Source organism: Kiritimatiellales bacterium (genome assembly GCA_041656295.1).
GTDB lineage: Bacteria > Verrucomicrobiota > Kiritimatiellia > Kiritimatiellales > Tichowtungiaceae > Tichowtungia.
Genome location: JBBADV010000015.1, coordinates 1 through 57671, shown reverse-complemented (window position 1 = coordinate 57671; position 57671 = coordinate 1). Strand labels below are relative to the sequence as shown.

Here is a 57671-nt window from a genome sequence, read left to right as displayed (position 1 = left end):
GGATAAAAATTTGCAAGTTTTGTTAGCGTTTTACGCCGGTCTGAACCAAAGACCAAATCAATAATATGACTCCCCTGCTTCTCTGCCCATATAACATTGTTGTTAAAAAATGCCGCATTTATTTGTCTTCTCATAATAACATTTTTTTAAAGAATTACGGTTCTGATGAAAAGATTCCAGATTGTAGCTGAATATCGTTTGTGAGTTTTTTTATGAAATTTGTATTCCCTTCACAGGAAATTGTTCCACCAAGCATTCCTTTCCTGTTGAAGGCAAGTTTCCAGCAACGGTCACCGATCTCTATCTTGACTCCATAGTGATCTTTTGTTTGTAATAATTCAGAAACGTTCATTTCTTCAACATTCTGATCAGTCACCTGTAAAACGTGCAGAAAGTAATCGTTGTTTCGTTTATTACGAGGACGAACTTCAACGCGCCACCGCCCGGCCGTTTCATGTTTTTTCATTTCTGCGGCGGTCAAAGGTAAAGGCCAGTTACGACCTGCCGACCAAAATTCTTTCCCTGAACCTCCAACAATTGATAATTTGGCTTTTTCGGGCAGAAGGGTCTGGCAAAACAGACGATTTTTCTCATGGTCAACATAGAATGCGCTGTCAAATAGTTGAGGTTCATTGATTGTATGCAATAACCATGTTTTTGGATATTCAGAACGAGTGCTGTTAACGCGGTCGAAAATCACAAAATAATTCGGCCGCAAAAAAATCATTTGTCGTGTCACCAGGCTGACCTTTTCCGGTAGATCGCCCCCATGAAAATAGCAACCGGTGCCATCGCCTGCGACATATGTATAATCGGTATTGGTTTCAAAAGCTTCCAGTCGGGAGCCTGTAAAATTATGTTGTCCGCCATCCATTTGCAATGCCTTATGGCCAAAATAGCTGGTCACCGGCTCGTTCGGCTGATGTATGAGGATTGTATTATGTGCAACACTTTGTGAATAGTAGTTTGCAATGTGAGGAGCGTTTCGTTCCACTTCCCCATACCGATCTCCGCTGTCAATCGCCAGAAATCCGTCGTTTGAATAAATAATAAAGCTGAGTGCATCAAATTGGCGATGCTGTCTTAGAGCTCCGCCAGCCGCAAACAGGCAGTATACATCTTCGGGGGTAAAACCGGAACACATAAACACCTGTCCCATTTTTTCAAAATTGCGTGCGTTCGGAAGCCGGTTAATATCGCCGGAATCAATCGAGTTAACATCGTTCGTCAACAAAAACGGATAAATAAAATAATCATTTCTCCATCGCTGTAAATTTGTCGGAAGCATTCGCTTAATATGCTTGGCCAGAGTCGCGGTATCCGGATATTTTTGACCAAATAAATCTTCAATGACCGACATATTAGTATACAAAAAATCACGGCTCGATGTGCGATTCCCGTTCATATGATATGAATCACCGTAGCCGTATTCCGCCGGACCATGAAGCGTACGCGATGGAAGCAGATTCCAGAAAACATAGTTCGGCATCAATGCATTATATTGAATTTGGTCAAGAATATCCAGGCCGGTTGCAGATAACAGGGTGTAATAAAAATTCCATTCGGCATAAGGATACCAGCAGGCCACGTAACCCAGCGTCGGTGCTGCGCCTCCTCCGTCATCGCCCGTATAACTCCCGCGATGTTCAATCATGCGCATATTTTCAGTCCAACCCTCGTTGATCCATTCATCAATGAGTTGTGTCTCCACTCCAGATCCGTATGCCACAATACCGATCGGCCACATCAGACCGAGGATTCCATACATACCCTCCTGATAGCTGGACATATGTTCACGATCGATCCATGGATCTGCTGTTTTTACATTGTTTACAACGCGAATTAACCGGGCCAGATATTCGAGCCGGTCTGCTTCAGAGAGATCGTTCCAGAGCCAGTCAATCGCCATAACCAAATGAGTCCGGGAGCAGGAACGCCAGCTGACTTCCTCCTGTTTGCTATAGCACAGTTCATAAAAGTCGAGACTCGTTTCAATACATTTCTGTGCAAGTGCCAGATAGGTTGCGTCTTCCTCCACCAGATAGGTAAATGCAGACCAGGCAGCCTGCATCCCGTAATCATAGTGACCACCAACAGCATCACCTCTGTCTCTTATGCTTGGTAGTTCTTTTTCGTTAAGAAGCCTGACTGCCCGGTTTTTTACATAATGTCTATACCACGCTTTTTCCTCATTAAGCGCACGACTAATTACCGCCGGTAATGTGTCGGCATTAAAAAACAATCGTGGATGGTCCGTCCGGATTTGTTTCTTTTGAAAAACATCTGAAACAGCATATAGACCGCTCAGTAAAATCGCCAAAAATATTATTCCTTGCTTATAATTTAAATTCATCATTTATTTCCTTTTTATTTACATGCTTTTTTTGGTGCTCACATCATTAAGAAATTATTCTGCTAATAGACCATAATTAAAATTATTCCGTAAATAGACCGATTGATAATAAACATGGACAAATTAATGTTTATTTTATCAAATCAATCAGTACTGAAAATTTGTAACTCATATTGCCAATAAATATTAATCTGAGTGCAGTGCTCGTATTCAAACGAAATAAAATTCCATTTTACTTTTTCGGCAAAATCTGTTTATTTTATAGAATTGATGCAGCTATTTGACAGAAAAATCATTCCCATTTACGCAATCGCAGCAGAGCATCAAGGATTCAATCGTAGATGAATGCACTCGAAATATGAACATGGTGATAGTTATGCCGCCGGAATACGACATCCCAAGTACAATGACAGCTGAAAAACCAATCATCGGTATCTATGTGTCTAGAGCTTAGATCCCCGTCAAAGATTTATTAAATTTATTAGACCGAAAACATTGTATGGTTACCGAGCTGCTTCACCGGTGATAATGACATTGATGAGAAGATAATTAGACATATGTTGATCATTAAGAGCAGAAGGATGGAATCAGTTCCGGAAGGAGCTGTAATAAAATAAGCATCCAGTATAGATTATCTAAGCCGATTCAATGCGTGTTTGAACAAACGCTTTAGGTTGTTATAAAAATTCGGAAATAATATTACTCTTTCAGTGATACAGAAATGTCACTGAAAGAGTATATTCGCAAAAACTACAGTTTAAGTCTTGTTTAAGCGGTACTTTAAAATTAGAGCCCGTCTACACTCAGTACCAGATTTTTACAGCTGACTTTCCCCACTGTTCTGTAAAGACCAAATTTGATATATAAAGTCGAACCGGATTCTGCAATCGCGGACACCGCGCTACTGGCAAAAAGGCTTCCATCCAACCAGTATTCCAAATCCCACTGTTCTCCAGTTGTTTTGAGGACGATCGAAAGCTTAACATCTCCTCCACTAAACAAGCTGGCTCTTTCATGCCATCCCGACTGGGCTGCTGTGACATTGCCATTGCGTTGAGCATAAAGCCGTGCAAAACTATTCTTGTCCGGGGCATATTCCAGTTGGTCACCACTTGTACAAAAAGAAATACCAGCCCATCCCGGATTCGAAGGGTTAAAGTTTTCTAATGTAAAATCCGCTGTTAATGTATAAATTTTTCCGGTCTCTACAGTGAACGGAAGAGCAGCGGAACTGTTTGCTGGGCTGTTCCCGTATGCCGATCCATTCCGTTTCCAACTGTAATCAAAGTTCCTGTTATCTGTAGCCCAGACCTCGCTGCCCGGACGGACATCCGGCGCTGCGCCATTCAGGAGTTCCTTTCGCGGCCCATTGAAGTCATCCTGATAGATGACTGATGCATTTACAAATTTTACCAGCAATACCAATAGAACTATTAATCCCGTTTTTTTCATTTTCATCTCCTTATTTCTGTATTAAATGCTGTATTGAAAAGAAAATCTCTGCACATTATGCAGAGATTTTCTTTTCCGGCAGGATACTAGCGCAGATTCCGCCGACGGAAACAAACAAACCCCATCGAAGAAATCAAAAACAGGGTTACGCTACTAGGTTCAGGTATTGCTTCAAAAGTAAAGTTATTGATCGTCGCCTCCCCGACCTGCCTGTAATGGCCGAATTTGATGTATAGCTCTGTTCCCGCTGTCGCGGCAGCAGTGATTGTTTTGCTCTCATAGAGAGTATCATTGAAAAAATATTGCACAGACCAATCCGTACCGATTGTATTAAGAATAATTGAAAGAGTGACATCTCCTCCGGTATAAAGTCTTTGTCTTTTAGTACCGCTGTCCGATACAGCCGTGACATCACCGTTGAGCTGAGCATAAAACCGTAAAAAACTATTTCTGTCCGGCGCATATTCCAGTTCATCACCGCGTGTGCAAAAAGAAATGCCGCACCATGCAGTGTTTGCGGTATCGATTGCTCCCATTGTAAACTCGGCTGTTAATTGATAAATCATGCCAGATTCCAATGTAAAAGGAAGCGCGGCGGAACTGTTTGCTGTAGCATTACTTGCGTTAACCCACCCATCCGCTTTCCAGCTGTAATCAAAGTTCCTGTTATCTGTAGCCCAGACCTCACTGCCCGGACGGACATCCGGCGCTGCACCATGCAGACGATCATCACGTGACCCGCTGAAGTCATCCTGATAGATAATTGATGCACCTGCAAATTTTGTCAGCAGTGCCAATAGAACGATTAACCCTCTTTTTCTCATCATATACCTCCTGTTTCTGTTTTTCGACCGTCCAGTTTCTCATAATCACCCGATTAAGAGATTAACAGACTCCTAAGTCGATTGTTCTGACATAAACTAAATCACAGCAGTGTTATTCCGTAAATAGACTGATTGATAATAAATATGGACAAAATTATGTCATTGTATTAATTTAATGCATAATCAAATGAAAACATCTTCATTTCAGATTGAATATTTGTTGCAACCCAAGGCCAGACAGTTGCTTGGACATTTTTCGTCATTACTTCATTTCCGAACCACATTTTATTCACTGGATGGAGAAGTCGTTTGCGCCGGACTTGACTGCCCATCCAGTAAATATTGTCAACTGCTTTGGACTGCTTCGGAGGGACAATGCGATGCCCAGAATCGCAAAATGTTTAAACAAGTTTTACTGCAGAATAAATGTATCTGTTATACCTGTCATGGTCAACTGACAGAAGCTATTTTGCCGGTAACACTAGGCGACCGGACTATTGGCTTTATTATGATTGGACAGTTCCGGATATTAGGGAAAAACACTTTTTCAATTTCAAAGGATTGGAATCCGAAATCACCTGGCTTTTATCGCAGATTACAGCAGTATTACGAAAAAACACCGATTTATTCACAACAACAAGCCGACAGTATACTCCAGATACTTCAGTTAATGGCGGACTATATAATTACCCATTATCTAATTACTATGAAAGATTTTGATTTAATCCAACCGTTGATTGATCGAATTCAGAATAATCCGGCAGAAACATTAACCATTCAAGAAGCAGCCACATCTATCGGGCGAAGTCCATCCAGTCTTTTCCAGCTTTTCAAGACACTTACCGGGAAGGGATTTCGTCAATTCCAAATCGAATGCAAGCTCAATGAAGCAGATCGTTTACTTAAAATTTTTCCGCAAATTCCGATCAAGGAAATAGCTGAGCAGATGGGATTTACCGATCCGCTGTATTTTTCCCGGCTTTATCGTAAATACCGAGGAGTGTCACCATCATCCCAAAGACTCGGTTAACCGATCAGTAGAGCGTTGCGTTCAAGGCCCGTTGCAAGGCATTTCCATCTCCCAGATAATCGCAAAGAGCAAAACAGTACGTTTGTACACTCACTGTACTGAATTGTAACGGCACCCGAAATCCTGCTTTCTAAGCTCTTTATGAATGTCAAATCAGCACCCGACAAAATCACTAAAATCGACAGAAGGAGCATCAATGTGAAACAGAAAAAATGTGCCGCCTATTCTGTCACGAAAGAAAAACCACTTTTAAGGTAAAGTGTATTAGTCACAGTTTCTGCGCAATTTTTTCGACGGTATAGGCTTCGATGATATCACCTTCTTCAAAGTCGGTGAAGTTATCAGGGCGGATTCCGCATTCCTGTCCGTCGCGCACTTCGGCAGCATCATTCTGGAAGCGTTTAAGTGATCCGATGGTTCCTTTATACATAACATCGCTGCCGCGTTTAATGCGAATACTGGCGCGCGCCGTAATTTTGCCTTCAACCACCATACAGCCGGCGATTTTATTGCGTTTACCCATTTCGAAAACCTGCCGGATCTCAGCTTTGCCGAGCCACGTTTCGCGCAGTTCGGGTTCGAGCAGTCCACTCATCGCCGCTTCAACTTCTTCGAGCAGTTCATAGATGATGCTGTAAAGACGGATTTCAACGTTTTCGCGTTTTGAGGCAGCAGTAATGCCGTTTTCTTTGGCAACGTGAAAACCGAGAATAATGGCGTTGGAGGCGCTTGCAAGCATGACGTCGTTGATCGTGATATTGCCAACGTCGGCAACAAGAATTTTCAGTTTCACTTTATCACTTTTAATGCTTCCAAGTGAGTGTTCAATTGCTTCAACCGAACCCTGGACATCGCATTTAATAATGAGCGGCAGTTCTTTAATCTCGCCCATACCGGCCTGATTGAACAAATCATCGAGTGAAAGTTTATTGCGTACAGCAGACTGATTCAGATCATTGGCTTTGATTTCCGAGAGCATGGTTTCAGAAAGTTCTTTAGCTTCCTTATCAGAAACGCAAACGGAAAATTCATCACCGGCGTTCGGCACGCCGGTTAAGCCAAGACATTTTACGGCGTACGATGGACCGGCGGTACGTACTTTATTACCCTGATCATTGATCAGCGCTTTGATACGCCCCCAGTAGGCGCCGCAAATAACGTTGTCACCGACTTTCAGTGTACCGTCGCGCACAAGCAGTGTGGCGGTCGGTCCCATGCCGGGCTCCATTTGCGCTTCGATGACATAACCCGCCGCGGTTTTACGCGGATTGGCTTTAAGCTCGAGCATTTCTGCTTCCAGAATGATGCGCTCAAGCAGTCCGTCGATTCCATCACCGGTGGCAGCACTGACCGGTACGCAGCCGACACTGCCGCCCCAATCTTCCACCATAATTCCGTTTTCGTTCAACTGCTGTTTAATACGATCCGGATTTGCAGCCGGCAGATCCATTTTATTCATCGCTACAATAATACAAACACCGGCGGCTTTTGCGTGTTTGATGGCTTCGATGGTCTGCGGCATAACGCCGTCGTCGGATGCAACCACAAGGATGGCGATATCCGTCAGATTTGCACCGCGCGCGCGCATGGCAGTGAATGCTGCATGACCGGGCGTGTCGAGAATCGTAATCTGCCGCGCATCCATATCAACGGTATATGCACCGATGTGCTGGGTAATGCCACCGGATTCGCCGGTGACAACTTTTGTATTGCGGATGCGATCAATCAAAGATGTTTTTCCGTGGTCGACGTGTCCCATGAAGGTGACAATCGGCGGACGAATTTCTAAATCTTCCGGACGGTCTCTTTCTCCCGGTGCCGGCGCGGTTTTTTTCTTTGACGCAGCAGTTTCCGCCGGTTGAACGGGCGCTTTCTCTTTTTTCCTGTGTTCAACTGTAAAGCCACGCTTTTCGCCAATTTTTTCGGCGATTTTGATATCTATATCCTGATTGATCGACGCAAAAATATTCATTCGCATCAACTCGGCGATCAGCTGATTCGGCTTCATTCCGAGTTTTTCTGCCAGTTCTTTTACAGCGACCTGCGGTTTCGGAAAAATAATTTCCGTTGAGAGCTCCTCGGGGCCTGCCGGCGTGTCTTCCGCCGGCGCAGGTTCCGGTGCTTTTTCTTCTGTTACCGGTTCAGTTTCGGGTTCCGGCGCGGCCGTAGCGACTGCAACCGGTTTTTCTTCCGGCGCTTTTTTAGCAGCAGTTGCCGCGCGCGCTTCTTCGATGGATGCAAAGCCGAGCTCATCACAGACAACGGCAACTTCTTTCGTGGAAAGAATACTGTCGCTGTTGTCGGCTTGAATTTCGACGTCGCTTAAAATTTCAAGCAGTTCCTCAACGCTTACGTCGAGGTCCGCAGCAAGGTCATGAACTTTCATTCTGTAATTTCACCGTGTTTGGCCGTATAGGCTTTTTCCGCAGCGCTCCAGAAAGCCTGCGCCTGTTCAGAAGTAATTCCTTCGATTTCTTCGAGGTCGGAAAGCTCGGCAGCCAGGATACCTTCAATGGTCAGGAATCCGGCGTAAACCAGTTTCTCCGCCCATTCTTCACCGATGCCTTCAATCGCGGCCAGGCCGGAAACCGCCGCCGCAACGCGTTCCTCAAAATTCATATCCTCTTCGTCTTTATGAATGTCAACACGCCAGCCGATCAGCTTTGAGGTTAGGCGGGCGTTTTGTCCACGTTTTCCGATGGCAAGCGAAAGCTGATCTGCATCGACCGTGACAGTGACGGAGTGCGTCGGCTCATCTATTTCAACTGTTTTCAGTTTTGCCGGCGCTAACGCATTGATCACCAGCGTTTTTATGTCATCGCTCCAGCGGACAATATCAATTTTTTCACCGTTCAGTTCGCGCACAATATTTTTTACACGCATACCGCGCACACCAACGCAGGCGCCGACGGGGTCAACCCGTTCGTCATGCGAAACCACCGCAACTTTACTGCGATAGCCGGCTTCACGCGAGATACCGCGAATTTCCATTGTACCGTCTGCGATTTCAGAAACCTCCAGTTCAAACAGCCGGCGGACAAAATCGGGATGCGCGCGGGAAAGCACAATCTCCGGACCGGATTCACGTTCCTTGATGGAAAGAATATAGGCACGAATCCGCTCGCCGACTTCATATTCTTCTGTCGGAACGCGCTCTTTGGAAGGCATTACGCCTTCGGCGCCGTGATCCAAATCAACAATTACATTGCTGCGCTCAAACCGCCGGACAGTTCCAGTGACGATTTCACCGACGCGATCTTTATAATCGTCGAAGATACGGGATTTTTCCGCCTGACGGATCCGCTGCAGGATGGTCTGTTTCGCTGTCTGCGCGGCGATGCGTCCGAAATTGCGCGGAGTCGATTCAACCTCAATCATTTCATCAAGCTGGGCATTCGGGTCGATGCGGCGTGCTTCTGCCAGACTGACTTCGTTATACCGGTCGTCAACAGCAATAACGACTTTTTTGCTTGCAAAAGCTTTAATATCAAGAGTGTTACGATCGATCCGGACGCAAAGGCTTTCGGCATCAGAGAGATTTTTGTTCGCAACATTCTGCAATGCGGATTCGATCGCTTCGATGATTGTCTCGCGATCCACTCCGCGCTCGCGCTCCATATACTCTACAACGGCATTCAGTTCGTTGTTCATCATTCTCTCCCGATTTCAAAAAACTGCTCATCCGGCTTCCAGTCAAAAAAAGAGCGGGCTGGAAACCCACTCTCTAACCAGAGACCAACTGTGACCGTACATGTTACTGCAACCCCCGCCACAGGTCAAGTGACGTTTCCTGAAGATTTATTGGCAGAAAATCGAGGTGAATTGTAAAAGCAAGTGTCCGGCTGGAGTTTTGAAATGATTTGCCGGACAGTGTTATATTCAGCCGCTTCGTTTCATTCCGTTCTTTTATATTCCCTCTTTTCCATATATAAACCGGAGTCATGAGCAGTAGTTTCGGAACTCTTTTTAAGGTAACCACATTTGGCGAATCGCACGGCAAGGCTGTCGGCGCAATTATTGACGGCTGTCCGGCCAATATGCCGCTGACAGAAATGGATATTCAACCGCAGCTCAACCGGCGGCGGCCGGGACAGAGTATGTTGACAACGCAGCGGAATGAAAAAGACCGGGTAACAATCCTTTCCGGTACAGAAAACGGCAAAACGCTGGGAACGCCGATCATGCTGTGCGTGAATAACACCGATCAACGCCCGGCAGATTATGAAACCATTGAATTTACACCGCGTCCATCGCATGCCGATTTCACCTATTTTGCAAAATACGGTGCGATTTCCCGCAGCGGCGGTGGACGTGCCAGCGCGCGCGAAACGGTGGGGCGCGTTGCCGCCGGTGCGGTCGCAGAAAAATGGCTGCAAATGAATTTCAAAGATCTATCAATCGTTGCATACGTCAGCGCTGTCGGAAAAATTCCGGCACCGGAAGTGGATGTAAACACGCTGACGCGCAGAATGGTGGATGTGAATAATGTCCGCTGTCCGGATTTCGCTGCCGCCGGCAAAATGGTGGATGAAATTGAGGCGGCGAAAACAATGCTCGACTCGGTCGGCGGGATTATCACTTGTATCTGCCGTGGACTTCCCGCTGGGTTTGGCGAACCGGTATTTGATAAACTGGATGCAAAACTCGCGCAGGCTATGTTGTCGATTCCGGCGGTAAAAGGGTTTGAGATCGGCTCCGGTTTTTCCGGCGCGGCGATGCATGGATCAGAACATAATGATTTGTTTGTAATAAAAAACGGGCATATGGGAACTAAAACCAATTTCAGCGGCGGCATCCAAGGAGGAATTTCTAACGGCGAACCGGTTGTCTTTCGCATTGCATTCAAACCGGTGGCAACCATTGCGCGTCCGCAGGAAAGTGTTTCGCTTGAAGGTTGCCCGGTAATCCTCAAAATAAAAGGCCGGCATGATCCGTGTGTGGTCCCGCGTGCCGTTCCGGTGGTAGAAGCGATGGCCGCTCTGGTTATTGCCGACGCCGCCTTACAACAGGCGGCGAGAATGAATGATTAATATGAAATTAATCTGACTTGTATTCATTAATTTAACCTGCCGATAGCGCAGATATCAACGGATAAGAAATTAAGCAGGGAGAGAAGAAAATACACCGGAGTTTTTTACGTGGATGAAGAGTAATTTCGCCTTCTACATCTGCCGGGACCGGCATCCATCCTCCATCTCACTTTTTTTCCTCGTTATCTTTTAATGAATACTGACTACGTTAAATTTATAGCTGCCGAAAATTCCCTTAAACAAAATATACTTTATTTTACCCAGCTCCGCAAAACTTCTGCGTCTTTGAGAAACTGCACCGGATCATCATGACGCACAAATTCAAGTAGTGCATAATGATCCCCGCTGGGAAACAGAATAGAAAAATATTCTTTCCAGTCTGCAGCGCCTTCGTTCAACGGCCGGCGGTCGACCCTGTTGTTCCAGCTTTCTTTCATTGAATCATACAGCCAGTAAAATACATGCAGATTAGCAATGCTGTCTTTCAGCGCATGCAGCCCCTGCAGCCGGTATTGCATATCCGGTCCCCAGTAGATTGGCTGCCAATAGATACACACCGCCGGATGGTTGATATCCTGAAGCAGCTGCTCAGCAGACTCATTGGTTTGGGTCAGTGTGTTATTATGGAACTCAAACGCCAGCCGCACATTTGCCTGCGCCGCCGCATCGGCCGCTTTCAGACATTCACCAATCAGTTTCCGGCGACAGGCTGCATCTGTTTTTTCCGGCGGCAGGCTTCCCGCCCAGATACGAATCAGATCGGTCTTTAACGCCACCGCGCTTTCAAGCACCGGCGCAAAATCCTGTGCACCGCCCTGCCCGTCCAGAATTTTGTAATAAGAGCCGTAAGAAGAAACAGCCAGCCCGGCATCGCGCGTCATTTGTCCGACCTGTTCGGCAGTGGCAATATTTCCCGGCGGCACATGTATATCACCGCCCCACTCAATCGCATCAAGCCCGGCCTGTTTCACTAAATCAATAATCTGTTCGGCAGCAAGCTGCCGGAATGTAATCGAACAAAGACCTGTTTTAATCATAACTTTCCCATAACACTAATATTTACACCACGATCGCGATATTCATTCAGTATTTTGTTTAACACCCTCGCTCATCGATTTAAATAAAATTGTTTGAAAGGAATTCTGCCGCACCGGAATTGCCGCCGGTTTTTCTGAACGGCGGTACCACCGGAGTCAAAAAAATAAAACGGAAAAAAATCTACCGGCGCCGGGATATGCATTTAATAATGCCTTTTTATCAGTCTGGGCTTGTTCGTGCCGAACCGCATTCTTTATAGTCCGGCATCAATTTAACTCTGGAAAGGAGCCGCAATGAATAAGCTGATGCTGAAAGATCTGGATGTGAAAGGTAAACGCGTGCTGATGCGTGTCGATTTTAATGTGCCGGTGAAAGACGGCCGGGTGACGGACGATACGCGCATTACGGCGGCGCTGCCGTCAATTAACTATGTGCTCGATAACGGCGGCTCGCTGGTGCTGATGAGTCACTGCGGACGTCCGAAAGGTCAGAAAAATCCTGAGTTTTCATTAAAGCCGGCGGCAGACCGTCTCGCCGAACTGGTAAATGCCAACGTAACACTGGCGCCGGATGTGGTCGGCCCGGAGGTTAAAGCACTGGTGGATGCCGTAAAGCCCAGTGAAATCATTGTGCTTGAAAATCTCCGCTTTTATCCGGAAGAAGAGGGTAAGGTAAAACTCGCCGACGGCGCAACGGATGCAGAAAAAGCTGCTGCCAAAGCGGATATGAAAGTAAAACAGGACGCATTTGCTAAAGAACTCGCCGGCTACGGCGATGTTTATGTGGACGACGCATTCGGCACCGCGCACCGTGCACACGCATCTATGGCGGTGGTCACCAAATATTTCAAACAGAACGCCGCCGGTTTTCTGCTCGAAAAGGAAATTGAATATCTCGGCAAAGCGCTCGAAAATCCGCAGCGTCCGTTTGTAGCCATTATCGGCGGTGCAAAAATTTCCGGTAAGATTGATGTGGTCACGAATCTGTTGGACAAGTGCGATGCAATTTTGATCGGCGGCGGCATGGCGTACACTTTCTACAAAGCCAAAGGGTTTAACGTCGGCAATTCGCTCGTTGAAGAAGACCGCGTTGAAATGGCGAAAGAGATCCTGCAACGGGCCGAAGCTAAAGGCGTGAAACTGATGCTGCCGGTCGATAATGTTGAAGCAGATAAATTTGACGCTGCGGCGAACACCAGAATTGTCGGCGAAAACATTGATGACGGCTGGATGGCGCTCGATATCGGCCCAAAAACCATCGCGCAGTACAGCGCCGAAATTTTGGGCGCCAAAACCGTTGTCTGGAACGGTCCGATGGGCTGCTTTGAAATGGAACCGTTTGCTAAAGGCACATTTGCAGTCTGCCGGGCAGTGGCCGACTCCGGCAGCATCAGCATTATCGGCGGCGGCGACAGTGTTGCGGCGGTGAACAAATCCGGTCTCGCCAATAAAATGAGTCATGTCTCCACCGGCGGCGGTGCATCGCTCGAATTCATGGAAGGCAAAGCACTGCCCGGCATTGTTGCTCTGACGGACAAATAATTGTCCGCGCTGCTTACCGGACATAATCGTTACGGTCCTGGCATTACGGCGGCCTTATTGGAAACATTATAAAAATTCCCCGGTGATTTTTGGGGTGATTTGATTGGTATTTTGTTTATAATCTCTCTGCATGAACTCAAAAGATAAAATACAACTGGAAGAAGCGGCTCACGCGGTGAAAAAAATCTGGCCGGATGCCAAACCGCGCGCCGGAATTGTACTCGGTTCAGGCTGGGGCGGGACGATTAAGGATTTCCGGATTAAGGATCATATTCCGTACGGAAAAATTCCGCATCTCGGGTTAACCGGCGTAACCGGTCATACGGGGAATCTGATTCGCGCCGAGTTCCGGGAACGTGAAGTTTTTATTTTTCAAGGGCGCCGTCATTATTATGAAGGCGCCGGCTGGGTGCCGGTGGTGCTGCCGGTCTGGATTATGAAACAGTTCGGCATCAAACGTGTACTGCTAACGAATGCCGCCGGCGGAATCCGTGAATATCTCAAGCCCGGAACGCTGGTAGCGATTGAAGACCACATTAGTTTTGTCGCCGGAAATCCGTTGATCGGACCGCACGATCCCGTATTCGGCGAGCGGTTTCCGGATCAGACAACGGTGTATCATCCGCCGTTGCGGCGTTCACTGATGAAAGCCGGCGTGGAATCGTGCGGAACGTATGTAATGACAGCCGGGCCGATGTTTGAAACACCGGCGGAAATCTACGCGTACCGCGTACTCGGCGCCGATATGGTCGGTATGTCCACCGTTCCGGAAGCGCAGCTGGCGTCCGCGCTCGGAATGCGGGTTGCCGGACTGAGCTGCATTTGTAACTGGGCGGCAGGTATCCGCGAGAAAAAGCTGTCGCATTCCGATATTGAAAAAACAGCGGCAAAAGCGATGCCGCGCATGCGGGAGGTATTGCGCAATTTTGTGCTGCAGCTGCGCCGGAAATAATCCGTGACCGCGTTGAAAAACTGATTTCAGCTGCTCCCGCCGCTGTAATAATCAGAACGCTTCTCCGGCAAGCCGGTGAAAAAAACGCCCGCTTCATGAGAAACCGGTTTACGGCGGCGGGAAATCAGATACACTGCAGAGCTTATTTTTGAAAAGGAGTGTCTCATGGCAAAGAGTTATCATATTGCAGTAATCGGCGGCGACGGCACCGGTCCGGAGGTGGCGCGCGAAGGTGTAAAAGTTTTGCAGGCCGCAGCGGATAAGTTCGGCTTCAAAATGAATTTTGAGGAGTTTGATTACGGCGGTGAACGATATCTGCGCACCGGTGAAGTACTGCCGGAAAATGCGGCGGATGAACTGCGTAAATACGATTCGATCTTTCTCGGTGCCATCGGCCATCCGGACGTCAAACCGGGTATTCTTGAAAAAGGCATTCTGCTGAAACTCCGCTTTGAGCTCGACCAGTACATTAATCTGCGCCCGGTCAAGCTGTTTCCCGGCGTTGAAACACCGGTTAAAGACAAAGGCCCGCAGGATATCGACTATGTGATCGTGCGCGAAAACACCGGCGGCATTTATACCGGCATCGGCGGTATTTCTCAAAAAGGCACGCCGGACGAGGTTGCCATTCAGTCGATGGTCTACAACCGTCAGCAGGTTGAGCGCTGCATCCGTTACGCGTTCGAGTATGCGAAGAAAAACGGTAAAAAATCGCGTGGGCTGTCAGATGTTAATACGCTCGGCCTCGTCGGCAAAACCAACGTGCTGACGTATGTGTTTGATTTGTGGGAGCGCGCATTCCACGAAGTCGGTAAAGCCGATTACGCCGATATTCGACGCGACTATTATCACGTCGATGCCACCGTCATGTGGATGGTGAAAAATCCAGAATGGTTTGACGTGCTCGTTACCGGCAATATGTTCGGCGACATCATCACCGACCTCGGCGCCATGACGCAGGGCGGCATGGGAATTGCCGCCGGCGGAAATATTAATCCGGAAGGCGTCAGTATGTTTGAGCCGATCGGCGGTTCCGCGCCGAAATACACCGGACAGAACGTCATCAATCCGCTCGCTGCAATTTGCGCCGGTGCAATGATGCTGCGCGAACTCGGCGAAAACGACGCCGCGAACGCGATTGAAGCTCAGGTCGCCGACGTGACAGCGAACAAACTGAAAAGTCTCGCCGCCGGACGGATGGGCTATTCAACCTCCGAAGTCGGTGACCTCATCGCCGGCGCTTTGTAAAGAGCATGCCAGTTCAAGCGTGGAGCAGACATTCCTGTCTGCTCATACTCATATCCCAAAGAAAAAATTTGCGGTGATTTAATGGCGCCGCCGGGGCGGACGGGTGCCGGAACGGCGTCCGGGTTGCGGCTTTTGAGAACGCCGGATGCGCGGGCCGCGCACGGGTTCGGGCAGTTCAAGCTGAGCAGGCTCAGGCATGATACAGGAAAGATGGTGTCCGAGAAGCTCTTCAATCGCCGGCAGTTCGAAGGATTCCATCTCGCAGGCGAATGTTACAGAGTTGCCTTCTTTACCGGCGCGGCCGGTACGGCCGATACGATGGACATAATCGTCGGGCTGTTTTGGAATATTAAAGTTGATAACGTGCGTGAGGGCGTCAACATGAATCCCGCGACCGGCAACATCGGTGGCGACAAGAATTTTGATTTTCCCCTCTTTAAAATCGGACAGGATATACTGACGCCGGTTTTGCGCCACGGCGCCGGTAAGCATTTCGCAGTCGAAGCCGTAACGGTACAGCTGATCGGAAAGCGCTTCGGCCTGATCGCGCCGGTTGGTAAAAATCAGTACGGAATTATTGTCGACGATCTCATTTTTAAGGATGTTATACAGCAAAGCGAATTTCTGATTATCGGTGACAATGTAAACGCGTTGGTCAACGGTAACGGCGGCGGTATTGTCCGGCTCAATTTCAATTTTACCGGGATTAACCATCCACGCAGATGCCAGCCGCATGACCTCATCATCCAGCGTGGCGCTGAAGAGCAGCGTCTGCCGTTTTTCTTTCGCCGGCGTTTTATAAATAATCCGGCGCACATCGGGAATGAAGCCCATATCGAGCATGCGGTCGGCTTCGTCAATAACCAGAATTTCAACGCCGCGCAGATTCAGTGCGCCCTGACTGGAAAAGTCGATCAATCGTCCCGGTGTGGCGACGATGATATCGACCGGCGCTTCAAGCAGCCGGCGCTGTTTGGCATAATCAATGCCGCCGTAGATGGCGACGGTTTTGAACGGAGTATATTTGCTCAGCTCCAGTGCATCGTCACGAATTTGTGTAGCCAGTTCGCGCGTCGGAGCCAGAATGAGTGCGCGCGGCGTACCGGGCTTTGGTGCACCCTGCGGATTTTTGATAAAATGCGTGAAAATACCGAGCAGAAATGCAGCGGTTTTACCGGTGCCGGTCTGTGCTTTACCGGCCATATCTTTACCGGCGAGTGTAAGCGGCAGGATTTCCGCCTGAATCGGCGTGCAGTATTTAAAACCCAGATCAGCAATCGCGTGCAGAAGTTCGTTCGGCAGATTCAAATCCTGAAACCGGGTTCGGCCCTCTTCCGGCGGTACGTTGAACGATGCCGGATCCCACGGTTTGCGCGCCGGTCTGCGTTTGACCGGTGCCCCGGGTTTTTTATTTTTGCCGGGCGCCCAGGTTTGCGGGGTTTGTTTGGCCGATTTTACTTTACCGGTTTTCAGACCGGATTTACGAACCGGACGCGGTGTATCCTCCGCCGGCGTAATAGTAGTGTTTCGTTTTAAAAAAGAACCGATTTTGCTGAGTAGAGACATAATTTTAATTCTGTTGCTAAAAATTCCGGCGCTTGCCGGATGGAAACGAATTCCAATAAACCGGATATTAGACAGGTTTCTGATTTACTTTACCATATCAAACCGCCGGATTTTGAAATAAGTTATTTCCGGTCAAAAACAGTCAGTATGGTGAAACGCGTCTGCGGCAATACATACATGCGGCTGTTTTATTTACATCGCAAATGCTTCGGCAACAGCGTCGCAAACATAACTGATATTTGCCGGCGTGAGGCCGGCGACGTTGATGCGACCGGAACCGACAATGTAAATTGCTTTTTCTTCGCGCAGAAACTCGACCTGCTTTTTATTCAATCCGCTGAACGAAAACATTCCTTTCTGGCGCGTCATGAACGAACAGTCCATTTTTACACCGCGCTCCTGCAGTCCGGCGGCCAGCGTTGCACGGGCTTCCGCCATCCGGCAGCGCATACCGTCCAGTTCGGCGCGCCACAATTTTGTAAATTCCGGGCTGCCCATGATCGTGGAAACAATCATGCCGCCGTGTGCCGGCGGATTGGAATAGAGTACGCGCGCCTGCGCTTTCATATAGCTTAACGCAATTTCAGCGTCCGCCGGCGCCGTTGCAACGGCGGTCAATGCGCCGACGCGGTCGCGGTAGAGCCCGAAGTTTTTCGAAAAGGAACTCGCAACAAGCAGCTCAATGCCGGCAGCGAGCAGCTTTTCAACACCGATACGGTCGGCTTCCAGTCCGTCGCCAAAGCCCTGATAGGCAAAATCAATCAATGGCGTCCAGCCGTTTGCCTTTGCGATTCCGGCAACGCGATCCCACTGTGCCGGTGTTAAATCAACGCCGGTCGGATTATGACAGCACGCGTGCAGCAGAACAGAATCTCCGGCAGATATTTTCTCGAGTGCGGCAAAAAACCCATTTTCATCCAGCGCTTTGGTATCCGGGTTGTAATATGGATATTCTTTTACTGTCAGACCGGCGGACTGAAAAACATTATGATGGTTTGCCCAGGTCGGAGTGCTGACCCAGATGGTTTTTCCGGTAAACCGCGTGAGCAGTTCCGCTGCGAGCCGCAGTGCGCCGGTGCCGCCGGGTGTGTGTACGGTGGCCGCGCGGCTGTTCTCTGCACCGAAAATTAATCGCTGAACTGCGCAGTCATATTCGGCGGCGCCGGCGATTGGTAGATAATTTTTAGTAATTTCGGTTGCGAAAATTATTTTTTCGGCGGACTGAACCGATGACAGGATCGGCGTGCGGCCGGCGGAATCCTGGTAGACGCCGACGCCCAGATTAACTTTGAAAGCGCGCGAATCTTTTTTAAACGCTTCAGTTAATCCGAGAATGGCATCTTCAGATGCAGCTTCTATATCTCTCCACATACGGCGTATTTCTCCGGAATTTTTAACCGCGGTAAAGTAAACTACACATAGTAGGCGTCAATCCATTTTTTTAAGCCGTTGCGTTCCGGCTTTAAAATGCCCATTTCACGTCTGGCGTTTTCCGGAGAATCGGACGCATGCGCGGCGTTGACCATGATATCGCTGCCGTATTCTTTGCGGACGGAGCCGGGCTGCGCTTTGCGCGGATCGGTCGGACCGAGAATTGTGCGGATTTTATTTACTGCATTATCACCGGCATAAATCAGAATAAAACAGCGTACTGTTCCGGCAGAATTCATCTCATCTTCCGGCACATCCGGCAGCCATTTTCCGGTCATGAAGCGCATAATTTCATAAAACTGATAATCGCCGCAATAGGGGCCGAGTGTGCCGGACAGTGCGTTGCGCACGTCTGCCGGCATCACAAAACCGAATTCTTTTTCAAGTGCCAGGCACGCTTTATCAGTGGTATGGCCGCACAGTTTCTCGCGCAGCACGCTCTGCACCGGACCATAAAATTCTTTGGCTTCCGCCATGCTCATGCGGTGCACCTGCGCACCGATAATGCGCAGGCCGGAGTGCGAAAACAGATCGATAATATTTCCCGGACGCGAGCTCGGAAAACGGAAATTGTCCGGCTTAATAATCACCAGCGTGCGCTGGGCATCCACATTTGCCAGACTGTGTGCATTATTGATGATCCCGCCGTCGGTTTCGGCGTGTTCCTGCCACAGAGCAAGCATCTGTTTCGCAGCGTTTGTGGTTGGCGCAATCAAAACCGCCGGTTCAAAATAAACGAGATTTCCATCCGGACCGCGAACAAAATCACCGTATGTCCCGCGCACGGTGTCGGCAGATTCCTGTGCATCGGCCAAACCGCCGGCGGCGCGGTAAATTTTTTCAATCGTGTTCTCCCCTTCATACAACAGCAGCATCACGCGGCGCGGGCGTCCCGATTCCGTGTCCGGTGCAAATGCGCGCAGTACATAATCCGCCAGGGTATCGCGCCGGTCCGGTGCAATATCTTTCATTGTGCGGAGCTGTTCGGCGAAACGGTTCACAAGGTCATGACCCGGGCCGAACATGCGTGCAGCGACCAGATCCAGGCCTTCAATGCGGCTGAACCGTCCGATAATTCCGCCGGTACGCGACTTGCGTATTGAATGCGGTGTGATCATCACAAATCCAAGCTCCTTCGCCATCGCTGTCCTCCTCAATTCTGTTTTTACATCCCGGCAGACAAATGATTATACTATTCTGAACAATATACCGCCGGAAACAATAAAGTTCATGGAATACGCGAAACAAACAAACGAAAAAATCTATCTTCGGCAAGCCGAAATTTTGCACGGACTGCTCGAAACACTCGTACCGCAGGTGATTGAACAGCAAAAGCCGGCCGACCGGGTACTCGCCGCGTTCTTTAAGCGCCGGCGCGAACTCGGCTCACGCGACCGCCGGTTTCTTTCGGAATGTTTTTTTTCATATTTCCGGTGGCTCGGCTGGACAAACAAAATGGATACAATTTCTAATCCCGTTGAAAAAGCGGCGCTCAGCCGTATGCTCGACGGCGCTGAAATTCATCCGGCACTTGTGCCGTTTGTAAAAGTAGACGCGACGGAGACATCGCGTCTGCATTATTCAGATCTGTTCCCCGCCGGATTTGAAAAACACATTTCAATTCCGGCAGGACGTGAACATGATTTTTACGAATCGCTGCAGCGCCGCCCCCCGGTCTGGCTGCGTTTGCGCTCCGAAAAATTCGAAGCGGTGCTTTCCGCCGCCGGAATACAATTCCGGCAGCATCCGGTGCTCCACAACGCCATTGCACTCGACGCCGGAGTTTCGCTGGCGGCACTCGGCGCCGGCGGACAATACAGTGTACAGGATATCAATTCGCAGGCAGTGGTCGAAATTGCGGCGCCGGAATCCGGATCTGACTGGTGGGACGCCTGTGCCGGTACCGGCGGGAAATCACTGCAGCTTGCCGATAAAATCGGCGGCGCCGGAAAAGTGTTATCAACCGACGTCCGCCAGTCCGCACTGCAAGAGTGTAAAAAACGCGCGCGCGCCGCCGGAATTAAAAATATTCGAACACAACTGCATAATCTTGCCGGAGAGAGGGGCGGGCATTCCTGCCTGATCAAAAACGGCAGACAGGAATGTCTGCCGCACCTGTTCGACGGCGTACTTGTTGACGCGCCGTGTTCGGGCTGGGGAACCTGGAACCGTAATCCCGATGCGCGCTGGCGTTCCGATCTGCGCGATCCGGCACAAAAACGTAATCTGCAGCTCCGCATGCTCGACCGTGCCGCAGAATGCGTAAAACCCGGCGGTGTTCTTGTTTTCGCTGTCTGCACATTCACCGTCGCAGAAACCGGCGAAGTCGTTGCCGGCTTTCTAAAAGATCATCCTGAGTTTTCACTTGCACCGTTTATCAATCCGCTCACCGGGGAACAAACTAACGGCACGCTCCAGCTCTGGCCGTACGACGGACCCGGCTCCGGCATGTTCATCGCAAAATTTGTAAAACAGGAAACGCACTCATAGCCGGACTGTTTCATTCCGGTTTCAGTTTCCTAACGGCAAAACGGATGAGCAGTGCTTCGCGTTGATTTCCGTTGACACATATTCTCATTTTCGTATGATGCGCGTTTCTTTTTCCGGCGGGATAGCTCAGTTGGTAGAGCAAGGGACTGAAAATCCCTGTGTCCCCGGTTCGATTCCGGGTCCCGCCACCACTTAATTCCCTGCCCGACAATAAGTTGTGGAATTTTTTATTTTATCCAGTCCTTTAAGTAAATTGACACAACCATAGCAGGGCGCTCGTGTCAGCGAGTACCGCTAAAACGCGGAGCAGGCATTCCTGCCTGTCCTTTTGCATCGTGAAACGTGTGGGGCGGGCATTCCAGCCTGCCCATTTTTATAGTCAATTGAACCGACAAAACTCAAAAAAGCTTGAGCCTGCGCAAGCTGTTGAAAGGCACGGCAACTCTACTCCATGCGATAAAGGCAAAGTAAACGGGAGATGCTCTGATTATAAAAAAAGGGGCTGTAGTAGATAAGCACTAAATATCAGCCCGCTCCTTCAGTGTTTTCAATTGTTGCTTAGGGCTTCCGTAATTGAATCTGAACCCGCATTCCCTGAGGAATAGCGGGAACGACTCTTTCGGAATCCTATTGTATTTTCTCAGCACATGCTTGGCCTGATTCCAAAAGTTCTCAATGCCATTGATGTGGTTCTTGCCCTTCGCAAATAGCGCCGGGTGATTGATCCTTTCATGGTAGAAATCACTCACGTCCAAGGCATTGCAGCTTCGATAGCAATCGGTATACACCAGGCTGTCTGGCGCTGTTTTCCTGGAGATCAATGGCATCAGCGTTTCGGTACTGGCGTCATTCACGATCTTGGTGTAGACTTTGCCACCGCGTTTCAAGATGCCAAAGACAGCGACCTTGCCGGCAGCTCCTCGACCGCGCTTACCCTTGCGGACACCACCGAAATAACTCTCATCCAATTCAACCGCTCCATCGAACACTTCATGTTCTTTTTGCTCAAGGTGATGTGCAATTGCCTCACGCAGTTTGCGGTAAAACTGGGCTGCACTGTTGGGCTGTCACTTCCAGAACAAAATAGTCGAGCAGTCTTAACTGCTGTTTTCTTAATAACTTGCAACGAGTTATCTTCATTAGACAAGCTTAGCATTCAAGCTTATCTACTACAGCCCCTAAATTTATGACCGGTTATTTTATTTCCAGCGCGACAAACGCTTCCGGCGAAAGAACGCGGGAGGTAAAGCTGCCGGCGAAGCAGAGCTCGATGCCCTTTTCACCTGTTCCGGCGTAACCGATAGAGATATCCTGTCCGATGGTCAGCTCAATATCACCGCCGCGCGCGGAGACCAGCAGCGCGCCTTTACACTGTTCAGAGCGGATGACTTTGCCGCCGATCTCTTTTTCCAGCATATTTTCAAGAGATGTACCGCAGGTGCGGCGCGCAAGATATTTCCAGACGCGATCGCTGACAACCAGGTTGGCTTCGCCTTCAACACCGGCGAGAATCAGCCGGAGTTTAGCTTCGGTAACGGCTTCAAGCACATTTGCGGCTTCGAGTTTAAGCGGCACCGGTGCGCCTTCAATGACTTCATAAATTCCGGTAATGCCGGCGGCTTTGTTGCCGAAGAATACAGATTTTTCTTCATAATCGGCATAGGCGATCGCTGCGTCCCGCAATGTGCCGAAATCAATATCTTTTACGCCGCGCCCGATGGCATCCATTTCGTCCTGACTGACGGTGAACGGCACGCGCAGTTCAATCAACGGCAGAACCTGATGAATTCCGGTGATAACATTTTTCTGTTTGGATGTTTTCAGCCGTCCGGTGGATACGGCGGCGAATTCCCAGCCGAACGGTCCATCGACATCGGCAAACCGGCGCGCCGAAAGACGCGGCGTCAACTGCCGGCGGGCTTCGGCTTCAATTTCCGCCCAGGCGGCATCGGTAATCGGAGCAAGATTTCTTTTCAACATGTCCATGATATTTTTCCTTTTCTCTTAGCAAAATGATTAAGGGCAAAATTATTTTAACCACAGAGGTCACTGAGGCACGGAGTAAAGGTCTTCTGAATCTCTGTGTACTCTGTGGTGAATGAATCTATTTTAAACTTCCGATTCCGAGTGAACCGCCGGTTTCAGAATTCCGGCCGGCGGTTTTGCCGAGGAACTCGGTTTCAACTTCTTCGGCGCCTTCTCTGTAAAACTCCATTTCATCCGGCGCAAGCTCCTGCAGCAGACGGAGAAATTCTCCGGCGTGCACGCGTTCTTCGTCGGCGATATCGATGAGCACTTTTTTTGCCAGCTCATTGTCGGTGCAATCAACAAGCTGCATATAAAGTTGAATGGCTTCATATTCAGCAGAGATCATAAAACGGATGGCGCGAATCAGTTCAGCGTCCGTCAGTTTACGGTCATTGGCCAGACCGGCAAAAGGATTTCCAAAATCAGGCATTGTTCTCTCCTTATGGTTAGGGGGTTATGAAAATTATTTTTTGAACGGGCAAACGCCGCCCTTGCATGCGTCGGCTTCCGGCGCAGTGAGTCCGAGTTTTTCAACTTCACCGGCGAAGCGCCCCTGCCACGGCGGTGAAAAATTGCGTCCCATGCGGTCGAGATCTTCGAGCGATGAGTAGTCGCGCGTAACGCAATACGGGTCCGGCGTCGGAGCCAGACCCACTGCGAACGCGGCTGCGCGCATAACCTGCCGTTCAATGCGGCGTTCAAATTTCTGTGCGTCATCCGTTTTCAGCGGTTCAACATTAACAATCGCGGTGCGTGTTTCAGTATCTACCGTCAGATGATCTTCGGATTCCGGAATGGCGGTAACTGCAATAAAAATCACATCGCCCTCCCCGCGGATTTTCTGTGCGAGCGTCATGGCGGCATCGACATTTCCGGCAGAGGCGAGCTGCATATCCTCTGTGCTGCGGACAATCACTTTTAATTCCTTTTCAACAAAGCTGCGAATTTGTTCAATCACATCCGCATTCACCGCGCCGGAATTAACGATGGCGATCGCCTTTTGCTGAGAAAATTTTCCGCAACCGGCAAGCAGTCCGGCGATCACTGCCAAAAAAAGAAAATACCTACGCATAAAAAACTCCTTTAAACTTAGGGTTATAATGGATATTTTTCTCATACCTGAAAGAAAATACAAACTCTTTTTTATGCCCGCCTTTAACTATATTGCAAAAGACGCCGCCGGCAGGCGGATCGACGGAACGCTGGAAGCCGCTGACCGCCAGAACGCCATACGCATGATTCAGCAGACCGGCTGTACACCGCTTTCCATTACACCGGCGTCCGGTACCGCTAAAAAAGCAACCCCGGCGCCGGGGAAAAAACGGTTCAGGCTTGAGCGGCGCAGCCGCACAAAAATGAAGCTGCGGGAAACGCTCTACTTCACCAGGGAGGTCGCTGACCTGCTTTCATCCGGTATGACGCTTGGCCGCGCACTGCACACGATGGCAAGACGGCACAGCGATAACGCCCGCACCGCGATCGTCAGCCGTCTGCGCGATGAGGTCATTCAAGGAACGTCGTTTTCCGACGCTTTGAAAATTTATCCCGAAACCTTTCCGCCGCTTTACATCAGTATGGTGCGCGCCGGCGAAGCATCCGGCGCACTCGCCGATTCGCTCGAAAGTCTGGTGACTCATTACGAGCGTATGCTGTCGGCGCGCAGCAAAGTAATTAACGCGATGATTTATCCCATGATCGTAATGACCATCGGCATCGGCGCGGTGATCGGACTGATGGTCATCGTGGTTCCGGTCTTCACCGGAATTTTTGAAGAGCTCGGCGGAACGCTGCCGGCATCCACACGCCTGATGATTGCGATCAGTGATGTGCTGATTAAATACGGACTCGTCATTCTCGGCGCATTCATCCTTGCCGGAATTTCATTCAACCGCTGGTTGAAAACCGCCGCCGGCAAACACAAGTGGCACGGCTGGCAGTTGAAAATACCGGTGATGAAACAGATTATCCGCGCCAACGCCTTCGCGCAGTTTGCACGCACGCTCGAAACATTAATTAAAAACGGTGTGCCGATTCTGCGTGCGCTGGCCATTGTACAGGACACCGTCGGCAATGTGGTGCTTTCCAATGAGATTGCCACGGCGCGCACACGCGTGACAGACGGTTCGAGTATTTCCGGTCCGCTCGCCGCCAGTCGAGTATTTCCGGAACTGTTAACGGACATGCTCGCCGTCGGCGAAGAAACCGGCGACCTCGCCGGCGCACTGCATAATATTGCGCGCCGGTACGATGAAGAGCTTGAGCAGAGCATAAAAGTGCTGACAACGGTGCTGGAGCCGCTGTTAATTTTAGGTGTCGCAATTATGGTTGGATTCGTTGCGGTCAGTTTATTATCCGCAGTGTTTAATCTGACCGGAGGTCTTGGAGCATAAATTGCATCCGCGGGCGGTGACCGCGGAAAAAAGGAGAAATATCATGAAAAGAAGTAAACGCAGACTCGCCAAAAACAGCGGATTCACACTCATTGAAATCCTGCTCGTTGTCGTCATCATCGGCATCATTGCATCCATCGCTATTCCGAACATCGCCGGCAAACTGGATACGGCACTTGAAACCAAGGCTGCTGCCGGATTGAAAACGGTGCAGAACGGAATTAACGAGTATTATATGATGAACTTTAAATATCCGTCGTCGCTCGATGAGCTGACGAAATCCCAAGATGGCAAACCGGCAATCCTCACGCCAAGCGCACTCAACGACCCGTGGGGCAGCAAATATCAGTACAGCACGCCCGGCTCGCACAACATGGGTTTCGACCTTTCAACGAAATCGCCAAAGGGCAAAGAGTTTAATAACTGGGATTAATGGATGGGAAAGGTCTGAATGTCAAAAGTCAAAAAATCAGAACCATGAAGACCTTCGACCTTCGACCTTCAGATTCTCGCCATGGTTTCACTCTAATCGAAATCATCCTGGTTGTCGTTGTCATTGGACTGGCCGCCGGAGTTGCGATTCCGTCGTTTCGCGGCGGACTGAGTTCCTTACAGATGCGCGATGCGGAACGGACGACGATCCGGCTGGCGCGTTATGCGCGCAGCATGTCGATTTTAAAACAGTCGGAATGCGTACTGGAGTTCACTGAAAGCCGGATCAGCATGAAGTGTGCCGGCGGCACAAACGAAAACAGTGCCGGCGAAACACTGACGCGCAAACTGCCGGAACATGTAACCATTGAATTATTCCAGAATACCGCACAATCCACAGCGACCTCGCGCCGGCGCCGGCATGACGAGGATAAGCGTGTGCGGTTTTATCCGTCCGGCATGAACGACGGATTCAAAATTATCTATTCCGCCGGCGGCGGCCAGCGTTCCGAAATTATCTGTAATCCCGTCACCGCCAAAACCACGGTAAGAAATTAAATTTGAAATTCGAATATCGAAGCACGAAACAAATGAAGAAAATTAAAAATCTGAAATTAAAAACAGAAAACAGATTTCAATTTTTTAAAATTTCGAATTTTGATTCGGAACGAAGTGAAGAAAGACTTTGCGAATGCAAAGCAGCGGTGCGGCAATCTGTTTCGAATTCCGGAACTCGTGCTTCGGGTTTTAAATCAGGTATGACACTGATTGAAGTTCTGCTCGCGGTAGTCCTGCTGGGAACCGGCGGCGGCGCACTGCTGCTGGCGACGGCGCGCTGTTTAGAAGTCGCCGGACGCTCGAAGCATTACAGCACTGCGCAGCGGCTGATTGCAAACATCAGCGCCGAACATCCCCTCTCCCGCGGCATGATTGAAGAGGGACGTGATTCGGGTTCGTTTTACGATGCGCCGGGATACCGCTGGGAGCGCGAAATTGAAGGAGCGGACACTGAAGACCGTGAAGGGCTGTTCACCGTTCGCACGCGCGTGCTTTGGTCGGATCGCGGTAAATCGGCCTATGAAGAGATTGTGACGTGGGTTTTTATTCCGCCGGAGGAAGATTAAGACATTAGGCAAAAGGCACGAGGCAATAGAAATTCGAATGAAAAAAAATCGTCAATCAAAAGGTGGAACGCGACCTCAGGGCGCGTTTAAGCGTGCTCGGAGATCAGGTTCCGCCGCTGGATTTACGTTGCTTGAGATTATGATGTCGATGGTGATCCTGGTGATTGCAGTGACCATTGCCTGGCAGATTTTTGCAACGACGCTGCGGGCGTGGACGAGCGGACGGGAAGCGCTGGACAAAATGCATTACGGTGATTTTGTGATGGACCGGCTTGCGTCGGCACTGCGGTCGATGGCATTTTTTGACACTGCGCCGGAAAAATACGGTTTCCGGATGGAGCGTAATTCATCGGGACTCGGCGAACACACTATCAGCTGGGTGACGGGTTCTGCAGCATTTATTCCGGAGGGCGAAGTGTACGGCTATGGCCTGCACCGCATTGAAATCGGCGGCGGACGCGATCCGGATTCCGGCGCGGACGGCATGCTGGTCACGGTCTGGCCGTATCTCGCTAACGAAGATGAAGTTGAAAAACAAAGCTGGTTTATCAGTGACACCATGAAGGGTCTGCGCTGCGTAGTGTACGATAATACAAGCGAAGAGGATGAGGGCTGGACAGATAACTGGGAAAAAACGAATGCGATTCCAAGTCTGGTGGAGATCACACTCTACGCCGATCCGCCGGACCGTTACAGCCGCCCTGTTCAATATAAACGGATGATTGAAATTCCGCTCGGTCCGATTGTGACGAACAAAATTAATGCACCGCGCTGAAAAACTCGAAGCACGAATTCCGAAATTCGAAATAATGAAAAAAATTAAAAATCCGAATTTAGAAACAGGAAATGGATTTCAAAAATTTGAAAATTCAAAATTTGTTTCGTGCTTCGTTATTCGTGCTTCGAATTTCCGGCGCGAGCGCCGGTCCGGCGCTGCACTGATTCTGGCGCTGTGGATTCTATTAATCGTTTCTCTGATTGTTGGAACATTCGCGTTTGAAATGCAGCTGGAAACACGGCTGATTGCGGCGGCGCGTAAGCAGTTTAAAGCGGAGCAGCTGGCGCTCGCCGGAATTGAAATGGCGAAAGCCATGCTGTCGTTCGAGGAAGAAGAAAAGCCGCCGCAGGGTGAAATTATTATTTATGATGATCCGATGCTGAACGCCGCCGTTCAGGTGGCGAACGGTGTGTCGGTGAAATACACTGAAGCGCTCGGCGACGGCGAGGTGATTCTGCACATCGATTTTGAAGAAAGCCGCCGGAATATCAAAAAAATGTCGCCGGACGACTGGAAGATGATGTTTGAAATGGCAGGCATTCCGAATACGCGCTGGGATGAGATGATCGACTGCCTCGAAGACTGGCAGGATGAAAATGAGCTGCACCGCCTGAACGGCGCAGAATCGGATGATCCGTTTTACCGCGAGCGCGGTTACGAATGTAAAAATGCGCCGGTGGATATGGTCGACGAACTGCTGCTGATTAAACACTGGAGCGAAGAAGTTCTGTACGGCACTCCGGCGGACGAAAAAACTGAAACACCGATTATCGGCATCGGAAAATTTCTTACAACATGGGGCGACGGCAAGGTGAATCCGAACAGTGCAGTGCGCGATGTGCTGTATACGATGGAAATCAACGAGGAGATGATTGAAGCAATCCTGGAACTCCGGCTTGGACCGGACGGCGAAGCCGATACGGAGGATGACGGACTGGGACAGGCGGATTTTGATGCCATCGGTCTCGATCCCGCCAAATTCACAATGAAGCCCGAATATGTCTCCATCACCTCTGTTGGAAAAGTTGCCGATGTAGAAAAAAGCATCTCCTGCATCTTTAAGCTGGGCGAAAAGGAACTCGCTCCGCTATTCTGGCTTGAAGGAAAAAAAAATTGAATGATCTATCCGTTTAGATATTCGACCGGCATTCACTGCACCGGCAAAGCGGTCGAATGGGTGGTGTTGCGAAAAAACCGTAAAGGAACGGTGGAAAAAATCAGGGAAGGTTCGATACCGGTTCCGGAAAGTTTTTTTGCACGCGACGACGCCCCCGCGTTTCCGGCAGAACTTCTGCCGGAAATCCGGCATGAATTTTGCGGCACAATTACCGTCGCCCTTTCCTCCGGGCAGCTGCTGCTGCATGTACTGGACCTGCCTTCCACCGACGACGCTGAACTGCAAAGCATGGTCGACTTGCAGATTGACAGTATTTCACCGTTTCCAGTGGACCAGTTGACGGTGTCATTCGAAGTATTTCACCAGACCGAAGAGAGCTCGCGCATCCTCGCTGTGGCCGCGCCGCGTAAAACGGTAGATGAACTCGGCGAGCTGTTCAAAGCGCATCATGTGTATATTAAAAGCGTCGACGCCGAAATGCTGTCGTGGTGGAGCCTGGCTGCTGATATCCGACCACACAGCGGGCGGGCGCTGATGATTTTGATTGAGCATACTGAGTTTTTCCTGGTCATCACGGACGACGGTGTGCCGGTTTGTGTCCGCCCGCTCGCACTGTTCCGTAATCTTGCAGACGAAGAAATTCAAAACGAACTCGTCGAAGAATTCGCCTATTCCCTGCTCTTCATCGAAACAAAATACGGCAGCCGCCCGCTCGATCAGATTCTGTTCCGGCACGAAGGCGAACTGCCGGCGCCGCTGTTAAAAAAAATGGAAGCGCGGCTCGGTGTGCCGGTTCAGGCGCAGCCGTTAAGCGATCTGACGCCGCTTGCCGAGGGCATCGCGCGGCGCGCGCTGGATAAAGAGACACATCACGTTGAACTCGTTCCGCAGGAATGGCTCGATCTGCAGCGTAAACGCAAAATGCAGCGCATCGGCGCCGTTGTCACCGCCGCGGTGCTCGGACTCTGGCTCGGTATCATTGCGATCGCCGGTATTATATTTTCAATTCGCAACGCCGGATTCCGGCGTATTGAAAATGAAGCCGAACAATACGCCGGACCGGCGCTGCGCGCGCAGGCGGCACGCGCAGAAATGCTTTCGCTCGAAAAATTTGCCGACCGTTCACACTCCGCACTCGAATGTCTGCGCGAAATTACTGTCATCCTGCCCGCCGGCGTTGAGCTGGCATCGTTCACCTATAAAAAAGGTGAGGCCGTCAGCCTGCGCGGCGCGAGCGATAACACCGAGCCGGTCTACGATTTTTTTCAAAACCTCGGAAAATCCGAACTCTTTACCGGCGTAAAAGATCAGCCTGTCAGCACACGGCTCGTTAAAGACCGGCGCGTCTCCACGTTCTCCATCACCGCCGATCTGCCGCCGGCGGCGGGTATCACAGGAGAACAGCCATGATCAATGCACCGAAAATTAATATTTCAACGCGGGAAGGCGTTCTGCTTCTCGCTACATTCACCATTCTGCTGACCGGCATCATGTACTGGGTCGGCGGACCCAAAATCGCCGTGCAGCGCCGGCTCGGCGCCGAAAAAGAACGGCTGCAGCGGCAGATTGAATTCCATCAACGCCTGCTGGTTGAACAGGAAAACTGGACAGAACGGCTCACCGAACTGCAAGCGCAAATGCCGGTCTACGACGAACGTGTTTCCGTCACTGCCGAACTGCTCAAAGAAATTAAACGCATTGCCGACGAACACCGGCTCGACCTCGTCCGTACACAGCCCTATCGCGAAGAGCAGATCGGTACCCTGTTCGATCTCGGCATAAGCTGCAACTGGGAAGGCACGCTTGAATCGCTCGTAAAGTTTTTATTTGCTTTGCAAAGTCAGGGCATTCGCTATGACGTCCGCCAGCTCAATGCTCAGCCCGACGCACAGCGAGAAGGTATTTTACGCGGATCCATGATCATCGATTGTGCATATCGGCGGGGGAAAAATTAAAAATGTCAAAAGTCAGAAAGTTAAAAATCGCAGGTCGTTGGAAAAACGATTTCAAGACCTTTGACTTTAAAACCTTCGACCTTAAAGCTTTTTCGTGAGGTAAATTATGAAACTGAAAACTTTAATCATCGCTCTGCTCACCGTTGCGGCACTGCCGGTTTTTTCGCAGCAGAAAATCCAGCTCAGCTTTGAAGACGCACCGCTCGATCAGGCGGTTGAGCTGTACCGCGAATGGACCGGCCGCACGATCCTTAAACAGGCCGACCTCAGCGCACGCATTACCCTTAAAGGCCGCGATCTCACGCAGGACGAAGCCAAACAGGCGATTGAAACCGTCCTCGCCATGAACGGGGTGGCGCTCGTACCGATGGGCGACAAATTTCTAAAAGTTGTTCCCATTGCCAACGCACGGCAGGAAGGTATGGAAATCCGCACGTTTGATCCGGAAGACAACACCTACGTTCCTGCGGATGTGCTGATGTCGCAGGTTATCCCGCTGCGCTACGTCCTTTTTCAGGATGTACAGCCGCTCATCCAGCACCTTATTCACGCCTACGGAAAAATTCAGCACCTTGAGCGCATCAACAGCGTGCTCGTCACCGACACCGCCGTCAACATTGCAAAAATTGTAGAACTCATCACTATGGTGGATCAGCCGCTTGAGCGCATCGAGCCGCGCATCTATCAGCTCAACTACGCTGAAGCGGGCAGTGTCGCCAGTAAACTCAAGGAGCTTGTCGATGCCGCCAAAACCAAAACCAGCGAACAGCAGGGTTCCACCGTCGCTGTCCCCGCTGCACCGCCCGGAGTTATCCGCGCGCCGCGCGCCGAAATTCCGGCATCCACCCCATCCGGTTCGGTTGTCATTGAGCAGGAGATGATTCAGGGCGAGGTTAAATTTGTTTCCGACGAGCGCACCAACATCCTCATCGTCTTTTCCAAAGAAGCCAACTTCGAATTTTTTGATCGCATCATCAAAGTGCTCGATGTACCAGTCGATCCTACCGTGACGGTGGAGGTCATCAACCTTGAATATGCCAAGGCCAAAGAGATTGCCGGAATTCTGAACGAATTTGTCGGTGCCGCACAGGTCACTGAAAAAACTAAAGCGCCCGGCGCTGCCAGAACACCGGAGGAACGCCGCGAAGCGATCTCTGATGTCGCCGCGAACATCACCCGCGCGACCGGAACCACTGTTTCACCGGAAGCGCAAAACGCGATCGGCCGCCTCTCTGCTGACACCAAAATTCTCTCTGACGAGCGTTCCAACTCCCTGCTCTTAATGGGACGTAAATCCGACATCGCCACCCTGAAGGTTGTTGTCGCCAGCCTCGATGTCATGCTCGAGCAGGTGATGATTGAAGCTGTGATTTTAAGCATTAATCTCGGTGATACATTCCAAACTGGTGTTCAATGGGTTTATGATCATGGCGGGGAATCACTAAAAACAACAACGACAACATCATCATCAACTGGCACTGGAATAACCACTGTTGTTACAAACATGATCAAAGAGGCAACTGAGTATTCATCATCCCATACAGCAGGGTTTGATGCTTCCGGGCTGGCATCCAATTTATATATGAGTGCAGGCTCTTTAAGTTATTACGGAATAATTCCTTCATTGGATTTACGTATGATTATTAATGCTGCAAAAACAGACAGCGATGCTCGCATTCTATCCACACCGGTGGTGATGACCACGGACAATACCGAAGCAAAAATAACCATTGGCGAAGAACGTCCCGTTATCTCTTCATCCATTAACAGCTATAATGACAGTTACAGTGCCCGTGCAACCTATGAATACCGGAATATCGGTATTACCTTAACTGTAACGCCGAATATTAACCCTAAAGGTTTCGTCGTAATGGAAATAACCCAAACCGCCGATGATGTTGCCGGGGAGGTAACGATCGATAAAAACGAAGTTCCTATTGTTGCTAAGCGGGAAATCAGCGCAACAGTTGCTGTTCAGGATCGTGCAACCGTTATGCTCGGCGGACTGATTCGCAAAGAAATGAGCAAAAGCAACACAAAAATCCCTCTTCTCGGTGACATCCCTCTGCTCGGCTGGCTGTTCAGCTCACGCAGCAACAAAGATAATCGAAGTGAATTGGTTGTCCTATTAACACCATACGTTATGACTAATCCGGAACAGGTATACGCAGAATCACGGCGTCGATTTGATTCAAGCGATTCGGTAAATACACAATGGCCGCGCGGCTGGTCGGAAAGTTCATTTGCGAACGACGAGCCGGAAAAAGAAAAAGACGAACCGGGACAGCGTAAAGGCTGGTACAAACGCGATACCGGAACCAACAATACCGCCTCTGCCGCTTCAGAAAAATAACGCAGGCAGGCAAAATACCTGACCTACATTATTTCAAGATGTTCCCAGCCGTTTTGCTTTAACAAAAACTCCAGCAGTGCGGCACAGGCGACGGCGTCGTAAAGAGCATCGTGCGCGGAATGGTCCGGGCAGAATGTCCGGATGCGCGGTTTTAAATTTAATCCGGTGATTAAATCACTAAGCCTGTGCGACGGCGCTTTAGGCCACGCGCGACGCGCGAGTTTTAATGTATCGATCCACGGCCCGAACGGATGCAGCGGCGCCATTTTGCGTAAAAACTTTTTTTCCACCGCAACGTTGTGCGCCGCCAGCGGGCCGGCGAGCAGCGGCTCAATATTTTTCCAGACGGTACACGCCGGCGGCGCGGCGGCGATTTCGTCGCGCAGGGCATGGTGTTTTCCCGGCGCATAGGCGTTGAACGGACGGTTGGCATCGACGCAAATCAATGTCTCGAACAGCGACGCCGGATCAATTTTACCGGCACGCAATACAACCAGTCCAATCTGCCACGGTTCACTTTCAAATCCCGGCACCGCGCCGGTGGTTTCGAAATCCAGAACGGTTATGGCTATTTCGCGAAAGAGCATGGGAAAAAGTTAGCAGTTATTGCTTATCAGTTAAAAGAAATAATAAAACGTCTACTTAAATGCAGAATATTTAGACAGGATAACAGGATCTTATTTTTGCGGTTTCTGACACCGATTTTTATCTGTATAAATCCTGTTGTCTTGTCAAAAATTTCAACGGCGGAACACAAAAAAGCCCGCCGGAAATGGCGGGCTTTTGCAGTATGATTATCTCTTAGCGTGAGTAGAACTCGACAACGAGCGAGATTTCGCACTGTACCGGTACTTCGCCGTGTTCGGGCAGACGGCTGAGGGTGGCGGTCAGTTTTTTATCGTCCACTGTGAGGTATTCCGGCGTGCTGGCGATCTGTTGAGCGGACGGAAAGATATCCAGTTCGCGGCTTTTTTCGCGCACGGTGATAACGTCGCCGATACGCACGGAATAGGACGGCACATTAACCTTCTGCCCGTTGACGCGGAAGTGCGCGTGGCTGACGAGCTGGCGTGCCTGATAGATTGAACGGGCAAATCCGGCGCGCAGCACAAGTGCGTCGAGACGGGTTTCAAGGAGCTGCAGCATAGTATCAGCGGTGTTGCCGGGTTTGCGGGTGGCGATGTGATAATATTTACGAACCTGTTTTTCGCTCAGGTTATACTGATATTGCAGACGCTGTTTTTCGATGAGCTGGCGGCCGTAGTCGGACAGTTTTGCGCGGCGGCGTGACGGTCCGTGCTGTCCCGGCGGATGCGGGCGGCGTTCGAGATACTTTTCGCTTTTCGGTGAGAGCGCCACGCCGAGCCGGCGCGACTTTTTAATCTTTGGTCCTGTATACTTCATTTCTGTTCTCCATCGGGTTACTGTACCCTGTCCCCTCGCCGGATTCAGCCCGAACCGCCGGGCCGCCGCAATCAGGTTCCTCAGGTGCGGCGTTCACTTTTTTGCGATAATCCTCCTGCGAAGTAAAACGCGGATTAAACGCCCTGGCACCGGCGATGTCAATCGCAACGATATAGTTTTTACGGGTTTTTTCTTGAGTTTGTAGCGCAAATTCCCATCATGTCCCGCTAAATTTAAATCCATAACGAAAGGTTTTCATGAAAGAAGTTAAGAAAGTTGCTATTCTCACCGCCGGCGGTCTCGCTCCCTGTCTTTCATCCGCTATCGGCGCGCTGATTGAAGGCTACACGAAAAAAGCGCCGGAAGTTAAAATCATCTGCTATACCTGCGGCTATAAAGGCCTGCTGCTCGGAGAATTTATTGAAGTGGACAACGAGATCCGTAAAAACGCACATGTGCTTTATAAACATGGCGGCAGCCCGATCGGCAACAGCCGTGTAAAACTTACGAACGTGAAAGATTGCGAAAAGCGCGGTCTCGTGAAGTCTGGCGAAAATCCGCTCGAAGTTGCAGCAAAACAACTTATCAAAGACGGCGTGGATGTGCTGCACACCATCGGCGGCGACGACACCAATACCACCGCTGCCGACCTTGCCGCCTATCTTGCTGCAAATAATTATAACCTCACCGTCGTCGGACTGCCGAAAACGATTGATAACGATGTGTTTCCTATTAAACAGAGCCTTGGAGCGTGGACGGCAGCCGAAGAAGGCGCAAAATATTTTGCCAACGTGGTGGCGGAGCATAACGCCAACCCGCGCATGCTCATCATCCATGAAGTAATGGGACGCAACTGCGGCTGGCTGACGGCATACACCGCTAAAGTATATCATAACAATCTCGAAGCGCTCGACTTTCTACCGCAGGTCGGTCTAAGCCGCGAACGCCAGGATGTGCATGGTGTGTTCGTGCCGGAAATGGCGATTGATATTCAGGCTGAAGCGAAACGCCTGAAAAAAGTAATGGATGAAATTGATAATGTTAATATTTTCATCTCCGAAGGCGCCGGCGTTGAAGAGATTATTAAAGAAATGGAAGCCGCCGGCGAAACTGTGCCGCGCGATGCGTTCGGACACGTTAAGCTTGATGCCGTAAATCCCGGCGCATGGTTCGGCAAACAGTTTGCCCAACTGCTCGGCGCCGAAAAAGTGCTGATTCAAAAGTCGGGGTATTACAGCCGTGCCGCTGTTTCCAACAACGCCGATCTCGAACTGATCAAACGCTGTGCAGACAAAGCCGTCGATTGCGCCCTCGCCCGAATCGGCGGAGTCATTGGCGAAGACGAAGACAAAAATAACGAACTGCGCGCAATTGAATTTCCGCGCATTGCCGGCGGCAAACCGTTCGATATCGATGTTCCATGGTTCGGCCAACTGCTTAAAGACATCGGCCAGGTCAAAGGCGAAAAAGTTGCGATCAGCCATTAATGGCTGACCGGGTTATCGGTTCACAGTTATCAGTTCGGGAAAATCCGCATTCGCTGAATGCGGATTTTTTAAAGATATATTTCTTTTATAAATCAAAACCTGCTTTAAGTTTCGTTCTTATGAAAACGGCGTTTATTTTGTGCTTTATTGGTGCAGCTATTTCCTGTGCGGATACGTGGCAGCACAAATATACATTTCCGGAAGGTCAACCATCTATCGCATTTAATGGAACCGAATTTTTATATATTCAAGATTTCAATAATGAAACAAAAAGTATGACTGTTATAAAAAGCAGCGATCTCAGCACTTGGACAACGTATTCAAACATACCTTTGCCTGAAGATTTATTTTCAATGGAGACAAACTCATTCTGGGGAGGAACATATATCTCTGTACTTAAAATCGCGTCTTTGCGAAATGGATGTTTTATTCTAATCGTTGAAAAAACTACGTTCCCGCAAATGGGAAATATTTATCTTTATGATACATTTTCTATATGTTCAACTGATGGAATCTCATGGACAGGCTTAAGCATGCTTCCATCCTTTAGCTATGGCAATAGACCGGCGAGTCTCAATATATTTAATAACACCCTGTTTTTTTTAAAAAGTAGCGGATATCCACCTGGTACGGTATGGGCTGGTCAACCGACTGACCATCATCTATTAAAATATGATGAAACTTGCAATGAGTGGACTAATCTCTTTCAGCAAAGTATAAGCATGTTTGATACGGTTCATTTGTTTCAAGATGATGAAAATTCCTACATTGCTTTAAGCCGATCGGATAACTACGGATTATCGCGTACAAATTTTTTATTTCGGTTAAAAAACGGGATTGATTGGGACGCTATACCTGCCAATCAAACGGATAATTGTAATGGAGCTGTTGCTCATAATAATATTATTATCTCAAAAACAAAAATTTATACCCCTGGTCGCGGATGGGAATTGGCACCTCATGAAAATTTAGAAAACATCACATTTAACGGACAACGTTTAGCAGGAAGGCAAGGTGAATATTTAATTTTTTCGGATGATTTCGGAAAAACTATTCATCAAACGCACATTCCTGATTTAGAGTCAGCAACGATTTTTGAAGCCGAAAATCAATACGTAGCGGTTCTTAATATACGAGATTATTTTGGTGGGGGATATAGTCTCAACACGTCGGTTTATACGCTTCACTCAAGGCCTGAAAGAGTGCCTGTTTCGAGTATAGAAAAGCTGCGCTCAAAAGACCATAAGGTTGAATTTTCGTCTGTATCAAATGCCGTATATCAACTTGAATCATGTACAAATCTTGTTAATCCTGTCTGGAATTCTTATGGACTGCCTGTTATCGGATCCGGCAACGACGTTGCAATTGATCTGCCGGAAAATCTTAGCGCGCCGATTTATTTCAGAGTAAAAGCTCTCAATCATTAGAAAAGCTCCAAGCACGTTTAAACGCGCCCGGAACTCGCGTTCCACCTTTTTACAAATGATGTTCTATCAGCTGGATATTATGCCAGCGGGTTGAGCGGAACCGCATTATAAATCCAGTGCAGAGAATACAGATGTAGAACACCATCCAGCCCCATGCAACATAGATCCCGAGATTGAGCAGCACAATGATAACAAATTCACCAAGTGCAAAGAAAAACCAGGCCGCGCTGGTCATAAACCACATAACAAAATGGGTGTCGCCGGCGCCGCGCAATGCACCGGCGAGGATGATGGTGGTTGAGTCCATGAGCCCCCACGCCGCAGCGAAAATCAGCAGGATGCGCGCTACGCCGAAAACTTCATCAAATGGAATGCTGTCGCTGCGCGAAAAAAGTTCAACGTAAAATTCGGGAAACAGCAGAAACGTTGCGGCGGCAAACGCTGTATAGATCCAGCCGATTTGCACGGCGTGCCAGCCGGAGCGCGATGCGCCGGAATAGTTACCGCGTCCGATGTGCTGCCCGACAAGCGTAGCCGCCGCCTGTCCGATTCCGATGGACGGCATGAATGAAATATGATTCACACTCAGCACAATATTAGCGGCGACAAATGCAGTTTCCCCCAGCCGGCCGATGAGCAGCACAAACACAGTAAATGACGCCATATCAAGCACCATATGAACGCCGGACGGTATGCCGAACCGGAGCAGCCGCCGGAAAAGCGGCGCATCGAATTTGAACAGCCGGCGCGTGTGATAATCGCGATCGGCCTCTTTGGAGAAATAGAGGCATAACATGATCACCGGCGATACAAACGTGGCAATCACAGATGCAATTCCGGCGCCGGCAATTCCCATTTCCGGAAACGGGCCGTGTCCAAAAATCAACAGCCAGTTCAAAATAATATTTACAAGCGTAGAGAGAATCGCCGTAACCATGATGATGCGCGTAATGCCGCGCCCGGAAAAAAAACTGCTGATAGCGGCATTCAGCGTGATGCTCAGGCCGGAAAACATCATGATCATGAAGTATCGTCTCTCTTCAAACAGCACATCCGGCGCATGACCGCTGACATTTAACAGCCCCAGTCCGACAGGAATTAAAAGCAGAATCAGCGGAAACGTGCATATTGAAAGCAGCACCGCCTGTGCAACAGAGCGGCTGCAGCTGTGCAGATCGCCGGTGCCGTAATATTGTGCAACCAGAGTGTTGGCAAATGCAACCATTGCCATGAATCCACAGATCAGTGTGAAAGCCAGCACTCCGGCGGGCACGGCAGCCTGTAGAGCTGCGGAACTGTACCAGGCGAGAAACATGCGGTCGCAAAAATTCTGAATGGTAAACGACGCGGATGTGACAATCAGCGGAATCGCAATTTTCAACAGTTGACGATATGATGCAGATGGAATTTTGGAAGCCATAGAACCTTATAAACTATCGCAGATATATCGGCGCCGTCGCGTTATTTCTTTCAAAATGTACAGGATGCGATGAGGGCATCGCGGCGGCTTTAATAGCAAACCGAGGTGCGGTGCACGAGTTCTTCACGGATGCGCCGGCGGGCGTAACGGATGTCGAGCACGCCGGCGGGCGTATCGGTGCCGTCACCGCGTGTCACCGGAATGGCTTCAAGCTGCATGCGGCTCATATCATCGAGCACATCGGCCAGTTTCATTTTGAGTGTCGCTTTCTCTTCCACAGGCTGCATGACATCGCCGGCAACGAGCCAGTGCCAGCTTTCGGGATTACCGAGCAGTTCGCGCAGCGTCTCGAAGGTTAGAACGCCGATCACGCGCCCGTCAAAGGAGGCGACGGGATAAACGAGTTCATCCCTTTCGGTAAAATTATGCAGCACAACACGAAGCGGAAGTCCTTCCGGCAGCGGTTGTATATCAGGATTCACCACATCAGCCACCGTCAGCTCGGCGATAACATCTTCTTCGGTGATATTTCTGCCGGTTTCTTTCGCCAGCTTCACCGCAAGCTTGGTACACGGCGGACCAATGAGCTGAACGACAAGCGTGGTAGCTGTGACAGTGAAGATGATCATATCGCCGAGCGACAGCGTTTCGGTAACGAATATATTCTGCAGATGCTGTGAGGCAACGATGGATAACCCAACTGCCACCCCGCCCTGTGCGAAGAGTGAAAGTCCAAGATATTTCGTGACCGGCTCATCTGCTTTTGACCACCGCCCGCCCCAGTATGATCCGATCCATTTGCCGAAGTTGCGCATGATCACATACACCGCAACGATCCCCCACAGCCACGGCGGCATGTGGCGTACGCCAAGCCGTGCGCCGACGAGAACAAAAAACAGAATATAAATCGGCGAGGAGAAGGAACGGATCAACTCAAACAGCTCTTTACTCCGGCGCGGGGCAAGGTTGATTAAAAGAATGCCGAGCGCCATCGTCGCCAGAATAACGTCCATATGGAGAACCACTGCGGCGCTGATGGTTAACAGAATGACGCCGAGCGCGAGCCCGAGCCGCCGCTCTTTTTGCGGCAGAAAACGGAGAATCAGATTCAGCGCAAAACCGGCGGCGAGGCCGAGTATAACAGAACCGAACAGTTCGGTACTCACTTTGATCAGCTCCCGGCCGAGCTCGGATCCGCCGGAGGTGAGCATTTGCGCGGTGCTGGTACCGAGTGCGTAGAGTGTCATTGCAAGTGCATCATCAAGCGCGACGATAGCGATAATGGCGGTGGTTAAAACACCGGCGGTGCGGTATTCCCACAGCACATCAATTGTTGACGCCGGATCGGTGGCGGAAGCAATTGCACCAAGTACGGTGCCGGCGGCAAGCGCCATCACAAAATCGTGACAGACAAGATAAATAATCAGCGTTGTGAACAATCCGACGAGCGTAAACGCCGCGACACCCTCGCCGAGCAGAATCAGCGTAAACTGTTTGCCGTATTTTTTAAGAATGCCGCCCTGCAGTTCACCGCCCACCAGAAAGCCGATCAGCCCGAGCGCAAACATATTGAACGGCCGCAGCGCAATCACATCCGCCTGCGAAACAATCCGCAACCCGCTCTCGCCGATCAGCACACCGATGACGATATAACCGACAACCTGCGGAATGTGCAGCTTTTGAAAAACCCACGCACCGATAACACCCAGCAGCACACACAGACCGATGATCGTCAGCAAACCCATCTGTTTACGCCTCCGTTCCGGCGAACAGCCTGTATGCCGTCGCCGCATCCGGCGCCGCAATCAATGCGCGGCGAACGTCCTCCGTTTTCAGATGCGAACTGATTGCCGACAGCGTGCGTATGTATTGCGTGTGCTGTGAACTGCCGGCGGCAACCATACAAATGATCTGCACCGGAATCGTGTCGAGCGAAGAATAATCGGTGATCGGTTCACGCGCGATGCCGAGTGCCATGACCAGATCGGAAATCGACGAAAGCCGGACATGCGGTACGCCAATGCCGAATCCGATACCGGTGCTCATCAGTTCTTCGCGCCGGAAAATTGAGGTTTCAAGCTCCACCTTATTCCGGATCAACGGTGACGTTGCAAGCACCCCGCACAGTGTTTTCAACGCCTCCTCTTTTGCCGTTGTGTTGAGAAACACAATACGGTCAGCGGAAAGAATTTTTGAAAAACCGGTCACCGGAGAATTCGATGCCGGTGCCGCCGGCGTTCCAAGCTGACGGTTCACCCAGCCCTCAATATCAGCACGTTTAAAACGCCAGGTTGTGCCGAGTTTCCCGCCGGGAAGCTGCCCTTTTTGCGCCCAGTCATACACCGTGCGTTCTGAAACCCGCAGATACTCTGCGACCTCTTCTATCGTCATAATTTCATGATTCATGCGCTGCCTTTTGATTGGGTGAAATTCTGTATGTAACAAACGTTAATTAATGCGGAATATTCGGCTGATTTCAACAAAAGTTTATTAAAGATCAAATGTTGGGATATTTACACTTCTGTTGAAAGCAGTATTAATCTTCAGCCTGTCATACTATGGATTCGAGAATGATGCCAGTCCTATTATTTATGCATCCGGTGATTGAGACACCGGATATTTTGGCATAAAACACTTAAATAACAGGACTGATACCGTGCATAAAAATAACTGGCTCACTTTCCAATTACGACATCCAGAAAAAGGCGATTGTATGTTGTTTCCTTGAAATTGTCCGTGCGGAATGGTGATGCCGGCAGACCTTCTTGATTGTAGAGGATCGGAACAACCCACTGCCGCCAGCCGTAACGGACATACTCCGGTTCGCTTACTTCGGCGGCAGAAACAACCACTTTGCCGTTCACAAGTTCAGCCTGCGCCGGAACATAATTGCCGTCTTCGCCGCAGATTTCAAAATCATTTACACCCTCCGGCCTTAATTCAAGCCCGGCACCGCAATCTTTAAATGTCAGTTCAATTTTTTTGCCGGAAACCTGCGCATTTTCCAGGCGCGGTCCGCGGCAGACCAGATTCGTTTCACCATAAACCATATTCCGTGCCAGCAATGATAACCGGTAGCCAACCAGCGGTTTTGAATGCGGATGAATCTCCTGCTCGTCACCGCCGTCCAGCAGCACAATCATACCGGTATTCGTCACAGCTCCTTCAACTTTGCATTGCGCTTCACGCAGCTCCGGCCAATGAAAATTCATTACTGACGGCTGGTATGAAGCCAATTGAACAAACAGAAACGGCATGTCCGGATTTTTAAAATCCTGCCGCCACTCTTCAATCAACGTCGAAAAAACATCGTAATACCGCTGACTGGCTTTCGTATTGGCATTCCGTTCGCCCTGGTACCAGATCACACCGCGGATAGTGTACGGAATAACTCGCGTCAACATAGAATCATATAGTTGATAAGGAAGCATTTGCGGTGTCAATGCGGTCATTGCCGCGGTTGCAGTTCCATTTTCGATCGCGTTCAAGATGAAATCATAAGCCTCCAGCGTGCGATAAAAATCCGACGTGTTTGCCAGAGTGTCTTTGCTCATCCATGTTTCAGCTACCGCACTGCCCTCGGAACAGGCGATAATTCCCACCGGAACATTCAATGCTTCACGCAGATGTTTTGCAAAATAATACCCGGTCGCCGAAAATGGTCTAATCGTTTCCGGCGGAGACGATTTCCATGCAATCGTTGAGTCTTTACCAGGGGTCGCGGCATACGGAACGGTGGCCATCCGCAATAATGGATCATTCGCGCTGTCGATCTCGTCCTTAATTATATTCCCCTGCTCTCTCGAACTGTAATAATTCATCGGGGTCTGCATATTTGACTGTCCACCGCCGAGCCAGACTTCACCGACCAGGACACCAGAAATCGTAACCTGTTCTTTGCCGATAGATGAAGTAAACACCATATCCCGCGATTCGGCTGACGCATCCATCGGATCTAATGTAATCTCCCAGCGTCCGTCAGAATTTGCTTTTGCACTTTTTTTCTGTCCGGCGAATTCAACCGTTACTGTCTCTCCGGCAGTCGCGGTTCCCCAGACACGCACCGGTTCATTCCGTTGTAAGATCGCATTATCTGAAAAAATGCCCGCCGGCGCCAGTTCCGCCGGGGCGGTCATTTGAACGGACAGGAACAAGGCTAAGACCTTTATAAGGTTCATCGTAAGGCTCCGTTTGTTTAGGATGTAACGACCATAAATCCTCCGGTATTATTTATCAACATTAAATTTCAAATCAAAATAATAACTATCTCTTTCACCGGCTCACATCCGTTTTATCCTTATAATACGGGTTGTTTCGGACGGAATACTCAACTGATTTCAAACAGTATTATAAAAAAATTAATCGCTGCCGGTTAAGAATTGTACGGGAAATTAACTCGATAACGTTGACCTGATGCCTCCTGAAACGGGCTCTGATTAAAGATCGGGAACCGTTTCGGGATACACCTGCCCGGCGGCGCTGATTTTAAAAACGTAAATCAAACCGGGCTGCAGTTTTTTATACACCGCATTACCGTAAATGGCTTTAATGCCGTAACGCTGCAGCGCATCGGGATCGTTCGAGAGATCCCAAATCGCCTTCCAGAATAACTGCCGGTCGGATAATTTCAGGCGGTGCAGCAGATCGTCATAACGCGCCGGCGGCGCGCCGGGTTCTTCGATCATAAAGCCGTCCGCCGGCGATTGACTTTCACCGTACACACGGCGCCACAAATAGAGTGCGCGCGCCTTACCGTCCATCACTGCCTGATCGGAAAACGTTACAATCAGCGCGTCAAAATAAACGGTATCGCCCTCGATTTCATATTCGCGCACCAGCACCGGCGCCAGTTTATTATCGCGCGCGGTTTCTACGAAACGAATGGTTGAAAAAACCTGTCCGGCGCGGACTTCACGTTGAATCACTTTGGCAAAACCAATCTGGTCTTCCGTTGTCAGATATGACAGAGACTGCTGCAGTTTTTTATTTTCGTGTAAAATATCATGAATGCTTTTCGTGCCGTAAAACAGTGTGCCGGCGACGAAAATCAGTGCGACCAGAATCAGAACACCGGACAGAATTTTTATTAATTTAACCACAAATAAATACTAATCCGCGCACCGCAAGAATTCAACTTTCAATTGGTGTTCATTCCCCTTATAAAAGGAAAGATTTTTTACCGCGGACAGCACAGATATAAACGGATCAAAAACAATCCGTGTTCATCCGTGAAATCCGCGATTCATAAAAGGAAATTATGCGCGGAAAATTTATCACATTAGAAGGACCAGAAGGTTCAGGAAAATCGACCCAGGCTAAACTGCTGATCGACTGGCTGAAAAAAACACACGGTATACACGCCATTTACACGCGCGAACCCGGCGGCACCGCGCTCGGCGAAGCGATCCGCGATCTGCTGCAGCATAACGCCGCCGGCGAGGCACCGTGTGAGCGCGCCGAACTGCTGCTGTTTGAGGCGAGCCGCAATCAGCTGGTTGAAAAAATCATTAAACCGAATCTCGCCGCCGGAATCTGGGTCATCTGCGACCGCTTTATTGACTCAACGGTTGCCTATCAGGGCTTCGCGCGCGGCCTGCCGGTAGACGAGGTAAAAGCGATTAACGAATTTACCATTGCCGGCACACTGCCGGATTTAACACTGCTGCTCGATCTGCCGGTGGAAACCGGCTTTGCGCGTATTGCGAAACGCTACGCCGCCGCCGGTGAATCCGCCGACCGGTTTGAACGCGAAGCGCGTTCGTTTCACGAAAAAGTCCGCGCCGGCTATCTGCAGCTCGCTGCCGAAAATCCGGCGCGCATCCGCATCATCGACACCGCGCAGGAAATCCAGGATACTTCTGCCGAAATTATAAACACCATTGATCATGTCTTCTTCAAACAGTCAGTTTAATACCGCATGGGCCGGGATTGAAGCCGGCTGGCAGAGCGGACAGCTTGCGCATGCCTATGTAATTCAGGGAGCACCGCACGGTGCCGCGCTGCGCTTTGCTGAAAAACTGCTGCATCTCATCTTTAATCAGCATCCGCAGGTTACAACACATACACATCCGGATATTTTCTGGATCGAACCGCAGAGCAAAAGCCGGCAGATTGTAATCGAAGACATCCGCGAACTGATCCGTAAACTGGCGCAAACCTCCTCTGCCGGCGGCTGGAAAGCCGGCGTCATCCTCGCCGCCGGCCGCATGACGGATCAGGCGGCCAACGCATTACTGAAAACCCTTGAAGAACCGCCGGCGAAAAGCCTGCTGCTGCTGTTAACCGATGAACCGCAGGCGCTGCTGCCGACCATTTTATCGCGCTGCCAGCGGATTTCCGTCGCTGCCGAAGACGAAGAAACAGCACGGCAGTGGAAAGATTTCCTGCTCGATCTGCTCCGTGAACTGCCGCCGGCGAGTCTGATTGAAGCGTCGATGTTTTCTGCACGGCTCGCGGGACTGATTGAAAAACTGCGCCAGGAATTTGAACAAGAGGAAACACCGGGAATTCCCGATGATCTTTCAGCGAAAGAATTCCGTGCACTGCTCGATGCACGCACCGGCGCGCGCGTGGTTGAAGCACGCATCGAAATTCTGCGCACCGTTCTGAACTGGTTTCGCGACCTGCTTATTATTGTGCTCGATCAGGATCGCAGCGTATTAAATTTTTGTGATGAGATTGAAGCCCTCGAACGGCAGGCCCTGCTCTGCTCGCGCGCCGATGTTCTGCGCCGCATAAACGCCATCGCCGAAATGTCGCGCCAGTTCGACCGCAATCTGCCGGCGGAACTTGTCTTTAACGGATTTTTTTCACAGCTTGTTTAACTGCGGAATTTTTGACCGGATAACAGGATTTTTATTGTTGCAAAAACACATTCTAAGAAACGCTCGCCATCAATCGAATCCTCTTTTTAAAATTGTTCATCAACACACAAATAACGCCACCGGCCCCGGGGAAGATTACCAAGCCGGACGCGGCCGATGCGAATACGTTTAAGTCCGGTAACAGTGAGTCCGACCAGTTCACACATGCGCCGGATCTGCCGTTTTTTCCCTTCGTGCAGAACAAAACGCAACTGATCGTCGTTCTGCCAACTCACCTGCGCCGGTTTCAGTTTTTTACCGTCGAGGCTGAGTCCGTGATTTAAAAGTTTTAGTCCGCCGGTTTTGATTTTGCCTTTCACGCGCACGAGGTATTCTTTATCTACTTCTGAATCTTCACCGATAATCCGGCGCGCCATGGCGCCGTTTTGCGTAAGCACCAGCAGTCCGGTGGAATCAATGTCCAGCCGTCCGGCGACGGCAAGTCCATTGAGATGCGCCGGAGAAAATTTTTCCGGCGACGTGTCACCGCTCCATCGGTTACCGGCGGTGATTAAAACCTGAGCCGGCTCATAGCCGTCCTCTGCCTGACCGGAAACATAACCGACCGGTTTATTTAAAAGGATGGTTGCCTGTGCAGACTGCCGCTGACGCGCTTCGCGCGCGAGTTCAACTTTTTGATCAGAAAAAATTTTGGTCCCCAGCTCAGTGATGCGCTTGCCATCGACAAAGACTAAACCGCGCTCAATATACCGGTCAGCCTCACGGCGCGAACAAAGTCCGCGCGCAGCCATAATTTTAGAAAGCCGTTCTTTTTCCATTTTTTATGAACCACTCATCTTCACTGATCGACACTGATGTTTTACCACGGAATACACTGAATTAATCAGTGTTTATTAGCGGTTTGTATTTCTTTCATAATCGCCACGCCGGAGCTGGTGCCGATGCGCGTCGCACCGGCGACAGTCATTTCCTGAACAGCGGCGAGCGTACGGATTCCGCCGGAGGCCTTAACGCCGAGGCCGGCGCTTTTTACAATGTTTGACATGAGCATCACGTCTTCCACCATCGCAACGCCGGCGCCAAACCCGGTGGAAGTTTTTACAAAATCAACGGACGCTTCAATACAGAGTTTACAGGCGCGCTCCTTTTCTTCGTCTGTCAGCAGTCCGGTTTCTAAAATAACTTTCAGCAGCGCACCGGCGGCATGACAGATTCCGGCAACAGCGGAAATATCGGCACGGACAAACCCGTCGCGCCGGTCTTTCAATGCGCCGATATTCATAACCATATCAACTTCCTGTGCACCGCCGGAAATTGCAGTGCGGGCGGCGGCGGCTTTTTCCGGCGTACTGACGGCGCCCAGCGGAAAGCAAATGACAGAACAGGTTTTCACTCCGCTGCCCTGCAGCAATGAATGAACAAGCGGGACATAAAACGGATTTACACAAACGGCAGCAAATTTGAATTCACGGGCCTCGTCGCAAAGCCGCCGGATTTGTTCTTCCGTTGCGTCCGCTTTCAGCAAAGTGTGATCAATGAGCGAATTCATGGTTGGAAATCTAAAAGTCAAAGGTCGAAAGTCAAATGGACTTTTGACCTTCGACCTTCAAACCTTTGACCGGATTAATTTTATTGCGGCAGCGTTTCTTCAAATTCAGCCTCGACCAGCAGCGCATTGCGCCAGGATGCGGCGAGCTGCTGTGCGCGGGAGTTCTCCATCATGTGAACCAGTTCTTCACGCATGCCGGTGAGGCCGACTTCACTGTCGATCGCTTTACGATCAGCAATGTACGCAATCAGAACACCGTCGGCGACCGGCGCCGGTTCGCACACTTCGCCTTTCTGCGCATTGATACAGAGCGGCATAATTGCGGCAGCATTCGGATCGTCAAGATCAGACATCATGCTGAATTCTGGCGTGGTGACAGGATCAAGATTAAATTCATTGATCGCAGCACCAAACGTTTCGCCGGCGGCGATTTTGGTGACGAGCGTTCCGTAAATTTCAAGCGCACGGCGGGTAAGCGCTTCATTGACAGCTTTAGCTTTGGCTTTTTCAGAGGCATCACTTGCGACGACGTCGAACGAAGGAATGAATGAATCGTAACGCTGTCCAAGTGAAATAATGTAGACAAAATCTCTGCCGACCACGGGATCGCTGTAGGAGCTATAAGAATCGGGCTGAAGCGCAAGCGCCTGCTGTCGAAAATTTGAAGTGGCATCAATGCCCTTCACTTCGTCAGTCGCACCGAACGGCGGCAGTGTTTTAATTTCAAATCCTGCGGCGGTCACGGTTTCCCTGAACGTCGGCTCACTGCCGTCCGTCCTCGGTGTCATTTCAGCAACGAGATCGGCGGCACGTCCGGCAGCCAGACGCCGTGCGCCGGCGGCGCGCAGCTCGGCAGCAATTTTATCTTTTACAGCATCAAAATCTTTATATTCCACTGCACCGGTTTCGTTGGTTGTATCGGCACGATACTGTTCAAGGTTGCGCGTATAGTGCTGCAGCATTTCTTCATCGGTCAGCTCAACTTCGCCAAAAAAACTGTTCACCGGAATTTCAATATATGAAACGCGAATGCGCTCCGGAATGCGGAACTGCTCAGGATAGAGCACATAAAATTCTTCGGCCTGATCGCGCGTGACAGCAACATCGTTTTCAACGGCGGCACGCGCGAGTATAGCGTAATCGACGGTAAAAAGATCGGTATAAACGTGATAGGCGCGGCTCAGTTCAGACGGCGGAATCAGCGCAGCCTGTGTGTTGCGAAAATAGAGTTTGGACAGAATCAGCTGTTCGCGAAAGAGCGCTTCCACCGTGTTCGGGCTGACGCCAATCTGCTGCAGCAGCGCGCGGTAATAACCGGAATCAAACACTCCTGTTTGCGGATTAACGAATAATGGAAACCGCTGAATGTTCATTACGATTTCTTCATTGCCTGCCGCAATTTTTTCCTGTTCCGCTTTTTTAAGCGCGGCAATGCGCAGCCAGGCTTCGTGCCGGATCATTTCGACGACTTCGGCGCTCTGGCTGATCATGCGGCCGGAAGAAAGAATCTGCCAGAGGTAGGCACTGCTGTAGGCATTCGAAAATTCCTGCATTGTAATTTTTTTACCGTACAATTTACCTGCATAGATTTTCTGCTGCCGGCCGCCGAATTTGAGTGACGGGGTAAAAAAGCCGACAAATGAAATTACGATTACACCGAGAATGATATACCAAATCACCCGCGATTGAACCAGTTTCCGAAAATGAATCATCATTGCCATAACACAATCCTTTGGTTTTCAAAAAATGACGCGCCAGAATAGCCGCCGGCAGTGCGGCGGTCAATGATACAGTTCAGAGTTATCGGCTCCGTATCCGGAGCTGTTTTCAACTTTGGTTACGGCTTGCTGAACTGCAGGTTCCGTGTTTAATTGGGTTTTATGGAACAAATAACCAGCGTTCAAAATCTTCGCGTAAAACGGATTGCCAAACTGCAGCGTAAAGCTGCGGCGCGCCGGACGGAGAAATTAACGGTCATCGAAGGTATTCGTGAAGTACAGCGCGCAGTTGAAAACGGCTGGGTACCGGCTGAGCTCTGGCTTTGTCATGAATTAGGAAATACAGCGATCACCGCCAGGTTTCCGGCAACGAACATTTTTGAATGTCCGCCGGCGGTGTTTGATAAAATCACCTACCGCGAAAATCCCGACGGCGTACTGGCGGTCGGACCGCTGGTTGGCCAAACACTGGAAGAACTTGAACTTCCGGAAATTCCGCTGATCCTGGTTGCGGAGGGTCTTGAAAAACCCGGCAATCTCGGCGCATTGCTGCGCTCTGCCGACGGCGCCGGTGCGGATGCGGTAATTGTCTGCAATCCGGCGACGGACCTGAATAATCCGAATGTCATTCGCGCCAGCGTTGGTACACTGTTTTATCTGCCGGTAGCTGAAGCGACGGCAGAAGAGACCGTTGAATTCCTGCGCCGGAAAAATATTACGGTATTTGCCGCGCTGCCGGCGGCGGAAAAAATTTATACCGCTTGCGATTTTACCAAACCGGCAGCTATCGTTGTCGGCGCGGAAGACACCGGGCTTACAGATCTTTGGAAAAATCCCGCTGCCGAAAAAATTAAAATCCCGATGTGCGGCAAAAATGATTCGCTGAATGTGTCCGTTTCAGCGGCGATTCTGCTTTATGAGGCGGTGCGGCAGCGCCGGAGGTAGATTGTAAAAGCAAGTGTCCGGTTGTTGGAGGCGCGGAAATCCCATGCTGGAATGAACCCTTCTTCATTCAACTAAAATTAAGGAAAGGAACATCAGCATGGAACGTGTCCGGTTTCAACCGGACACGTTCTTTTACAATCTACCTTGTCTTAAATGTTAGAGTGTTTCATAAAATTACACTTTACATGATATTGATTATTGATATTATTATTATTGGAATGCTGGATATAATTTATTAAATAACAAAAAAATACAATTTATTATAGCGAGATATGTGATGATCTTCTACTTTCTAGTTGATGCTGCCGTTAACGGACAGATCGAGTTAAGAGAACCGGCAGATAATGCGGTTACTTTTATGACTCATCCGCAATTTAAATGGGAGGCAGATGCAACGGCGGATCGCTATGAAATTAAAATCACAACGATTGAAGATTTTTCAGAGCTGGTCGATCAGGATTCTATTCCTGTTCCGCGGTACGTTCCGCTGGAAGCGCTGGATGTTAACCGGGATTACTGGTGGCGGGTACGCCCGCAATATGTCGACGGGAGGCTGGGCGAGTGGTCTCAGGAGAGAACGTTCAGGGTAAGACGGCCAAACAAAGTTTACAGCGTGCATCCAGACAACACCGTTCAAGAGATTCGGAATACGATTTCCGCTGCGGCGGCGGACACGCCGTCTCGACTGGTTTTCAGCGCGGGCACCTATGAGCTGGATCTTCCGGATGAGACGTATCTGTTTGATTTTCGTAACGTTTCCAAAATCTATATCGACGGCGGGGGCGCGGAGTTTTTATTTCGCAATCCGAACAGCGGTTTTATGAATCTATTGCGGTGTTCAGAGATGACAGTCACGGGATTTAATATTGACTATATTGATGAACAAGGCCGGCCGTTGACGCATACAACAGGTTCTATCATATCTACCGATGCAGACACCGGAACCTTTGTATTTGAGCCGTGGAGCGGGTATTTGCCGCCGACCGATCCGGCGATCAGTAATGCGCATTTCCGTTACTGGGGCGCATTAATGGATACAAATTCGCCCGGGAGCCTGAAAGTCAATGTGAACAATTTTTATGAGCTGACTACGGCCGTGACTGGTTTGGGCAGTAATCAATACCGGCTGTACCTGGATCCGAAGCACTGGAACCGCATTGCCGATTTTGAGCCGGGAGACGTGATGGTGAAAAACGCCAGTTACCGCATGCATGTGCTTACTGCGCGCCGTTGCAGCAATATTACATTTGAACGGATTCGAAATTACGGGGCCAGCGGGAACCATTTTATCGGCCGCTGGAACGACAGGCTTAGTTTTTTGCGCTGTTCCAGTGTGTTAAAAGACGGGCGCTTAACATCGAATCCCTGCGGCGGATATGTCGGCGGCGGCGATGCAACGGGGTTTTGGATTGAAGGCTGTGAAACGGAGGGAATGATGGATGACGCGGTCAATTGCGCCAACTACCCGGTCGATGTGCACAGCCAGATCAACTCGAATCAGTTTTATGCGTATAGCGGAGACCCGGCTGCTCTGTTGACCAACGGCAGCACGATGGTGCATTACAACCCGACGGAAGCAATGTCATACGGCACCTATGGTGTAACCGGACTGGAGACGGTGAATCTGGGCGATGATAAGCTGATCAAAGTAACGGTTGATCGGGATCTGGGCTTGATATATCCCGGGCGCGAAAACGATAGTACGCAGTTTTTTATTGAAGCGTTAATGCATCCCGATGCGTATGTCCGCAATTGCACGTTCCGGAACTCACGCCGCATCGGCTGTATTTTCCGCTCCTATGGCGGTGTGATTGAAGGCAACACCTTCAGTAATCTGAGCGATCAGGCGATTTGGGGCGAAAACAATTGTAATGCATTTTCAACAGGATTTGATAATCGCAACATACGCGTTCTCAGCAACACGATTGTACGTTGTGTCACTGGTTCGGCTGTTCAGCAGCAGAGGCGAGGCTCTATTGAGTTCGGCATCATGGGGACCGGAAAGCGTTGTCGTCAACGCCTGCATCGTAACGTAGAAATTGCTCACAACACGATTCTGGACTGGTCGCGTTGCGCGATATCCCTAGAGAATATGGAAGACGTGCGGGTCCGTTCCAATGTCATTGGCAATCAGGATGCCGCCGGATTCTGGATTCCGGAGCAAACTTATGCGATTTTTGCGGATGAAGCCGCAGATGTTACCATTACCGGCAACCGGATTACCGATACTCGCCCGATGACGTCCGCGATTTATATATCAAACCAGTGTGACAATACGGTGGTGTCTGATAATGAAATGCCGGAGTGATAATAAAAGGTAGTTTGATATGAAGCGGAAATATTCCATGAGAGGTGTGATCAGAGAGATGCTGCCAAAGGTTAGAAGGAAAATATCCGGTTTGGCCTGGTTGTTCGGATTGGCTCCTGTTTTTCAGTGTGCCGGGGCATCGGAGCAGCCCAACATACTGCTGATAATCACAGATGATCAGGATTTTGCAACCATTGGAGCGTACGGAGGAAATGTTCTGACCCCGAATATCGATCGACTGGCAAAGGAAGGGATGCTTTTTCGCCGGGCTTATTGTACGACAAGCAGTTGCGCGCCCAGCCGGTATGCGATTATGACCGGCCGGCTGGCCAGCCGGTGCGAATCAAAAGCGTCTTACGCGGTGAATCCGCCGGGGCAGCAGGCCTATCTGACCAATCAGGCCATTGTGCTGGATCCTGACCGGCCGACGCTGCCGCGTATCCTGAAGTCTGCCGGGTATCGTACCGGATTTGTCGGGAAATGGCATTTGGGACCGCATTCATCTGAAGAGGTCGGAATTCATCCGGTGTCCGGTCTCGGGCGGTTGGGCGATCCTGAAGTCGATAAAGTATTGCGCGAGAATCAGCAGGCGATGAAGCAGTGGCTGCAACGGGTTGGATTTGATTATGCGGCATCTGTCTATTGGGATAATGTGGGCGAACCGCAGTCGTATGTGGATGGACTGAATGCTCAAAATATGGAATGGACAGTGCAGGGTGCGCTGGATTTTCTTGATGCGCAAAAGTCAGAGGACGAGCCGTTCTTTTTATGGATGGCCACAACACTGTTGCATAATCCATGCGGCGCAGCGAAAGACTTTGCTCCGCTGTCTGGCAGCGAACGGATCACTCCGGGAGGCCTGCTTGACAGCGTCCCTGATGTGATGCGTCCCCGTGCGGATATTTATGCCCGGCTCAACGAGGCCGGAATTCCCATTCAGATTGATCCGGAACAGGCCTGTCTAAAGTACGGCGCGGATTATTGCCTGTGGCTTGATGACGGAGTCGGCGCAGTGCTTGACCGGCTGGATGAGCTGGGCGTTGCGGACAATACACTGGTAATTTTTTTCAGTGACAATGCCACGTGGGGCAAGTTTCATACCTATGAACGTGGATGTAATGTGCCGTTGATTGTGCGCTGGCCGGGACGGATCACCGCCGGCAGCGAAAGTGATGCGCTGGTGGCCAATGTTGACTTTGCGCCAACACTGCTGGATGCCGTCGGAGTGCAGCCCGCACAGAATATGTGTGAAGACGGGGTGAGCCAGCTGGAGGTTTGGACCGGCCGGCGGAACTCAATCCGCAACCATGTATTGCTGGAATTCGGATGCAGCCGCGCGATCACAGACGGGGAGTGGAAATATATAGCGCTTCGGCCAACCCCGGCAGATATTGCCTTCGGTAAACAACTGGGGCTGCCGGTCGGGCACTGGGGCGCGGCAGAGACCGCCGCCCGGTTTCGTAATCTGGCCAAGGCGTGGCGGCGGTGGCATGAAAGAAAGTATCCGGCTTATTACGATTCAGATCAGCTTTACAGATTGTCTTCCGATCCTTTTGAAAAGAAAAACCTGGCATTTGATCCGGCATATGAGCCGTCGTTGCTGCGTATGCAAAAAATGCTCTCCGCCGGGCTTGCCGGGCTGGGGCGTCCCTTTGGAGAATTTAAGAAGGAGGAGTTGTAATGCGGTTTCGTAACTGGATGATGGCGGGTGCCGGGGCTCTGGCAATAGGGCGGACTGCGGCACAGCAACCCAATGTGCTGCTGATTTTGGCAGATGATATGGGCTGGGGGGATGTCGGCTTTAACGGGTGTAAAGACATCCCGACTCCGCATATTGATTCGATTGCGCAAAACGGAGTGATATTTGATGCCGGGTATGTGACCGCGCCGCAGTGCGGTCCGTCGCGTACCGGATTGCTGTCCGGCCGGTATCAGAACCGTTGCGGCATAGAAGAAAATCATACAATTGATGAACACGGGGTGCCGCCCGGTGTACGGATGTTCGGGGAATACATGCGGGATGCCGGGTACCGTACCGGAATGGTCGGGAAGTGGCATCAGGGAATCGGGCCGGGGCTGCATCCGCTGGAACGGGGATTTGACTGGTTTTACGGATTTCTGGGCGGCAGCAGCCACTACCTGCCGCAAGGACGGGCTCAGAGTATTCCGAGGATTGAACGTAACCGGAATCCTCAGGTGGTTACGGACTATCTGACATTTGTGTTTGGCGAGCGGGCTATAGAATTTATGCGGGCTGAATCGGACAAACCGTTCTTTTTATATCTGTCATTCAACGCACCGCACGGGCCGTTGCAGGCCCCGAAGCAGTATTTAAGCCGGTTTGAGCATCTGGCGGGAGCGGTACCGCCGATTACGCGCCGGGGGCAGACGTGGGAAAATCCCCGGCAGATCTATGCGGCCATGGTTTCAGCTCTTGACGATACGATTGGAAGAGTTTTACAGGCGTTGCGGGAAGACGGGAAGGAAGAGAACACGATCATTTATTTTCTAAGTGACAACGGCGGGCCCACAAAGGTGACTTCTGCAAACAACGGTCCGCTGCGCGGAGTAAAGGGCGATGTGCTGGAGGGCGGGGTCCGCGTTCCTTTCGCAGTTCAATGGAAAGGCACGATTGCCGCCGGCCGCCGGTTGGATGTTCCGGTGAGTTCTTTGGATCTCCTGCCGACTTCGCTGGCTGCTTCCGGTGCGGCTGTCCCGGCGTTGCTGGACGGACTGAACCTGCTGCCGGTGCTGCAGGAAGGGGTTGCGCTGCCAAAGCGTACACTGTTATGGCGTTTCCCGTATCCGGCCGAGCATCATGTGTGGGGAATCCGGCAGGGCGAATGGAAGCTGGTGGATGAAGCGGTACGGGCATCTCAAGGGTTTACAGGAAAAGGCATAACGGGTCTTTATCGTATTCATGATGATGCAGGTGAATGTAACGACCTTGCTGCGCAGTTCCCCGAAATTCGACAGCGGTTACTGCAGACATATCAGGAGGGAGTTTCTGAATGGGAGCAGAAATAGCGATCTGTGAGAAATGAAGGGAGCAGAAAATGAAGTATACAAAATTAATAATCATAGCGGCAGCCGTTGCGCTGGCGTCAGTTTCGCCGGCGGAACTCATCAGTTTCCAGCAGGGCGATCTCCGGGTCGACGGCGTTCTGGTGGACTCGAGTTATGTCATGCAGTCTGTAACGCTGCGGGGAGGAGAGCAGGCAGATACTGTAGTTAATGGTGCTGTAGACTGGATTGGAGATCATACTTCCAATAATCCGATGCGCGGTCTGTACAGTTTTGATCTTTCCTATATTGAAACCCTGGCCGCCGGCCGGCCGTATATCATCAATAGTGTTCAATTAAAACTGACGGTGGCGAACGCGAACACTAGTAATTACGGTCCAAACGCCCAGTTCAGGGCCAGTCTGTCACTGCCGTTTGACGAAACGACGGCGACGTATAACAATCCCGGACCCGGTCATGCTGCCGGCGGAACGGTTGGAGCAAATCTGGGCAACCTGAATGTAACGGCCGGCATGGTAAGCACAGTTGATACTGTAATGACATTCGGTTCAACAGTTCCGTTTGTAAATGCCGTCAGCAATGTTCTGGCATCGGCTGACAGCAGCACAATTAATATCATTGTGAAAAAAACAGAAGAGACCGCAAAAATTCACGGATATTTCCGGCCGGGAGCTAATGATGCCGCCAACGTTGAGAGACGTCCGGAGCTGCTCGTTGACATTACTGTGATTCCTGATCCCCGAAAAGTAAGCCTGATTATTTTTTCAGGTGTTAATGACTGATATTCATCTGCGAATTCCTGAACCGGCGGAAAACCAGAGAGTTATGGTAACAAAAAACAAAAGGAGAAGAAGATGAAGCATACAAATTGGATCATGGCGGCAGCCGTTGTGCTGGCATCCGTTTCACCGGCAGAAATTATCAGTTTCCGGCAGGGCGATCTCCGGATCGATGGCGTTCTGGTGATGTCAAATTATGTTACACAAGCTACGTCGCTGCGGGGAACAACGCAAGCAGATGAGGTGGCTGATGGTCTCATAAACTGGATTGGAGACAATGGAGCCCGTGCCGGCAGTCCGATGCGCGGCCTGTACGGTTTTGATCTTTCCTATATCAAAACCCTTGCCAAAGGTCAGCCGTATATCATCAACAGCGTTCAGTTAAACCTGACTGTGATGCGCGCGAATGATAAGTTTGGTGGAAACCACCAGTTCAGTCTCAATCTGTCAAAGCCGTTTGATGAAACAACAGCGACGTTTAACAATCCCGGAATCGGGCATGATGCCGGTGGAACCATTGGAACAGCCTTGACTCAAGTGATGGTTACTTCCAAAGCGGCAAATACAAAAGGTGAAAAACTGACGTTTGCTTCAACACGCCCTTTTGTGAATGCCGTCAGTAATGCGCTGTCATCTGCTGATGGTACAATTCATATGATTGTAAAAAAAACAACCGAGGAAGGAGTCATTAACAGATATTTCCGTCCGGCATCCAATGACTCTACGAGCATTGATGTCCGCCCAGAGCTGGTTGTCGACTTTACCGTGATCGGCAACCGGAAAAATTGAGATTTATAATCAGCAGCAGTTATCCCGGCGCCGGATTCATGAACAGGATACAAAACAGTGATTTGTGGCAAACAGAAACAAAAGGAGGAGGATGAAGCATACAAAATGAACAGGAAAGACAGCCTGTGTGCTGATGCAGGCATGGAGAAGAAATCGTGATTAATGAAAAACAAAACTAAAAGGAGAAGAAGATGAAATATACAAATTGGATCATAGCGGCAGCCGTTGTACTGGCGTCAGTTTCGCCGGCGGAACTCATCAGTTTCCAGCAGGGCGATCTCCGGGTCGACGGCGTTCTGGTGGACTCGAGTTATGTCATGCAGTCTGTAACACTGCGGGGAGGAGATCAGGCAGATACTGTAGTTAATGGTACTGTAGACTGGATTGGAGATCATAATGCTAATAATCCGATGCGCGGTCTGTACAGTTTTGATCTTTCCTATATTGAAACCCTGGCCGCCGGCCGGCCGTATATCATCAACAGCGTTCAGTTAAACCTGACGGTGGCGAACGCGAACGCTAATAATTACGGTCCAAACGCCCAGTTCAGGGCCAGTCTGTCACTGCCGTTTGACGAAACGACGGCGACGTATAATAATCCCGGACCCGGTCATGATGCCGGCGGAACGGTTGGAGCGAATCTGGGCAACCTGATAGTAACGGCCGGCATGGTAAGCACAATTGACACTGTAATGACATTCGGTTCATCAGATCCGTTCGTAAATGCCGTCAGCAGTATTCTGGCATCGGCTGACAGCAGCACAATTAATATCATTGTGAAAAAAACAGAAGAGACCGCAAAAATTCACGGATATTTCCGGCCGGGAGCTAATGATGCCGCCAACGTTGAGAGACGTCCGGAGCT

The 57671-nt window shown here is 50.1% G+C and carries 49 protein-coding genes, 1 tRNA gene and 1 pseudogene (1 of these 51 running past the window's edge); 27 read left to right on the top strand and 24 right to left on the bottom strand.

Annotated features, from left to right (window positions below; genetic code table 11):
* The 4 genes from WC959_09730 to WC959_09715 all read right to left on the bottom strand — a co-directional run.
* A protein-coding gene (locus tag WC959_09730; GenBank protein ID MFA5689408.1) for an NAD(P)-dependent oxidoreductase crosses the window boundary here: on the bottom strand, positions 1-134 show its start. 862 nt of this gene lie to the left of the window's left edge; 134 of the gene's 996 nt are visible here — the first part of the coding sequence; its start codon is at positions 132-134; its stop codon lies off the left edge, out of view.
* Positions 135-154: 20 nt separating this feature from the next.
* Positions 155-2356, bottom strand: coding sequence for a heparinase II/III family protein (locus WC959_09725; protein ID MFA5689407.1), 2202 nt, complete (start codon positions 2354-2356; stop codon positions 155-157).
* Between the two features lie 783 nt (positions 2357-3139).
* Positions 3140-3805, bottom strand: coding sequence for a hypothetical protein (locus WC959_09720; protein MFA5689406.1), 666 nt, complete (start codon positions 3803-3805; stop codon positions 3140-3142).
* Positions 3806-3891: 86 nt separating this feature from the next.
* Positions 3892-4632: a hypothetical protein gene (locus tag WC959_09715; protein MFA5689405.1), complete on the bottom strand. Its 741-nt coding sequence runs from the start codon at positions 4630-4632 to the stop codon at positions 3892-3894.
* A gap of 184 nt (positions 4633-4816) precedes the next feature.
* On the opposite strand from WC959_09715, the gene WC959_09710 reads away from it, so the two are divergent.
* Positions 4817-5659 (top strand): PocR ligand-binding domain-containing protein, encoded by an 843-nt coding sequence (locus tag WC959_09710; protein MFA5689404.1) that lies wholly within the window; start codon positions 4817-4819, stop codon positions 5657-5659.
* Positions 5660-5927: 268 nt separating this feature from the next.
* Here WC959_09710 and infB read toward each other — a convergent pair whose 3' ends face one another.
* Both infB and nusA read right to left on the bottom strand, forming a co-directional pair.
* Complete coding sequence (gene infB, locus WC959_09705) at positions 5928-8045, bottom strand: translation initiation factor IF-2 (protein ID MFA5689403.1); 2118 nt, start codon at positions 8043-8045, stop codon at positions 5928-5930.
* Entirely contained in the window at positions 8042-9313 is a 1272-nt protein-coding gene (nusA, locus tag WC959_09700; GenBank protein ID MFA5689402.1) for a transcription termination factor NusA, read from the bottom strand. The genes infB and nusA overlap by 4 nt, the downstream gene beginning before the upstream one ends.
* A gap of 287 nt (positions 9314-9600) precedes the next feature.
* Here nusA and aroC point away from each other — a divergent pair, with 287 nt between their 5' ends.
* Positions 9601-10689 carry a chorismate synthase gene (aroC, locus tag WC959_09695; protein ID MFA5689401.1) on the top strand — a complete coding sequence of 363 codons (1089 nt, stop codon included), beginning with the start codon at positions 9601-9603 and terminating at the stop codon, positions 10687-10689.
* Between the two features lie 251 nt (positions 10690-10940).
* Here the strand turns inward: aroC and WC959_09690 are convergent, their stop codons facing one another.
* Positions 10941-11726 (bottom strand): TIM barrel protein, encoded by a 786-nt coding sequence (locus tag WC959_09690; protein ID MFA5689400.1) that lies wholly within the window; start codon positions 11724-11726, stop codon positions 10941-10943.
* A gap of 294 nt (positions 11727-12020) precedes the next feature.
* On the opposite strand from WC959_09690, the gene WC959_09685 reads away from it, so the two are divergent.
* From WC959_09685 to WC959_09675, 3 genes are all read left to right on the top strand, one after another.
* Positions 12021-13268 (top strand): phosphoglycerate kinase, encoded by a 1248-nt coding sequence (locus WC959_09685; protein ID MFA5689399.1) that lies wholly within the window; start codon positions 12021-12023, stop codon positions 13266-13268.
* A gap of 130 nt (positions 13269-13398) precedes the next feature.
* On the top strand, positions 13399-14220 hold the full coding sequence (locus WC959_09680; GenBank protein MFA5689398.1) for a purine-nucleoside phosphorylase: 822 nt from the start codon (positions 13399-13401) through the stop codon (positions 14218-14220).
* Positions 14221-14385: 165 nt separating this feature from the next.
* Positions 14386-15468, top strand: a complete 1083-nt coding sequence (locus WC959_09675; GenBank protein ID MFA5689397.1) for a 3-isopropylmalate dehydrogenase — start codon at positions 14386-14388, stop codon at positions 15466-15468.
* A gap of 78 nt (positions 15469-15546) precedes the next feature.
* On the opposite strand, the gene WC959_09670 is transcribed toward WC959_09675, so the two are convergent.
* The 3 genes from WC959_09670 to WC959_09660 form a co-directional block, all read right to left on the bottom strand.
* The gene (locus tag WC959_09670) at positions 15547-17034 is read right to left on the bottom strand and encodes a DEAD/DEAH box helicase (GenBank protein MFA5689396.1); all 1488 of its coding nucleotides are present in this window, start codon (positions 17032-17034) and stop codon (positions 15547-15549) included.
* A 192-nt stretch (positions 17035-17226) separates the two neighbouring features.
* Positions 17227-18405, bottom strand: a complete 1179-nt coding sequence (locus tag WC959_09665) for an amino acid aminotransferase (GenBank protein ID MFA5689395.1) — start codon at positions 18403-18405, stop codon at positions 17227-17229.
* Between the two features lie 41 nt (positions 18406-18446).
* Positions 18447-19607: a nucleoside-diphosphate kinase gene (locus tag WC959_09660; protein MFA5689394.1), complete on the bottom strand. Its 1161-nt coding sequence runs from the start codon at positions 19605-19607 to the stop codon at positions 18447-18449.
* A gap of 88 nt (positions 19608-19695) precedes the next feature.
* On the opposite strand from WC959_09660, the gene WC959_09655 reads away from it, so the two are divergent.
* Both WC959_09655 and WC959_09650 read left to right on the top strand, forming a co-directional pair.
* Positions 19696-20955: an RsmB/NOP family class I SAM-dependent RNA methyltransferase gene (locus WC959_09655; protein ID MFA5689393.1), complete on the top strand. Its 1260-nt coding sequence runs from the start codon at positions 19696-19698 to the stop codon at positions 20953-20955.
* A gap of 115 nt (positions 20956-21070) precedes the next feature.
* A tRNA-Phe gene (locus WC959_09650) sits at positions 21071-21146 on the top strand.
* 327 nt (positions 21147-21473) lie between these two features.
* On the opposite strand, the pseudogene WC959_09645 reads toward WC959_09650, so the two are convergent.
* From WC959_09645 to WC959_09630, 4 genes and pseudogenes are all read right to left on the bottom strand, one after another.
* Positions 21474-22095 (bottom strand): annotated as a pseudogene (locus WC959_09645) (IS1595 family transposase).
* A gap of 54 nt (positions 22096-22149) precedes the next feature.
* The gene (locus WC959_09640) at positions 22150-22941 is read right to left on the bottom strand and encodes a family 1 encapsulin nanocompartment shell protein (protein MFA5689392.1); all 792 of its coding nucleotides are present in this window, start codon (positions 22939-22941) and stop codon (positions 22150-22152) included.
* A 118-nt stretch (positions 22942-23059) separates the two neighbouring features.
* Positions 23060-23413: a ferritin family protein gene (locus tag WC959_09635; GenBank protein MFA5689391.1), complete on the bottom strand. Its 354-nt coding sequence runs from the start codon at positions 23411-23413 to the stop codon at positions 23060-23062.
* A gap of 33 nt (positions 23414-23446) precedes the next feature.
* Entirely contained in the window at positions 23447-24055 is a 609-nt protein-coding gene (locus WC959_09630; protein ID MFA5689390.1) for a hypothetical protein, read from the bottom strand.
* A gap of 28 nt (positions 24056-24083) precedes the next feature.
* On the opposite strand from WC959_09630, the gene WC959_09625 reads away from it, so the two are divergent.
* From WC959_09625 to gspD, 9 genes are all read left to right on the top strand, one after another.
* Positions 24084-25373, top strand: coding sequence for a type II secretion system F family protein (locus WC959_09625; GenBank protein ID MFA5689389.1), 1290 nt, complete (start codon positions 24084-24086; stop codon positions 25371-25373).
* A gap of 43 nt (positions 25374-25416) precedes the next feature.
* On the top strand, positions 25417-25806 hold the full coding sequence (locus WC959_09620) for a type II secretion system protein GspG (GenBank protein MFA5689388.1): 390 nt from the start codon (positions 25417-25419) through the stop codon (positions 25804-25806).
* A 44-nt stretch (positions 25807-25850) separates the two neighbouring features.
* A complete protein-coding gene (locus WC959_09615; GenBank protein ID MFA5689387.1) occupies positions 25851-26363 on the top strand; it encodes a prepilin-type N-terminal cleavage/methylation domain-containing protein in 513 nt (170 codons plus the stop codon).
* 200 nt (positions 26364-26563) lie between these two features.
* Complete coding sequence (locus WC959_09610) at positions 26564-26929, top strand: hypothetical protein (protein ID MFA5689386.1); 366 nt, start codon at positions 26564-26566, stop codon at positions 26927-26929.
* A gap of 37 nt (positions 26930-26966) precedes the next feature.
* Positions 26967-27704 (top strand): prepilin-type N-terminal cleavage/methylation domain-containing protein, encoded by a 738-nt coding sequence (locus WC959_09605; GenBank protein MFA5689385.1) that lies wholly within the window; start codon positions 26967-26969, stop codon positions 27702-27704.
* 34 nt (positions 27705-27738) lie between these two features.
* Positions 27739-28824, top strand: a complete 1086-nt coding sequence (locus WC959_09600; protein ID MFA5689384.1) for a hypothetical protein — start codon at positions 27739-27741, stop codon at positions 28822-28824.
* Complete coding sequence (locus WC959_09595; GenBank protein ID MFA5689383.1) at positions 28825-30234, top strand: PilN domain-containing protein; 1410 nt, start codon at positions 28825-28827, stop codon at positions 30232-30234.
* On the top strand, positions 30231-30779 hold the full coding sequence (locus tag WC959_09590) for a hypothetical protein (GenBank protein ID MFA5689382.1): 549 nt from the start codon (positions 30231-30233) through the stop codon (positions 30777-30779). Before WC959_09595 ends, WC959_09590 begins: the two co-directional genes overlap by 4 nt.
* Positions 30780-30885: 106 nt before the next feature.
* Positions 30886-33132 carry a type II secretion system secretin GspD gene (gene gspD, locus WC959_09585; protein ID MFA5689381.1) on the top strand — a complete coding sequence of 749 codons (2247 nt, stop codon included), beginning with the start codon at positions 30886-30888 and terminating at the stop codon, positions 33130-33132.
* Positions 33133-33155: 23 nt separating this feature from the next.
* Here the strand turns inward: gspD and WC959_09580 are convergent, their stop codons facing one another.
* Positions 33156-33719: a 3'-5' exonuclease gene (locus tag WC959_09580; GenBank protein MFA5689380.1), complete on the bottom strand. Its 564-nt coding sequence runs from the start codon at positions 33717-33719 to the stop codon at positions 33156-33158.
* 214 nt (positions 33720-33933) lie between these two features.
* Positions 33934-34536 carry a 30S ribosomal protein S4 gene (gene rpsD, locus WC959_09575; protein ID MFA5689379.1) on the bottom strand — a complete coding sequence of 201 codons (603 nt, stop codon included), beginning with the start codon at positions 34534-34536 and terminating at the stop codon, positions 33934-33936.
* Positions 34537-34793: 257 nt separating this feature from the next.
* Here rpsD and WC959_09570 point away from each other — a divergent pair, with 257 nt between their 5' ends.
* Positions 34794-36023, top strand: coding sequence for a pyrophosphate--fructose-6-phosphate 1-phosphotransferase (locus tag WC959_09570; GenBank protein MFA5689378.1), 1230 nt, complete (start codon positions 34794-34796; stop codon positions 36021-36023).
* Entirely contained in the window at positions 36023-37450 is a 1428-nt protein-coding gene (locus WC959_09565; GenBank protein ID MFA5689377.1) for a hypothetical protein, read from the top strand. Before WC959_09570 ends, WC959_09565 begins: the two co-directional genes overlap by 1 nt.
* Positions 37451-37499: 49 nt before the next feature.
* On the opposite strand, the gene WC959_09560 is transcribed toward WC959_09565, so the two are convergent.
* From WC959_09560 to WC959_09540, 5 genes are all read right to left on the bottom strand, one after another.
* Positions 37500-38870, bottom strand: a complete 1371-nt coding sequence (locus WC959_09560; protein ID MFA5689376.1) for an MATE family efflux transporter — start codon at positions 38868-38870, stop codon at positions 37500-37502.
* 89 nt (positions 38871-38959) lie between these two features.
* On the bottom strand, positions 38960-40615 hold the full coding sequence (locus WC959_09555; protein MFA5689375.1) for a cation:proton antiporter: 1656 nt from the start codon (positions 40613-40615) through the stop codon (positions 38960-38962).
* 4 nt (positions 40616-40619) lie between these two features.
* Positions 40620-41276 carry a PTS sugar transporter subunit IIA gene (locus WC959_09550; protein MFA5689374.1) on the bottom strand — a complete coding sequence of 219 codons (657 nt, stop codon included), beginning with the start codon at positions 41274-41276 and terminating at the stop codon, positions 40620-40622.
* Positions 41277-41545: 269 nt separating this feature from the next.
* Positions 41546-43048 carry a sialate O-acetylesterase gene (locus tag WC959_09545; protein MFA5689373.1) on the bottom strand — a complete coding sequence of 501 codons (1503 nt, stop codon included), beginning with the start codon at positions 43046-43048 and terminating at the stop codon, positions 41546-41548.
* A 258-nt stretch (positions 43049-43306) separates the two neighbouring features.
* The gene (locus tag WC959_09540) at positions 43307-43969 is read right to left on the bottom strand and encodes a hypothetical protein (GenBank protein ID MFA5689372.1); all 663 of its coding nucleotides are present in this window, start codon (positions 43967-43969) and stop codon (positions 43307-43309) included.
* A gap of 158 nt (positions 43970-44127) precedes the next feature.
* Between WC959_09540 and tmk the strand changes: the two genes are divergently transcribed.
* Together tmk and WC959_09530 are read left to right on the top strand one after the other, a co-directional pair.
* Entirely contained in the window at positions 44128-44781 is a 654-nt protein-coding gene (gene tmk / locus WC959_09535) for a dTMP kinase (protein ID MFA5689371.1), read from the top strand.
* A complete protein-coding gene (locus tag WC959_09530; protein MFA5689370.1) occupies positions 44756-45694 on the top strand; it encodes a hypothetical protein in 939 nt (312 codons plus the stop codon). The genes tmk and WC959_09530 overlap by 26 nt, the downstream gene beginning before the upstream one ends.
* 86 nt (positions 45695-45780) lie before the next feature.
* On the opposite strand, the gene WC959_09525 is transcribed toward WC959_09530, so the two are convergent.
* The 3 genes from WC959_09525 to WC959_09515 form a co-directional block, all read right to left on the bottom strand.
* A complete protein-coding gene (locus WC959_09525) occupies positions 45781-46512 on the bottom strand; it encodes a pseudouridine synthase (protein MFA5689369.1) in 732 nt (243 codons plus the stop codon).
* A 65-nt stretch (positions 46513-46577) separates the two neighbouring features.
* Positions 46578-47243: a deoxyribose-phosphate aldolase gene (gene deoC, locus WC959_09520; GenBank protein ID MFA5689368.1), complete on the bottom strand. Its 666-nt coding sequence runs from the start codon at positions 47241-47243 to the stop codon at positions 46578-46580.
* A gap of 80 nt (positions 47244-47323) precedes the next feature.
* On the bottom strand, positions 47324-48964 hold the full coding sequence (locus tag WC959_09515; GenBank protein MFA5689367.1) for a SurA N-terminal domain-containing protein: 1641 nt from the start codon (positions 48962-48964) through the stop codon (positions 47324-47326).
* A gap of 159 nt (positions 48965-49123) precedes the next feature.
* Here WC959_09515 and WC959_09510 point away from each other — a divergent pair, with 159 nt between their 5' ends.
* From WC959_09510 to WC959_09480, 7 genes are all read left to right on the top strand, one after another.
* Positions 49124-49906, top strand: a complete 783-nt coding sequence (locus WC959_09510; protein MFA5689366.1) for an RNA methyltransferase — start codon at positions 49124-49126, stop codon at positions 49904-49906.
* 277 nt (positions 49907-50183) lie between these two features.
* Positions 50184-52214, top strand: a complete 2031-nt coding sequence (locus WC959_09505) for a right-handed parallel beta-helix repeat-containing protein (GenBank protein ID MFA5689365.1) — start codon at positions 50184-50186, stop codon at positions 52212-52214.
* Between the two features lie 91 nt (positions 52215-52305).
* Positions 52306-53895 (top strand): sulfatase-like hydrolase/transferase, encoded by a 1590-nt coding sequence (locus WC959_09500; protein ID MFA5689364.1) that lies wholly within the window; start codon positions 52306-52308, stop codon positions 53893-53895.
* Positions 53895-55241, top strand: coding sequence for a sulfatase-like hydrolase/transferase (locus WC959_09495; protein ID MFA5689363.1), 1347 nt, complete (start codon positions 53895-53897; stop codon positions 55239-55241). The genes WC959_09500 and WC959_09495 overlap by 1 nt, the downstream gene beginning before the upstream one ends.
* Before the next feature lie 29 nt (positions 55242-55270).
* A complete protein-coding gene (locus WC959_09490; protein ID MFA5689362.1) occupies positions 55271-56020 on the top strand; it encodes a hypothetical protein in 750 nt (249 codons plus the stop codon).
* A gap of 72 nt (positions 56021-56092) precedes the next feature.
* Positions 56093-56806, top strand: coding sequence for a hypothetical protein (locus WC959_09485; GenBank protein ID MFA5689361.1), 714 nt, complete (start codon positions 56093-56095; stop codon positions 56804-56806).
* A 191-nt stretch (positions 56807-56997) separates the two neighbouring features.
* Positions 56998-57671 (top strand): hypothetical protein (locus WC959_09480; protein MFA5689360.1); only part of this gene is annotated, 674 nt, incomplete at its 3' end.

Bases quoted from the DNA above. Each gene is read 5' to 3' on its own strand.
- WC959_09725 (MFA5689407.1), bottom strand. From the start codon at position 2,356: ATGATGAATTTAAATTATAAGCAAGGAATAATATTTTTGGCGATTTTA.
- WC959_09720 (MFA5689406.1), bottom strand. From the start codon at position 3,805: ATGAAAAAAACGGGATTAATAGTTCTATTGGTATTGCTGGTAAAATTT.
- WC959_09715 (MFA5689405.1), bottom strand. From the start codon at position 4,632: ATGATGAGAAAAAGAGGGTTAATCGTTCTATTGGCACTGCTGACAAAA.
- WC959_09710 (MFA5689404.1), top strand. From the start codon at position 4,817: ATGAAAACATCTTCATTTCAGATTGAATATTTGTTGCAACCCAAGGCC.
- infB (MFA5689403.1), bottom strand. From the start codon at position 8,045: ATGAAAGTTCATGACCTTGCTGCGGACCTCGACGTAAGCGTTGAGGAA.
- nusA (MFA5689402.1), bottom strand. From the start codon at position 9,313: ATGATGAACAACGAACTGAATGCCGTTGTAGAGTATATGGAGCGCGAG.
- aroC (MFA5689401.1), top strand. From the start codon at position 9,601: ATGAGCAGTAGTTTCGGAACTCTTTTTAAGGTAACCACATTTGGCGAA.
- WC959_09690 (MFA5689400.1), bottom strand. From the start codon at position 11,726: ATGATTAAAACAGGTCTTTGTTCGATTACATTCCGGCAGCTTGCTGCC.
- WC959_09685 (MFA5689399.1), top strand. From the start codon at position 12,021: ATGAATAAGCTGATGCTGAAAGATCTGGATGTGAAAGGTAAACGCGTG.
- WC959_09680 (MFA5689398.1), top strand. From the start codon at position 13,399: ATGAACTCAAAAGATAAAATACAACTGGAAGAAGCGGCTCACGCGGTG.
- WC959_09675 (MFA5689397.1), top strand. From the start codon at position 14,386: ATGGCAAAGAGTTATCATATTGCAGTAATCGGCGGCGACGGCACCGGT.
- WC959_09670 (MFA5689396.1), bottom strand. From the start codon at position 17,034: ATGTCTCTACTCAGCAAAATCGGTTCTTTTTTAAAACGAAACACTACT.
- WC959_09665 (MFA5689395.1), bottom strand. From the start codon at position 18,405: ATGTGGAGAGATATAGAAGCTGCATCTGAAGATGCCATTCTCGGATTA.
- WC959_09660 (MFA5689394.1), bottom strand. From the start codon at position 19,607: ATGGCGAAGGAGCTTGGATTTGTGATGATCACACCGCATTCAATACGC.
- WC959_09655 (MFA5689393.1), top strand. From the start codon at position 19,696: ATGGAATACGCGAAACAAACAAACGAAAAAATCTATCTTCGGCAAGCC.
- WC959_09640 (MFA5689392.1), bottom strand. From the start codon at position 22,941: ATGGACATGTTGAAAAGAAATCTTGCTCCGATTACCGATGCCGCCTGG.
- WC959_09635 (MFA5689391.1), bottom strand. From the start codon at position 23,413: ATGCCTGATTTTGGAAATCCTTTTGCCGGTCTGGCCAATGACCGTAAA.
- WC959_09630 (MFA5689390.1), bottom strand. From the start codon at position 24,055: ATGCGTAGGTATTTTCTTTTTTTGGCAGTGATCGCCGGACTGCTTGCC.
- WC959_09625 (MFA5689389.1), top strand. From the start codon at position 24,084: ATGGATATTTTTCTCATACCTGAAAGAAAATACAAACTCTTTTTTATG.
- WC959_09620 (MFA5689388.1), top strand. From the start codon at position 25,417: ATGAAAAGAAGTAAACGCAGACTCGCCAAAAACAGCGGATTCACACTC.
- WC959_09615 (MFA5689387.1), top strand. From the start codon at position 25,851: ATGAAGACCTTCGACCTTCGACCTTCAGATTCTCGCCATGGTTTCACT.
- WC959_09610 (MFA5689386.1), top strand. From the start codon at position 26,564: ATGACACTGATTGAAGTTCTGCTCGCGGTAGTCCTGCTGGGAACCGGC.
- WC959_09605 (MFA5689385.1), top strand. From the start codon at position 26,967: ATGAAAAAAAATCGTCAATCAAAAGGTGGAACGCGACCTCAGGGCGCG.
- WC959_09600 (MFA5689384.1), top strand. From the start codon at position 27,739: ATGAAAAAAATTAAAAATCCGAATTTAGAAACAGGAAATGGATTTCAA.
- WC959_09595 (MFA5689383.1), top strand. From the start codon at position 28,825: ATGATCTATCCGTTTAGATATTCGACCGGCATTCACTGCACCGGCAAA.
- WC959_09590 (MFA5689382.1), top strand. From the start codon at position 30,231: ATGATCAATGCACCGAAAATTAATATTTCAACGCGGGAAGGCGTTCTG.
- gspD (MFA5689381.1), top strand. From the start codon at position 30,886: ATGAAACTGAAAACTTTAATCATCGCTCTGCTCACCGTTGCGGCACTG.
- WC959_09580 (MFA5689380.1), bottom strand. From the start codon at position 33,719: ATGCTCTTTCGCGAAATAGCCATAACCGTTCTGGATTTCGAAACCACC.
- rpsD (MFA5689379.1), bottom strand. From the start codon at position 34,536: ATGAAGTATACAGGACCAAAGATTAAAAAGTCGCGCCGGCTCGGCGTG.
- WC959_09570 (MFA5689378.1), top strand. From the start codon at position 34,794: ATGAAAGAAGTTAAGAAAGTTGCTATTCTCACCGCCGGCGGTCTCGCT.
- WC959_09565 (MFA5689377.1), top strand. From the start codon at position 36,023: ATGGCTGACCGGGTTATCGGTTCACAGTTATCAGTTCGGGAAAATCCG.
- WC959_09560 (MFA5689376.1), bottom strand. From the start codon at position 38,870: ATGGCTTCCAAAATTCCATCTGCATCATATCGTCAACTGTTGAAAATT.
- WC959_09555 (MFA5689375.1), bottom strand. From the start codon at position 40,615: ATGGGTTTGCTGACGATCATCGGTCTGTGTGTGCTGCTGGGTGTTATC.
- WC959_09550 (MFA5689374.1), bottom strand. From the start codon at position 41,276: ATGAATCATGAAATTATGACGATAGAAGAGGTCGCAGAGTATCTGCGG.
- WC959_09545 (MFA5689373.1), bottom strand. From the start codon at position 43,048: ATGAACCTTATAAAGGTCTTAGCCTTGTTCCTGTCCGTTCAAATGACC.
- tmk (MFA5689371.1), top strand. From the start codon at position 44,128: ATGCGCGGAAAATTTATCACATTAGAAGGACCAGAAGGTTCAGGAAAA.
- WC959_09530 (MFA5689370.1), top strand. From the start codon at position 44,756: ATGTCTTCTTCAAACAGTCAGTTTAATACCGCATGGGCCGGGATTGAA.
- WC959_09525 (MFA5689369.1), bottom strand. From the start codon at position 46,512: ATGGAAAAAGAACGGCTTTCTAAAATTATGGCTGCGCGCGGACTTTGT.
- deoC (MFA5689368.1), bottom strand. From the start codon at position 47,243: ATGAATTCGCTCATTGATCACACTTTGCTGAAAGCGGACGCAACGGAA.
- WC959_09515 (MFA5689367.1), bottom strand. From the start codon at position 48,964: ATGGCAATGATGATTCATTTTCGGAAACTGGTTCAATCGCGGGTGATT.
- WC959_09510 (MFA5689366.1), top strand. From the start codon at position 49,124: ATGGAACAAATAACCAGCGTTCAAAATCTTCGCGTAAAACGGATTGCC.
- WC959_09505 (MFA5689365.1), top strand. From the start codon at position 50,184: ATGATCTTCTACTTTCTAGTTGATGCTGCCGTTAACGGACAGATCGAG.
- WC959_09495 (MFA5689363.1), top strand. From the start codon at position 53,895: ATGCGGTTTCGTAACTGGATGATGGCGGGTGCCGGGGCTCTGGCAATA.
- WC959_09490 (MFA5689362.1), top strand. From the start codon at position 55,271: ATGAAGTATACAAAATTAATAATCATAGCGGCAGCCGTTGCGCTGGCG.
- WC959_09485 (MFA5689361.1), top strand. From the start codon at position 56,093: ATGAAGCATACAAATTGGATCATGGCGGCAGCCGTTGTGCTGGCATCC.